55 protein-coding genes and 1 pseudogene (1 of these 56 only partly in view) are annotated in these 57,034 nt (G+C 60.3%); 39 read left to right on the forward strand and 17 right to left on the reverse strand.

Annotated elements, in window-relative coordinates:
- From guaB to ASD15_RS22390, 3 genes are all read left to right on the forward strand, one after another.
- Window positions 1-464: the 3' end of an IMP dehydrogenase gene (gene guaB / locus ASD15_RS22380; protein ID WP_057157200.1), read on the forward strand. It extends 1,000 nt beyond the left edge of the window; the window shows 464 of its 1,464 coding nt (coding positions 1,001-1,464); its start codon lies beyond the left edge, outside the window; its stop codon occupies window positions 462-464.
- Window positions 465-530: 66 nt separating this feature from the next.
- Complete coding sequence (guaA, locus tag ASD15_RS22385) at window positions 531-2,141, forward strand: glutamine-hydrolyzing GMP synthase (RefSeq protein WP_057157201.1); 1,611 nt, start codon at window positions 531-533, stop codon at window positions 2,139-2,141.
- Between the two features lie 394 nt (window positions 2,142-2,535).
- Window positions 2,536-3,729 carry a tyrosine-type recombinase/integrase gene (locus ASD15_RS22390; RefSeq protein WP_057157202.1) on the forward strand — a complete coding sequence of 398 codons (1,194 nt, stop codon included), beginning with the start codon at window positions 2,536-2,538 and terminating at the stop codon, window positions 3,727-3,729.
- Here ASD15_RS22390 and ASD15_RS22395 read toward each other — a convergent pair.
- Together ASD15_RS22395 and ASD15_RS22400 are read right to left on the reverse strand one after the other, a co-directional pair.
- Complete coding sequence (locus ASD15_RS22395; RefSeq protein ID WP_229418300.1) at window positions 3,716-3,970, reverse strand: AlpA family phage regulatory protein; 255 nt, start codon at window positions 3,968-3,970, stop codon at window positions 3,716-3,718. The genes ASD15_RS22390 and ASD15_RS22395 overlap by 14 nt on opposite strands.
- A gap of 333 nt (window positions 3,971-4,303) precedes the next feature.
- Window positions 4,304-5,209, reverse strand: a pseudogene (locus ASD15_RS22400) (ISL3 family transposase); the annotation flags it as partial.
- Window positions 5,210-5,536: 327 nt separating this feature from the next.
- On the opposite strand from ASD15_RS22400, the gene ASD15_RS31905 reads away from it, so the two are divergent.
- A complete protein-coding gene (locus tag ASD15_RS31905) occupies window positions 5,537-6,874 on the forward strand; it encodes an AAA family ATPase (RefSeq protein WP_162249936.1) in 1,338 nt (445 codons plus the stop codon).
- A gap of 157 nt (window positions 6,875-7,031) precedes the next feature.
- A complete protein-coding gene (locus ASD15_RS33890) occupies window positions 7,032-7,499 on the forward strand; it encodes an HNH endonuclease (protein WP_373888199.1) in 468 nt (155 codons plus the stop codon).
- Window positions 7,500-7,671: 172 nt separating this feature from the next.
- Here the strand turns inward: ASD15_RS33890 and ASD15_RS22410 are convergent, their stop codons facing one another.
- On the reverse strand, window positions 7,672-8,385 hold the full coding sequence (locus ASD15_RS22410; RefSeq protein ID WP_057157205.1) for a hypothetical protein: 714 nt from the start codon (window positions 8,383-8,385) through the stop codon (window positions 7,672-7,674).
- Between the two features lie 405 nt (window positions 8,386-8,790).
- On the opposite strand from ASD15_RS22410, the gene ASD15_RS22415 reads away from it, so the two are divergent.
- From ASD15_RS22415 to ASD15_RS22425, 3 genes are all read left to right on the forward strand, one after another.
- Window positions 8,791-9,306, forward strand: a complete 516-nt coding sequence (locus ASD15_RS22415) for a hypothetical protein (RefSeq protein WP_057157206.1) — start codon at window positions 8,791-8,793, stop codon at window positions 9,304-9,306.
- A gap of 14 nt (window positions 9,307-9,320) precedes the next feature.
- Window positions 9,321-10,334: a toprim domain-containing protein gene (locus ASD15_RS22420; RefSeq protein WP_057157207.1), complete on the forward strand. Its 1,014-nt coding sequence runs from the start codon at window positions 9,321-9,323 to the stop codon at window positions 10,332-10,334.
- 153 nt (window positions 10,335-10,487) lie between these two features.
- Window positions 10,488-11,555, forward strand: a complete 1,068-nt coding sequence (locus tag ASD15_RS22425; RefSeq protein WP_057157208.1) for a DUF932 domain-containing protein — start codon at window positions 10,488-10,490, stop codon at window positions 11,553-11,555.
- A 103-nt stretch (window positions 11,556-11,658) separates the two neighbouring features.
- Here the strand turns inward: ASD15_RS22425 and ASD15_RS22430 are convergent, their stop codons facing one another.
- Complete coding sequence (locus ASD15_RS22430; RefSeq protein ID WP_057157209.1) at window positions 11,659-12,357, reverse strand: S24 family peptidase; 699 nt, start codon at window positions 12,355-12,357, stop codon at window positions 11,659-11,661.
- 317 nt (window positions 12,358-12,674) lie between these two features.
- Between ASD15_RS22430 and ASD15_RS22435 the strand changes: the two genes are divergently transcribed.
- The 5 genes from ASD15_RS22435 to ASD15_RS22455 all read left to right on the forward strand — a co-directional run bounded on the left by ASD15_RS22435 (window position 12,675) and on the right by ASD15_RS22455 (window position 18,075).
- Window positions 12,675-13,004, forward strand: coding sequence for a flagellar transcriptional regulator FlhD (locus tag ASD15_RS22435; RefSeq protein WP_057157210.1), 330 nt, complete (start codon window positions 12,675-12,677; stop codon window positions 13,002-13,004).
- 10 nt (window positions 13,005-13,014) lie between these two features.
- Window positions 13,015-13,626 (forward strand): FlhC family transcriptional regulator, encoded by a 612-nt coding sequence (locus ASD15_RS22440; protein ID WP_057157211.1) that lies wholly within the window; start codon window positions 13,015-13,017, stop codon window positions 13,624-13,626.
- Window positions 13,627-13,700: 74 nt separating this feature from the next.
- Complete coding sequence (mobH, locus tag ASD15_RS22445) at window positions 13,701-15,518, forward strand: MobH family relaxase (protein WP_082552052.1); 1,818 nt, start codon at window positions 13,701-13,703, stop codon at window positions 15,516-15,518.
- Between the two features lie 26 nt (window positions 15,519-15,544).
- A complete protein-coding gene (gene traD, locus ASD15_RS22450) occupies window positions 15,545-17,452 on the forward strand; it encodes a conjugative transfer system coupling protein TraD (protein ID WP_057157213.1) in 1,908 nt (635 codons plus the stop codon).
- Window positions 17,449-18,075: a DUF4400 domain-containing protein gene (locus ASD15_RS22455; RefSeq protein WP_057157214.1), complete on the forward strand. Its 627-nt coding sequence runs from the start codon at window positions 17,449-17,451 to the stop codon at window positions 18,073-18,075. The genes traD and ASD15_RS22455 overlap by 4 nt, the downstream gene beginning before the upstream one ends.
- Window positions 18,076-18,510: 435 nt before the next feature.
- Here ASD15_RS22455 and ASD15_RS32530 read toward each other — a convergent pair whose 3' ends face one another.
- From ASD15_RS32530 to imuA, 13 genes are all read right to left on the reverse strand, one after another.
- The gene (locus ASD15_RS32530; RefSeq protein ID WP_157201075.1) at window positions 18,511-19,278 is read right to left on the reverse strand and encodes a hypothetical protein; all 768 of its coding nucleotides are present in this window, start codon (window positions 19,276-19,278) and stop codon (window positions 18,511-18,513) included.
- 66 nt (window positions 19,279-19,344) lie between these two features.
- Window positions 19,345-19,641: a hypothetical protein gene (locus ASD15_RS32535; protein ID WP_157201076.1), complete on the reverse strand. Its 297-nt coding sequence runs from the start codon at window positions 19,639-19,641 to the stop codon at window positions 19,345-19,347.
- A gap of 100 nt (window positions 19,642-19,741) precedes the next feature.
- On the reverse strand, window positions 19,742-20,308 hold the full coding sequence (locus ASD15_RS32540; RefSeq protein ID WP_157201077.1) for a hypothetical protein: 567 nt from the start codon (window positions 20,306-20,308) through the stop codon (window positions 19,742-19,744).
- Window positions 20,309-20,384: 76 nt separating this feature from the next.
- Complete coding sequence (locus ASD15_RS31915) at window positions 20,385-20,939, reverse strand: hypothetical protein (RefSeq protein ID WP_082552053.1); 555 nt, start codon at window positions 20,937-20,939, stop codon at window positions 20,385-20,387.
- 64 nt (window positions 20,940-21,003) lie between these two features.
- Window positions 21,004-21,642, reverse strand: a complete 639-nt coding sequence (locus tag ASD15_RS32545; protein ID WP_157201078.1) for a hypothetical protein — start codon at window positions 21,640-21,642, stop codon at window positions 21,004-21,006.
- A 51-nt stretch (window positions 21,643-21,693) separates the two neighbouring features.
- Complete coding sequence (locus tag ASD15_RS32550) at window positions 21,694-21,996, reverse strand: hypothetical protein (protein WP_157201079.1); 303 nt, start codon at window positions 21,994-21,996, stop codon at window positions 21,694-21,696.
- 43 nt (window positions 21,997-22,039) lie between these two features.
- Entirely contained in the window at window positions 22,040-22,312 is a 273-nt protein-coding gene (locus tag ASD15_RS22465) for a hypothetical protein (protein ID WP_157201080.1), read from the reverse strand.
- A 204-nt stretch (window positions 22,313-22,516) separates the two neighbouring features.
- Window positions 22,517-23,269 carry an HNH endonuclease gene (locus tag ASD15_RS31920; protein WP_082552054.1) on the reverse strand — a complete coding sequence of 251 codons (753 nt, stop codon included), beginning with the start codon at window positions 23,267-23,269 and terminating at the stop codon, window positions 22,517-22,519.
- 350 nt (window positions 23,270-23,619) lie between these two features.
- Window positions 23,620-24,216, reverse strand: coding sequence for a hypothetical protein (locus ASD15_RS32555; protein ID WP_200954053.1), 597 nt, complete (start codon window positions 24,214-24,216; stop codon window positions 23,620-23,622).
- 629 nt (window positions 24,217-24,845) lie between these two features.
- A complete protein-coding gene (locus ASD15_RS22475) occupies window positions 24,846-25,652 on the reverse strand; it encodes an SOS response-associated peptidase family protein (protein WP_162249937.1) in 807 nt (268 codons plus the stop codon).
- Between the two features lie 183 nt (window positions 25,653-25,835).
- Entirely contained in the window at window positions 25,836-29,006 is a 3,171-nt protein-coding gene (locus ASD15_RS22480; RefSeq protein WP_057157219.1) for an error-prone DNA polymerase, read from the reverse strand.
- Window positions 29,007-29,009: 3 nt separating this feature from the next.
- Window positions 29,010-30,482, reverse strand: a complete 1,473-nt coding sequence (locus ASD15_RS22485) for a DNA polymerase Y family protein (protein WP_057157220.1) — start codon at window positions 30,480-30,482, stop codon at window positions 29,010-29,012.
- Window positions 30,415-31,161: a translesion DNA synthesis-associated protein ImuA gene (imuA, locus tag ASD15_RS31930; protein WP_082552056.1), complete on the reverse strand. Its 747-nt coding sequence runs from the start codon at window positions 31,159-31,161 to the stop codon at window positions 30,415-30,417. Before imuA ends, ASD15_RS22485 begins: the two co-directional genes overlap by 68 nt.
- A 528-nt stretch (window positions 31,162-31,689) precedes the next feature.
- Between imuA and ASD15_RS32560 the strand changes: the two genes are divergently transcribed.
- From ASD15_RS32560 to ASD15_RS22605, 26 genes are all read left to right on the forward strand, one after another.
- Complete coding sequence (locus ASD15_RS32560; RefSeq protein WP_157201081.1) at window positions 31,690-32,133, forward strand: hypothetical protein; 444 nt, start codon at window positions 31,690-31,692, stop codon at window positions 32,131-32,133.
- A gap of 122 nt (window positions 32,134-32,255) precedes the next feature.
- Window positions 32,256-33,605, forward strand: coding sequence for an FRG domain-containing protein (locus tag ASD15_RS22490; RefSeq protein ID WP_057157221.1), 1,350 nt, complete (start codon window positions 32,256-32,258; stop codon window positions 33,603-33,605).
- Between the two features lie 339 nt (window positions 33,606-33,944).
- Window positions 33,945-34,619: a DUF4145 domain-containing protein gene (locus ASD15_RS22495; RefSeq protein WP_082552057.1), complete on the forward strand. Its 675-nt coding sequence runs from the start codon at window positions 33,945-33,947 to the stop codon at window positions 34,617-34,619.
- A gap of 176 nt (window positions 34,620-34,795) precedes the next feature.
- The gene (locus ASD15_RS31935) at window positions 34,796-36,388 is read left to right on the forward strand and encodes a DUF262 domain-containing protein (protein WP_082552058.1); all 1,593 of its coding nucleotides are present in this window, start codon (window positions 34,796-34,798) and stop codon (window positions 36,386-36,388) included.
- Between the two features lie 331 nt (window positions 36,389-36,719).
- Entirely contained in the window at window positions 36,720-37,223 is a 504-nt protein-coding gene (locus tag ASD15_RS22500; RefSeq protein ID WP_057157222.1) for a hypothetical protein, read from the forward strand.
- Between the two features lie 132 nt (window positions 37,224-37,355).
- Entirely contained in the window at window positions 37,356-37,868 is a 513-nt protein-coding gene (locus ASD15_RS22505; RefSeq protein ID WP_082552059.1) for a lytic transglycosylase domain-containing protein, read from the forward strand.
- Window positions 37,865-38,512, forward strand: coding sequence for an OmpA family protein (locus ASD15_RS22510; protein WP_057157224.1), 648 nt, complete (start codon window positions 37,865-37,867; stop codon window positions 38,510-38,512). The genes ASD15_RS22505 and ASD15_RS22510 overlap by 4 nt, the downstream gene beginning before the upstream one ends.
- 200 nt (window positions 38,513-38,712) lie before the next feature.
- On the forward strand, window positions 38,713-39,072 hold the full coding sequence (locus tag ASD15_RS22515; protein WP_057157225.1) for a hypothetical protein: 360 nt from the start codon (window positions 38,713-38,715) through the stop codon (window positions 39,070-39,072).
- An 18-nt stretch (window positions 39,073-39,090) separates the two neighbouring features.
- Window positions 39,091-39,390 carry a type IV conjugative transfer system protein TraL gene (gene traL, locus ASD15_RS22520; protein WP_057157226.1) on the forward strand — a complete coding sequence of 100 codons (300 nt, stop codon included), beginning with the start codon at window positions 39,091-39,093 and terminating at the stop codon, window positions 39,388-39,390.
- Between the two features lie 9 nt (window positions 39,391-39,399).
- Complete coding sequence (gene traE / locus ASD15_RS22525) at window positions 39,400-39,963, forward strand: type IV conjugative transfer system protein TraE (RefSeq protein WP_057157227.1); 564 nt, start codon at window positions 39,400-39,402, stop codon at window positions 39,961-39,963.
- The gene (locus tag ASD15_RS22530) at window positions 39,953-40,768 is read left to right on the forward strand and encodes a type-F conjugative transfer system secretin TraK (protein ID WP_057157228.1); all 816 of its coding nucleotides are present in this window, start codon (window positions 39,953-39,955) and stop codon (window positions 40,766-40,768) included. Before traE ends, ASD15_RS22530 begins: the two co-directional genes overlap by 11 nt.
- Entirely contained in the window at window positions 40,765-42,150 is a 1,386-nt protein-coding gene (locus tag ASD15_RS32565) for a TrbI/VirB10 family protein (protein WP_057157229.1), read from the forward strand. Before ASD15_RS22530 ends, ASD15_RS32565 begins: the two co-directional genes overlap by 4 nt.
- A complete protein-coding gene (locus tag ASD15_RS22540; RefSeq protein WP_057157230.1) occupies window positions 42,134-42,943 on the forward strand; it encodes a DsbC family protein in 810 nt (269 codons plus the stop codon). The genes ASD15_RS32565 and ASD15_RS22540 overlap by 17 nt, the downstream gene beginning before the upstream one ends.
- Window positions 42,924-43,502 (forward strand): TraV family lipoprotein, encoded by a 579-nt coding sequence (locus ASD15_RS22545; protein WP_057157231.1) that lies wholly within the window; start codon window positions 42,924-42,926, stop codon window positions 43,500-43,502. Before ASD15_RS22540 ends, ASD15_RS22545 begins: the two co-directional genes overlap by 20 nt.
- Window positions 43,503-43,517: 15 nt before the next feature.
- Complete coding sequence (traC, locus tag ASD15_RS22550; RefSeq protein WP_057157232.1) at window positions 43,518-46,079, forward strand: type IV secretion system protein TraC; 2,562 nt, start codon at window positions 43,518-43,520, stop codon at window positions 46,077-46,079.
- Complete coding sequence (locus tag ASD15_RS22555; RefSeq protein WP_157201082.1) at window positions 46,076-46,429, forward strand: hypothetical protein; 354 nt, start codon at window positions 46,076-46,078, stop codon at window positions 46,427-46,429. Before traC ends, ASD15_RS22555 begins: the two co-directional genes overlap by 4 nt.
- The gene (gene traF / locus ASD15_RS22560; protein ID WP_057157234.1) at window positions 46,426-46,959 is read left to right on the forward strand and encodes a conjugative transfer signal peptidase TraF; all 534 of its coding nucleotides are present in this window, start codon (window positions 46,426-46,428) and stop codon (window positions 46,957-46,959) included. Before ASD15_RS22555 ends, traF (ASD15_RS22560) begins: the two co-directional genes overlap by 4 nt.
- Before the next feature lie 10 nt (window positions 46,960-46,969).
- Complete coding sequence (gene traW / locus ASD15_RS22565) at window positions 46,970-47,650, forward strand: type-F conjugative transfer system protein TraW (RefSeq protein ID WP_229418301.1); 681 nt, start codon at window positions 46,970-46,972, stop codon at window positions 47,648-47,650.
- Complete coding sequence (locus ASD15_RS22570) at window positions 47,647-48,711, forward strand: TraU family protein (protein ID WP_082552060.1); 1,065 nt, start codon at window positions 47,647-47,649, stop codon at window positions 48,709-48,711. The genes traW and ASD15_RS22570 overlap by 4 nt, the downstream gene beginning before the upstream one ends.
- Window positions 48,698-49,342 (forward strand): type-F conjugative transfer system pilin assembly protein TrbC, encoded by a 645-nt coding sequence (gene trbC, locus ASD15_RS22575; RefSeq protein WP_057157235.1) that lies wholly within the window; start codon window positions 48,698-48,700, stop codon window positions 49,340-49,342. The genes ASD15_RS22570 and trbC overlap by 14 nt, the downstream gene beginning before the upstream one ends.
- Before the next feature lie 2 nt (window positions 49,343-49,344).
- The gene (traN, locus tag ASD15_RS22580; RefSeq protein WP_082552088.1) at window positions 49,345-50,655 is read left to right on the forward strand and encodes a conjugal transfer protein TraN; all 1,311 of its coding nucleotides are present in this window, start codon (window positions 49,345-49,347) and stop codon (window positions 50,653-50,655) included.
- Window positions 50,655-51,050: a hypothetical protein gene (locus ASD15_RS22585; RefSeq protein WP_157201083.1), complete on the forward strand. Its 396-nt coding sequence runs from the start codon at window positions 50,655-50,657 to the stop codon at window positions 51,048-51,050. The genes traN and ASD15_RS22585 overlap by 1 nt, the downstream gene beginning before the upstream one ends.
- The gene (gene traF, locus ASD15_RS22590) at window positions 51,047-51,883 is read left to right on the forward strand and encodes a conjugal transfer protein TraF (RefSeq protein WP_082552061.1); all 837 of its coding nucleotides are present in this window, start codon (window positions 51,047-51,049) and stop codon (window positions 51,881-51,883) included. Before ASD15_RS22585 ends, traF (ASD15_RS22590) begins: the two co-directional genes overlap by 4 nt.
- A gap of 9 nt (window positions 51,884-51,892) precedes the next feature.
- Window positions 51,893-53,311, forward strand: a complete 1,419-nt coding sequence (locus ASD15_RS22595) for a conjugal transfer protein TraH (RefSeq protein ID WP_057157238.1) — start codon at window positions 51,893-51,895, stop codon at window positions 53,309-53,311.
- A 19-nt stretch (window positions 53,312-53,330) separates the two neighbouring features.
- A complete protein-coding gene (locus ASD15_RS22600; protein ID WP_057157239.1) occupies window positions 53,331-56,141 on the forward strand; it encodes a conjugal transfer protein TraG N-terminal domain-containing protein in 2,811 nt (936 codons plus the stop codon).
- Window positions 56,142-56,455: 314 nt separating this feature from the next.
- Window positions 56,456-57,028, forward strand: coding sequence for a hypothetical protein (locus tag ASD15_RS22605; RefSeq protein ID WP_057157240.1), 573 nt, complete (start codon window positions 56,456-56,458; stop codon window positions 57,026-57,028).
- Window positions 57,029-57,034 lie beyond the last annotated feature (6 nt).

Consider the following 57,034-nt stretch of genomic DNA (forward strand, 5'->3'; position numbering starts at 1 on the left):
TCGCCGACGGCGGTATCCGCTTCTCGGGCGACATCTCCAAGGCGCTGGCAGCGGGCGCATCGACCGTGATGATGGGCTCGATGTTCGCCGGCACCGAAGAAGCGCCGGGCGAAGTGATCCTGTACCAGGGCCGTTCGTACAAGTCCTACCGCGGCATGGGGTCGCTGGGCGCGATGTCGGACGGCTCGGCCGACCGCTACTTCCAGGACGCCACCATGAAGGCCGACAAGTTCGTGCCTGAAGGTATCGAAGGCCGCGTCGCCTACAAGGGCAGCGTGCTGGCGATCATCTTCCAGCTGGTGGGCGGCGTGCGCCAGTCCATGGGCTACTGCGGCTGCGCCACCATCGACGAGCTGCGCGAGAAAGCGGAATTCGTCGAGATCACGTCGGCCGGCATGCGCGAATCGCACGTGCACGACGTCCAGATCACCAAGGAAGCGCCGAACTACCGTTCCGGCGACTAATCCTCTCAAACGCCGGCGGCCTACCGCCGGCGTTTTCTTATTTCCTCTTAGCTTCAGCGCTCATCCATGCATTCTAAAATCCTCATTCTCGATTTCGGTTCCCAGGTTACCCAGCTGATCGCCCGCCGCGTGCGCGACTCCGGCGTGTTCTCCGAAGTCTACCCGTACGACATCGGCGACGACTTCGTGCGCAACTACGGCGCCTCCGGCGTGATCCTGTCGGGCAGCCACAACTCCACGCTGGAAGGCGACTCGCCGCGCGCGCCGCAAGCCGTGTTCGAGCTGGGTGTGCCGGTGCTGGGCATCTGCTACGGCATGCAGACCATGGCAGCCCAGCTGGGCGGCAAGGTCGAGAACGGCCTGGTGCGCGAGTTCGGCTACGCCGAAGTGCGCGCCCGCAACCACACCAAGCTGCTGGACGGCATCAACGACTTCGTCACGCCGGAAGGCCACGGCATGCTGAAAGTGTGGATGAGCCACGGCGACAAGGTGCTGGACATGCCGCCAGGCTTCAAGCTGATGGGCGACACGCCAAGCTGCCCGATCGCCGCCATGGCCGACGAAGAGCGCAATTTCTACGGCGTGCAGTTCCACCCGGAAGTGACGCACACCGAGCAGGGCAAGGCCATGCTGGGCCGCTTCGTGCACGAGATCTGCGGCTGCAAGTCCGACTGGAACATGCCGGACTACATCTCCGAAGCCGTGGAAAAGATCCGCGCACAAGTAGGCAGCGATGAAGTGATCCTGGGCCTGTCGGGCGGCGTGGACTCGTCCGTGGCCGCCGCGCTGATCCACCGCGCCATCGGCGACCAACTGACCTGCGTGTTCGTCGACCACGGCCTGCTGCGCCTGAACGAAGGCGAAATGGTGATGAATATGTTCGCCAAGAACCTGGGCGTGAAGGTGATCCGCGTGGACGCCACCGACCAGTTCATGGGCCACCTGGCCGGCGTGACCGATCCCGAGCAGAAGCGCAAGATCATCGGCCGCGAATTCGTGGAAGTGTTCCAGGTGGAGTCGGGCAAGCTGGTCAACGCCAAGTGGCTGGCGCAGGGCACCATCTATCCGGACGTGATCGAATCGGCCGGCAAGGGCAAGAAGGGCCAGACCATCAAGTCGCACCACAACGTGGGCGGCCTGCCGGACACCATGAAGCTCAAGCTGCTGGAGCCGCTGCGCGAACTGTTCAAGGACGAAGTGCGCAAGCTCGGCGTGGCGCTGGGCCTGCCGCATGACATGGTCTACCGCCACCCGTTCCCTGGCCCGGGCCTGGGCGTGCGCATCCTGGGCGAAGTGAAGAAGGAATACGCCGACCTGCTGCGCCAGGCCGACGCCATCTTCATCGAAGAGCTGCGCAACACCCCGTACGAGTTCGTGGCCGGCCAGGCTGTGAACACGGAAGAGCTGCCGAAGAACTGGTACGAGGCGACGTCGCAAGCGTTCGCGGTGTTCCTGCCGGTGAAATCGGTGGGCGTGATGGGCGACGGACGTACCTACGAATACGTAGTGGCGCTGCGCGCCGTGCAGACGCAAGACTTCATGACCGCGCACTGGGCGCACCTGCCGCACTCGCTGCTGGGCAAGGTGTCCAACCGCATCATCAATGAAGTGCGCGGCCTGAACCGCGTGGTGTACGACATCAGCGGCAAGCCCCCAGCGACCATCGAGTGGGAATAATTCCCCGTCTGGCTGCAACACGCAGCGTACGGCAATAAGTTGAGACTAAGCCCCTGATTTCAGGGGCTTTTTTGTTTTTTTGGTGGCGAAATCTGGCAACGATCGGCAAGCGCAAGCGCGCGGGATTGCTGGTACCGCTGATGGTATTGGGCGGACAGCGCGCGCGCCGCGTCCCGATACCATCAGCACCGATTTTTGCGGTTGATGGTATCGAAATCGCCTAAGTGGTTGATGTAAAAGGAAAAAATGGCCGATACCATCACGTTTTTCGTTGATGGTATCGGAGGACGATTTTGGCGCCAATTTGCGCTGCAAGCGCGCGTTTTACGGTGTTCTAACTCGTTGATTTATAGAGGGAAATGGCTAACATGATGGTATCGTGCAGGAGGCGCACATGCTGACAGACACCAAACTGCGAAATTTGAAGCCCGGCCCCCGTGCGTACAAAGTAGTGGACCGGGATGGCCTGTACGCCATGGTGCTCGCGTCCGGCGTGGTCTCGTTCCGGTTCAACTACCGCATCAACGGGCGCCAGGAGACGCTGGTGTTCGGACGCTATGGGGCCGGCGGACTGAGCCTGGCGGAGGCGCGCGAGAAGTTCGACGCGGCCAGGAAGCTGGTCGCGGCCGGCATGTCGCCCACGCAGCACAAACGGCGCCAGAAGCAGCGCCTGGAAGGGGAGGAGACGTTCGGGCAGTGGGCCGAGCGCTGGCTCGCCAACTACCGCATGGCCGAATCGACGCGCGACATGCGCCGTTCGGTGTACGAGCGCGACCTGCAGCGGCCCTTTGGCCGCCTGCTGTTGCGCGAGATTACGCACGAAGAGCTGCGCGCGGTGTGCGACGCGATCGTGGCGCGCGGTGCGCCCGCCACCGCTGTGCACGCGCGCGAGATCGTGATGCTGGTGTTTCGCCATGCCGGCCAGCGTGGACACGACCTGCCCAATCCCGCCGACAAGGTGCCGCCATGCTCCATCGCCACCTTCCAGCCGCGCGACAGGGCCTTGAGCAGCGCGGAAATCCCCTGGTTGTACGAATTCCTGGAGAAGGTGCAGAGCGCGCCGACCTTGCGCCTGGCGGTCAAGCTGCTGCTCTTGACGCTGGTGCGCAAATCCGAGCTGACGGATGCGACCTGGGACGAGGTCAATTTCTCCAACGGCATCTGGACGATTCCGGCCGAGCGCATGAAACGCCGCAATCCCCACAACGTCTATTTGTCACGCCAAGCTGTCGACATCTTCATCGCGCTGCGCACCTGCGCCGGCACTTCCCGCTATGTGCTGCCATCGCGCTATGACGCGGACCTGCCCATCTCGAACGCGACGCTGAACCAGGTGACGACGTCGGTGGCGCGTGTCGCGCGCGCGGCCGGCCGGCCGCTGGCCGACTTCTCGCCCCATGACCTGCGCCGCACGGCATCGACCCAGCTGCACGAGGCGGGCTACAACACCGACTGGATCGAGAAGTGTCTGGCCCACGAGCAGCGGGGCGTTCGAGCGGTGTACAACAAGGCCGAGTATGCGGAACAGCGGCGCGCGATGCTGCAAGACTGGGCCGACATGATCGATGAATGGGTCAGGGCCGCTTGAGCCCGGGCGCGGGTTGCGCGACGGCGGCGGCCTGCTGCTGCGCGATCCAGGCGTCCACTTCGCCGAGGTCCCACGCCACGGAGCGGGCCGTGATCGAGAAGCGCTTGGGGAACTTGCCGCAGCGTTCCAGTTCCAGGATCGTGCGTTCGCCAAGGGGGACCTTCTGCAGCAGCTGCTTGCGTTTGATGAGGACCCGGCCGGGTGCCATCATTTCCGTGGTCGTGAGCATGCGGGCATTCATACTTCTCTCCTTCGATCGTTGAATTGGAAAGGTTGCGCCGACTGAGTGTTCAGTCCTTGGCGGTTCGATGCATGGGGATATGTTCGCTCGCAAATCGCCTAAGGCAACAGGGCAATCCCGAACGATCGAATTGAGGGTGAGTACGCGGCGCCTTGGCTCGAAGGCATGTCCTGGGAGATCATTTCCCGAACCGGCGTATCGATTCTTGAAATGCTCGCCTACTTCAACAGGGCCAGCTACTGCAATTGCAATCTAGTTCGATCCGCTGTGCGTGTCAAACATCGTGCACCGGAATTGCACTCGAACTGCGCTCCGACGGAATCAGGGGAATGCCAGCCAGTGCATTGAGGAGATTTGATGGTAGGTCCAGCCCACGGGATTTTTACGCATGCCCCACACGGCCTTGACCGCTTTGGCGTCCTCGCCCAGCGCCGCCCGCACGGCTTTAGGCTGAGTGCGCACTTCTTCGCGCCGCACCTCGTCCATGGCGGCGTTGGCCAGCGCGATGACATGAAAGCGGTCATAACTGATCTGGGCTTGCGGCAGACTTTCAGCCACGCCTTTGGCATAGGCCGCGCTTATGTCTATGCAGCCATGCTTGATGTTGTCGGCGACGCCGCCATGCGCCACCAGTTCTTGCTTGAACGCGGCCACCGTTTCGTGGCCCCGGCCCGGCGTCATGAACAGCATCCACCTCGCTTCCAAGTCGTGCACCACAGTGACATAGTTATGTCCCTTCTTGAGGCTGGTTTCATCAATGCCGACCACCCGCACATCCGTCATCTCGTCGCGCTGGCGGGCGATGCCCACATAGTGCTCGATGCGCCGCCACAGCCGTTTCGACCGCACCTGCAACTGGTTCGCCGCTTGAGCCACCGGCAAGGTTTGGCACAACGACAGAGCCAGCGCTTCGAACAACAAAGTAAAAGCGCTGCCAGGGCGTGCCCATGGCACCTCGGCTTGCGTGGTCTTGCCGCAGGCGCTGCAATCAACACGCGGCACTTCGGCGTGCAACCATGCCTCAAACTGGAAAAAGTCCAAGTGCCGCCAGCTGCGCTTGATGCGGTCATGGACACCTTGCCCATCCACGCCACAGGCCGGACATGGCAATTTATTGGCATCGCACTTCACCTCGAAATCAATCCACCGCTTGACCGTATTCAGGTCAACATTGGACACGACCCCCGGCGCTTGCAGACCCAGCGCGGTGGTGAACAGGGCTTCGACGGCGATACTCATCAGGGACTCTTGGAATCAGAAAATGGCGTTACCGGCATGATACCCGAGGTCAATTTCCACACGAAACGACATAGAGCCATCACGAAGCTGTCAGCGGCGGATTATGCCTCGCAATGCCAGGTAGAGCACTCCGACCTCCAGCTGAAGAGACAGGTGGCTTGTGCTTTCGATTGCAAATTATTGGGGAAATGGGCGGAATCAACATAGAGGAGGCAGGACGCCCTCGCTAGTAAATGACACTGACTAACCACCGACCTTGCCTAAAATGAAATCCAGCTGTACTCTTGGTAACTTGCCTTGGGGCACATACTGAAGAGGATGCCGGCGATGCCACAACTTTTTAAAAATCTCCATCTGTCGAATTGGCGCCAGTATCGAGAAGTCAACATAGATTTCCATGAGCGGCTCACAGTTATCACTGGTGGAAATGGAGCCGGTAAGACCACAGTCTTAAACCTACTGAGCCGCCACTTTGGCTGGCAGGGCACAGTGGTCAGCACGCCGAGACGTAGCGGTGGCAGCCTCAAATTTTCGACGGACAATTGGGACGACTCTGATCTGAAGAACTATTCAGAGTGGTTGGCGGCCAAAGAGGTAGCTGAGCTAGGACTCTCTACTTCGGCGGGAAAAATAGTACCGGAACTTGCACATCAAGTAAATCCAAATTTGCGCATTGGCGAGCTGACCTATGGAAGCGGCTCGGTAGCTGAGTTGCAGGTTCCTCAGAATGTTGGTGCTCAATTTCAGGTTTCCATTAATAACCAACAAAATTTGCGCGGCATGCATGTGCCGTCGCACCGCCCAATTTTCTCGCATCAATCCGTTGAGAATATTCCTACCATTCCACGACGTAGAGATCAAGCATATCAAACCTATCTGGATATAGTGCGAGCACGCTATTACGGTGGTCACCACAATCGCACTCCTAACTATTACATGAAGGAAACACTAATTGCGTGGGCGGCATTTGGATACGGGAATTCTGTAATTGATCGCGACTCAGAAAGTCTGGAGATGTTTGAGGGTTTTCAGAAAGTCTTGGCTACCGTCTTGCCTCCATCACTGGGGTTTAAACGCATAGCTATCCGATTGCCAGAGGTCGTATTGATAACCCGCTCCGGCGATTTTTCGCTCGACGCTGTTTCGGGTGGGATCTCGTCGTTGATCGACTTAGTATGGCAGGTATTTATGTATGCTGGGGCTGATGAAAATTTCGCGGTGACGATAGATGAGCCAGAAAATCATTTACATCCTGAACTACAGCGTACGGTACTGGGGACGCTCTTAACTGCTTTTCCTCATATTCAGTTTATCTGCGCAACGCATAATCCATTTATCGTTACTTCGGTTCCTGATTCATCTGTTTATGCGCTAAGGTATGGGCAAGACCATAAGGTCATATCCGAGCTTCTTGATTCTGCTGATAGGACCGGATCTTCGAATGAAGTATTGCGAGATATTTTAGGGATGCCTTCATCCTCACCGACTTGGGTCGAAGAAAAGCTGCGTCAAATCCAGTCCGAATTGGCTATAAGAGAGGTTACCCCAGCATTGATTGAAGAATTGCAGGAACGCTTGGCGAAGTATGGTTTGCAGCGATACGTGCCGACGGCTTTAGCTCAAATTGTAAAGGATCAATTGTCAAATGCTCAAGTTGAACCGTAAACCACTCGCCCAAGACATCGAAGCGTATTTACAAGCTCGAAAGGCTGATCTGCTGGCTTGCTTGGACGCTGGCGTGAAGCTCAGTGGTGCCGTTGCTGGGGCTTATCGATATGCTGCGCTAAAGGCGCACTTAGTGGTAGAGGCGCATGGGAAGTGCATGTACTGCGAGTCAAAAATAACCCATCTGTATTTCGGTGACGTGGAGCACATTCGGCCAAAATCTGTATTCCCCAGAGCGCGCCTGGACGTCGAGAATTTGGGGCTGGCCTGTGCTATTTGTAACAATAATAAGGGTGACTATTGGGATGCTCTGTATCCAGTGTTGGACCCATACTCGGATTCGACGCAAGATGAAATATTTGCTTTGGGACACTTCGTTATGCATCGACCTGGTAGAGGTAGAGCAAAAATCACAATTGCACATTTGGACCTGAATAGGGCGGCATTGTTGGAACGTAGAAAGGAACGTTTGGAGCTGATTCAGCCACTCGCGGATCAATATGCAGACGCCCCGGCGGGTCCTTTGAAAGACCTGCTTAGGTCGGAGCTACGACGGCAAACTTCGGCAGACACCGAGTACTCACTGATATCTCGGGCTTTTCTTAGTGCCGCGGGGATCGACTAATCAAAGTCAAGCATAAAGGGTTCACATAATAACGCGACTTTCCGCTATTTCGTGCGCGAATGCTATGACTGTGAGAGTGGGACAGCATGGATCATGTGGCCGAGCACCGACACAAGGATTTTCATTCGTTGCTCCAGTAGATTGAGGAAATTGCATTGGCACATTTTCCTCGTCAGATAGATCTGCCGGTTTGTTTGTCGTTGAGCGGCGCGAACTCATCATCTCCTTCTGGTCGCTGACCGTTTTTCAGGTGCCGCGCGTTTTTGTCTCTCTCGGGGTTGTCGGGCATGGCGTTCGCCCTGCGTTCTAACGATGCCCGGACAATGCGGACCGCTTTCGTTGTCCCGCGCACCGTCTTTTTGAACCTCGATTTCTCGACGATCAACTGGCTTGGCGTCATGGCCTCGTCGATGCACAAGGTCTCCAGCATGGGCATTAGTTGGTCCACCTTCTCGATCAGCTCCAGCAGTCTGCGGTCCAGCATCGAGAACACCTTCGCTTCGAATTGCAGTGGTTCGACATCATAGGTGGCGAGGGCGCTGATGCCGTGCGACGTGCACTTCGCTTCCGCATCGACGAGCGCCTGGTTCAAGCGCGCGAGCCGGGTGTCGAGCATGGTCCGAAGTTCCTGTTCAATGCGACCCACTTCGGCGTCGGCCACCTTCATGCGGGCGAACACGGTGATGTAGTGGAAGTTGATCTGGGTAATCTCGAAGCAGCGTAGGTACAGCCGCTTGCCTTCGGGGCTGTGCAGGGTGACGCTCACCTTCCTGCTGGCCGATTCAATGCGGTCCGTCTTTGCCGCTGTTTGGCGCGCCAGCAGTTTGCGATTGGTGGCGCTGTGCTCCGCGCTGACGAGAACAGGAGTGTCGGCATGCGAGTTCATGGTGTCACCGTTCGAAGTAGGGACGTTGGCAGAGGATAGCCGGGTATCGCGATGGCTCATAGTGGAAATGTCGCCGAAAACCGTACTGTTTTCGCCTTACCCTGACCAACATCCACCAGCGCGCGTATCGATGTAAATCCGGTGTACAAAATTTGACGGATGCTGCCAGGCCGCCTAGATTTCCTTGAACGGCGCCCTTCGCGTTCTCCCTGCAAAACCGCATTGTGCGGACGCTGGCGCCGACCTCAGATTCTTCCGATGGTAGCTGGCAGCCCATCGAACGCGGCTTGCCGCGGCAGCATAGCCAGCATGTCAATCAAGGGTATCCAACCCCTGTCACCCCCATGGGACAAGCTCCCGTGCGGGCGATTGTCCCGTTCATTCATTTTTGTTACGGAGGCAATCATGGAAGAAGTCTTCCTGAGCAATCAATCCGATTCAAACGTGGCCCCAGTTGTGCCCGACGAGCTGCTCGACGAAGGGCCTGTCGAGGAGTTCACCGAGGAAGAGGTTGTGTGTCTGCACTGGTGGCTGCTGCGCAAGGTGCGCCTGCTCGGTGTGGCCAGCACGCCCTTGGCGGAAAAATTCGAGATCGTACGCTGGGTGTTTACCGATCCGTCGCGCGACCGGCAGCCGTTCTCGTTCGTGAACTGCCTGCGCGTGGTCGCGTGCAGCCCATTGTCCGAGTTGCCCTATGTCGGTGCCCACGACGCGGGGGAAGTGCGTGCCTGGATCGGTGCCCAGTTGCGGCGTTGGTTCGAGGCGTCATTGGCAACCTATCCGGAATGGGTGCGGCACGCCGTGATGTCGAACCCGGAGTGGGTCGCCGATCGCCTGGCGGTCAATCCGCAGTGGATCAACGAGCAGATGCGCCGCCACGATGAACGGGGTGACCTGTTCTCGCAGGACCAAGCCGCGTGAAGCAAGGAGGCGCTATGACAACGGATCAAGACGATTTCGAGCGTCGTTTTCAGGCGGCTCGCACCAGTGCCTACGGGCGGTGGACACCACTGCTGCTAGCGCTGGGCGTGGACGAGAAGGTGCTGAACCGGCGCAACCAGCCATGCCCGATCGCGGCATGCGGTGGCACGGATCGGTTCCAGTACACCGATAAGTTTGGCGATGGCAACTACATATGCCGCGCCTGCGGCGCCGGCGGCGGCTTCAAGCTGCTGATGGGGTACTTCGGATGGGGCGCGGGCACCGCGTTGCGCCATGTCGAGCGCAGCCTCGGGTTGTTGCCGGCCTCGCCGCAGGTGCCGGGACCGGTCAAGGATGCGCGCAGGCTGGTGCATCGAATACTGGCCGAAACCGGACCGATCGCCGCGGGCGACGAGGTGGACCGCTACCTGCGTTTCCGTGGCCTGGGTATGGACGGCTACCCGGAGACGCTGCGCATCCATCCGGCGCTGGGCTACTACGAATTGGAGCAGGGCACCGGCAAGGCGCGTCTCGTGCGCCACTTTCCGGCCCTGGTGGCCGTGGTGCAGGACCAGGGCGGACAGGTGGTGTCGCTGCTGCGCACGTATCTGCAGGATGGCCGCAAGGCGCTGGGGACGCAGTCCAGGAAGCTCCTGTGCGGCGGCGTCAACGGTGCGGCCATCAGATTGGGCGAGCCTGATGGCGAGCTGGCGGTGTGCGAGGGCGTCGAGACTGGCTTGGCGATTCTGAAGCGTACCGGCCAACCGGTGTGGGCCGGGATTTGCGCCAGCAACCTAGAACGCGTCTGGGTACCCGACCAGGTGACCCGGCTGCGCATCTACGGCGACAACGATGCCGACGCCATGTTCGACGGCCAAGCCGCCGCATATGGTCTGGCGCGGCGCTACATGAAGTGCTGCCGCCACGGGGAGGGCCGTCAGGCAGAAGTGTTCATCCCCCGTATCGCCGGCGCCGACTGGGCCAACGTGTCCGAGCGCTGCGCCGCGCAGGAGGGATTGGCGGCGTAGCACGCGCCAGGAGGTTGATGTAGGCAGGCCGCGAGGCCAAGGAGGTGGCGCATCCGCGCCGATGCGGCAGCGATGCCGCGTATTGCAACCCTGCGGGGGACCGTCCCCGGCAGGGGAGGTCCGTCCGCTTTTTTTGATGACTGGAGACATATCATGAAAACAGGACGTTCCCTGATGGACCTGGCGGCAGAACTTGAACGCCAGGCGGCGGCCAAGCGCGATCTGATCGTGCCGGCCAAGAAGATGCGCGGTGAAACCACCGCTGCCGGGCAGTTTCGTCTGGTGATCGACGAGGCCGGCGGCGAAGCGCGCTATCCGCTGTGCGACTTTGTTTGCGGGCAGTTGGCCAAGAAGCTCGACATTCCGCTGACCTACTTCAAGCGCATGCGGGAATATTATCCGGAGCTGCTGGACCAGAATGTCAACGGCTGGCTGCGCATCAATAGCCCCGATAGCTATTTGGTGCGCACGCTGGACGGCTATGCCCGCGCATTTTTGTCCACGCGCTACCGCCGGCTGGACAACTTCGATTTGGCGAAAAGTATCGTCCCGGTTCTGCAGCAGCTACCCGGGGCGCGCTTCGAGTCGGTCGAACTGACCGCCAGGAAGTTGTACATCAAGGTGGTGAGCTCGAAGATCCAGTGCGAGGTGGCGCCGGGCGACGTGGTGCAGGCCGGGGTCATCGTCAGCAATTCGGAAATCGGTTGCGGCACGCTGCGGGTCGAACCGCTGCTGTTCCGCCTGGTGTGCAGCAACGGCCTGATCATGGCCGACCGTGCCATGCGCAAGAACCACGCCGGACGCAACCTGGTATCCGACGATGACGAGGTGCTGGTGTACCAGGACGACACCCTGGAGGCCGACGACAAGGCCATTTTCCTCAAGGTGCGCGACCTGGTGCAGACGGCGGTCTCCGACGTGACGTTCGAGCTGATCTCGGAGAAGATGCGCAAAACCATGGGCATCAAACTGGTCGGCAACCCGGTCAAGGCGGTCGAGTTGCTCGCCAACCGCTATGCCTTGAACGAGGCCGAGTGCGCCGGCGTGCTGCGGCACCTGTTCGGCGAGCGCGAGTTGACCGGGTACAGCCTGGTCAACGCGGTCACCGGTTTCTCGCAGGAGGTCGACGATTACGATCGCGCGACCGAGTTCGAGGAGTTGGGCGGCAAATTGTTGGCGCTGTCGGCCGCTGAATGGCGGCCGATCGCCGAAGCGGCATAGCTTGTGATGCAGTAGGGAAGGGGCCGGGCTGCCGGACGCGCTTGTCGGCGCGCCCGGCGCGGCCCCGGATCTGCTGCAATCGAAACGAGTTGCTGGACGAGGCCTAGAGTGCGGTGACGCTTACCACTAGCAGCACGCGACCCAGTACCGTCAGCTTGGCGGCGGCGCCGTCGGCGTCCCTGAGCAGACTGTCGGCGTAGCGGGCGTTCTCGCAGCGCAGTAGCAGGCCTTCGCCAATGCGCCGTTCGACATGTCGGACCAGGGTCTGGCCGTCGTAGGCGAGCAGGTAGATGCCGTTGCAGGTGACGCGTCTCTGGGTATCATCGTAGAAGAATGGGGTGCCCTCGGGGATGAGGGGCGCCATCTCTGCTCCCCGCATGATGCCGGCCTTGCGGGCGGCGCTGGCGCCGATAGGCGCCAGCAGCGCGCCGACCCAGTCGGCCGGTGGCGGGCCGTCCGGATACAGTTCGGCCAGGAGTGCCCGATGCAAGCGGTCGTACGGGCAGTCCAGTCGGTGCTGCAGCAGGCCGAGCAGCCAGTGCGCATCGACGTTGAGCTGCAGGGCCAGGACCGCCAGTGAAGCCAGGTCCGGCAGGCCCGGCTGGTCGGCGTCGATCCAGCGCGCCACGGTTTGCATGGCCCGGCCGGTCAGGACGCTGAGGTAGCTAGCGTACTGGTGGGCGGGAATGTCGCGTGCAGCCAACTCAGCAATAAGCCGGTTGCGCAGCCCCGGCACCAGGCGTAGGTCAAGGTTTCTGGCTTGGTCGCGGGTGAGCGGCGCGCGGCGCTGGTCTGGCTCCATGAGGCGCTTTGGTCCTATTTGCAGGATGGATCGCGGGCAATTTGTAGCAGTTGCTAGCTTTCGCAGGCGGTGCGTTTCAAGTTGCTATATGGCTGTAGGATCTACCGATCCAGTTGGTGCCGTCAAGCGGCCTTCGTTTTTGCAGTGCACAGCGGGAGCAGTTGCTATTGACCGGTAAAACGGTGCGGTGTAGCCTGCTTTCGCAGGTGGCGGCCTATGCTGCATCGCATGGCGAGCGCCCAGCATACGCCGTTGTTTTTTCAAAAAACCAGTGATGTGACCATGCCCGCACGCGCGGGCTTCACGGAGTAGCCATCATGGACAACGCCATACACCTGACGGACGTGCAGCAGTTGAACCTGAACTTCTTGTTGACGATCCAGGCGGGCCTCAAGCACGACCGAATTGCCGCCAGCTACAAGTTCCACCTCGACCCGGATTGCGCGGCGCTCCTGGGCGCCATGAATGCCAGCGACCTTGTCGCGCTGGCGGCGAATATGCCGCACGAAAGCCTGTTCCAGCCCATTGGCAATCTGACTTCCTTGCTGGCCGCGCCGCACGGCTTGGCCGTGACGCTGTGCACGGTCGGGGCGGGGCGTCCAAGTTGCTCCGCTCCGAGCGCGGTGGTTGCCGCGGCGAACGCGTGAGGCCGCCAACATGGCCGCCCCCGAAGCTGACCAATTCATCCGCGCGCTGCATCTGGCCCGGGAATGCATCGCGCTCGGCGCGCGCCTGGGTACTGCATCCCAGGTGACCGGCCTGCGCTCCTCAATGCTGCGCACCTATTTTTTCCGCCACGGCGGCTCCATTAACGGCCGTCGGCCGGAATCGAGCGAGTGGGTCCACTGGGGCAATCTCTGCCTGCGCGCGGAAGCGTCGGAGTTCGCCAGCATCTTCTCGACCCTGCATGAACAGTACCGCTGCCTGCCGGCCGACGCGCTGGTCATTGCCTACCGGATGTACGCCGAGCGCTGCCCGCGCAAGCCCACGGTCTCGTTCGACCGGGCTTTCGCGCTGGTGTGCGACTTGCTCGGCATCTGGCTGCGTAAGGAGGCGCGCCTGGCGATGCATCGCTGTCCGCAGTGCCGAGCGCGCTACGTGGCTGAGATCGGCGCGCCGCCGCCGCGCGAGTCAGGCTGTGTGTTCTGCCATCTGCTGCAGCGTTACCCCCTCGACGCGCGCGTGCAGGCGCACTATGTGGCCAGGCGGGCGGACTTGCCTCCCATCCTGGCCCGGCCGGACGGCGCCGGCCCGGAAAAAGCGGCGTAATCTCCTGTTTTTCCGCATGGACGTGCGCCAAGGCCGGGCCGACACTGGAAGCCTGCCAACTACGGAGCCTTGCCATGTCGATCGCGAGCTGGTGTGCACGGCTGTGGCGCGGCGCCGCTCGCGAAGGGGCAGCGGGCGCGGACCCGAAGCCCGCAGGCATTGTGGCCCCGTCACCTGGCGCGGGCCTACGCGCCCGCAGCGTGGAGGACTTGCTGGCCGAGCACAAGGACGTGATCGCCCGCATCAAACTGTGCTACGGGTGCGACAACGCCACCTTCCACGCCGACTTGCTCCAGCCAGTGCAAAACTATGCAGCCTACGTCAACGCGCTGCCGGCCACGCGGGCGAGTTACTACTGCGGTTCCGGCGGCCTGCTGCGCCTCGGCCTGGAGACGGCCTTCTACGCGCTGCAGGCGACCGATTCGCAGATCTTCGCGGGGCGCCAAACCATTTCCAGCCGGCGCGTGCTCGAGCCGCGCTGGCGGCGCGCCGTCTTCCTGGCCGGTCTGTGCGGCGAACTATACCGCTGCCTCGGCCAGGTGACGGTGCGCGATGCGCAAGGCGGCGCCTGGCAGCCCTACCTGGCGCCGTTGACCGCCTGGCTGCGGCAGCGCCGGTGCGCCACCTTCACCGTGCAATGGTCGGCCGGGCCGGAGCGCCGGGCGCTGGGGCTGTTTGCACTGCCGATGATCGTGCCCGCCGGCATGCTGGACGACCTGGCGCAGGACAACGAGGTGATTGTGCCCAATCTGTTGGCCTCGGTGTCGGGCATGGCCACCTACCATGAACACAACCTGATGGACCGGCTGGTGCGCCATGCCGCGGCGCTCGTCATTGCGCGCGAGCGCCGCGTGTCCGGAGACGACGCGCTTGGTGACGACGTCCCGGTTCATCTGGCGCGGCACCTGGTCGAGGCGATGCGCGAACTGGTGCAATCGGATCACAACTGGCTGCCGAACGCGCCGCGCTCGCGTCTTTGGTACGGCCAGGACGGCCTTTACCTGGTATGGCCGAACGGTGCGGCGGACATCATCCGCCTGCTGGCCGACGAGCGCCTTCCCGGCGCCCCGGACAATGCCCCGGCGGCACTGGCGATCCTGGTGGCAGGTGGGGTTGTGGCGGATGTCGGCCCGGCCGAGCGCATTGTTCTGGTTTACCCGCCGGGTGCGCAAGCGCCACTGGAGGCGGTACGGATCGCTCCGCCCAGCCTGTTGCTGGCCGACGTGGTGCCCCCACCAAGGCCCCTGGAACAGAGATTGGCGGTGCCGGTGGATGCTGAACGGACGCGGCGAACACAACCGGCAGGAGACCCGGTGGATAGCCAGTCTGCCGAGACAGAGTGCACGTCACCGGTGCCCGATGCTGTACCGGTGCCGGCGCCCGCGCGCAAGCGGTCCCCCAAGCCGCAGGTGGACGGGGAGAGCGGGCAGGCGCAACTGCCGTTGCAGGATGTCGCGCCTTCCGACGAGGTGGTGCAAGGGAAATGCCGCGATGCGCCTCCCCTGAGCGTAGGCGTGCCGAGGCCTGGCGAGCGCGCGGCGCATGGGAACGATCAGGCGACGCCATGCGCTGGCCATCCCGCTTTGCGTGCCCCGCTTCGTTTAAATCGCACGGTGGCAGGTGCGCTGTCCGCCATCGTGGGCACGTTGCATGGGGACCGTCCGCAATGCCATGTTGTCGGCGGCGCGCTGTTCGTTCCGCTGGCTGCGCTCGCCACGCATGGCGTCGATGCGCGCCAGGCGTGGCGCTCTCTGGACGATGCGGGCATGCTGCTGCTGGACGACAGCGGCGAGGGCGTGCAGTCGGAGCAGATCGCGGGAAGCCGCATCCCGGGGGTACGCATTGCCGGCGGATTCGTGACCGGCTTGGCGGCGCCGGTGAACGCCAGTTGAGGACTGGCAATGGGAAGGGGACCGCGATGCTGATGCGCGACTATGAGATGCCGTGGCGCAGCCCGATGGAGCTGCTGGCGAGCGCCGTGTGGTGCGCCGCCGGTTTGGGCATCGTGGTGTTCACCCCGGACGTGGTGCCACGGATGCTGGGCCTGGCGCTGCTGGCGGTGATGCTGCCGATGGCGGTGCTTCGGGCGCGCCAGGGCCTGCGCATCATCGCCGTGCGCGCGGCGCTGTCCGGGCGGGCGATGGAAATGATCACCACCAAGCGCTTGGCGAAGCTGGCCCCCGACGTGGAACTGGTGGTGTTCGGCTTCGGCTTCGAGTGGCAACCGGTGCATTCGCAACGGCTCTATGAACTGGCCAAGGTCGATTACCGCGACCTGCGCATTCCGCCGCCGCTGCTGCGGTTGCTGGGCTACGTCGACAATCCGCAGCCGGACGACGAGATCGGGCTGCCTTACATCCACGGCGTGGAGCGGCGGGAGACGTTGCTGGCGCGGCCGCTGCACAATTTCGAGGGCGGCACCCTGGTGGTGGGTACCACCCAGTCGGGCAAGGGCGTGTGCCTGGGCTGGCTCATCACGCAGGCAATCCGCCGCGGCGACGTGGTCATCATCCTCGACCCGAAGAACTCCAAGCGCTTGAAGCGCCTGGTCGAGCGGGCCTGCGCCGACTACCGCGAACCGGATGCCTTCCTGTGGTTCCACCCGGCGTTCCCGGAAACCGGCGCGCGCCTGGACTTTACCTTCAATTGGCAAAAACCGACCGAGATTGCCTCGCGCATCCAGTCCATCCTGCCGCCGGACACGGCGGGCGCCTTCTCGGCGTTCGGCTGGGACGCGGTCAATGTGGTGACGCAGGGCATGGTACGGCTGGAAAAGCGGCCCAACCTGATGAAACTGACCAGGTACATCGAAGCGGGGATCGAGCCGATTCTGGAGGCAACGCTCAAGCGCTGCTTCGAGGAGTTGCTGGGACTCGGCTGGCGCACCAATCCCGACCTGGTGCGGCTGCTGGAAAAGACGCGCAAGGGGGCCATCAAGTCGCCGTCGCCGGTGGCCAGTTCCGAACTGGTGGCGTTCGTGGAGTACTACGAGCGCCACGTGCACGAGTCGCGCCATGACAAGGTGATCGACTCGCAGGTGCGGGTGTTCCGCCACAACCGCGAGCATTACCAGAAAATCACGGCCAACCTGTTGCCGATCCTGTCGATGCTCACTTCCGGCGAACTGGGGCGCACGCTGTCGCCCGAGCCGTTCGACGCGGCCGACGAACGTCCCATCATGAACCTGGAGAAGATCGAGCGCGGCGGACACGTGCTGCTGATGTGCCTGGATTCGCTGCCCGACCCGGCGGTCGCCTCGGCCATCGGCGCCATGTGTCTGGCCGACTTGGCCGCGCGTTCGGGGATCCGCTACAACCTGGGCGGCTACCGGCGCATTTCCCTGTTCGTCGACGAGGTGTCGAACGTGATCAATCAGCCGTTGATCGAGATCATGAATAAGGGCGCCGAGGGCGGCATCTATACCACGGTGGCCATGCAGACCATCGCCGACCTGGCCAAGCGGCTGGGCAGCCAGGAGGCGGCCCGCATGGCGTTGGGCAACCTGAACAACCTGATCGCTTTTCGCACCAAGGACCAGCCCACCCAGGAGTTCATCAATGAGACCTTCGGCCAGACCGCGATCCACAACATGAAGGTCGGGCGCAACACGGCGCGTGACGGACACATCGGCGACTTCACCATGGTGGAGTCGACCCAGATCGCGGAAGAATTGAACGAGCTGGTGCCGACTTCGCTGCTCGGAAAACTGCCGAACCTGCAGTTCTTCGCGTCGGTGTCGGGCGGGCGGCTGTGCAAGGGCCGCTTCACCTTGCTCGATCCCGGTGGGCCGCCAGAGGCCGCGAACAGCGCGCAGGTGGCGCCATGATCCGGGTCGTCTCCATCGCCTCGCTGCTGGTGCTGTTGGTGCTGATGCTGTATCTGCCGTCGTCGACACCGGCATCGGCATTTTTCGATCGGGTTCGGGCCGAACATGGCTTGCACGGGACGGCATGGGGCCAAGGGCACGCGCAGGCGGCGCTGGCGCGCGCCTTGGCGGCGGTGGAGCGGCCCGTGGCTGCGCCCCTGATGCAGGCGACCTCGGCCAGGCAGGGCAGGGCGGCAACCGCCGCCGGCCGTCAGCTGGACACGGTGGGCCAGCGCATCCTGGGCAGTGGCTACCTGCGCTCCCTCAACGCACTCTTGCTGCTGGCGGTGTTTCGCTTGGCAGCACTGGCGCAGTTGGCGCCGGGCCTACTGATGCTGGCCGGCGCCTGCCTGGCCGACGGCCTGGTGCGGCGCTGGGTCAAAAGCCGGGAGTTTTCCAGGCACCATCCTGAAATCTGGATCGCCAGCGTTTGCCTAGGGTGGCTTGCGGTATGCGGCGCGGTGATCTGCTCGGTGCTGCCGATCGCGGTGCCGGTGGCGTTGTTGCCCCTGCTGGCAAGCGTGCTCTGCGTCTGCATCGGCATCGCTATCGCCAACTATCCGGCGGGTGCCGGGCGGGGCTAAGCGTCGGCCCGAGTGCTACAGGTACCCGCACAACCTGGCCGCAGACTGCAGCATAAGCTGGCCACCGTGATTGGTATAACCGGCCGCACGCGGAATACTTGGTGATTGGCTGCACGCGCAGGGCTGGCCAGCTACAGCGGCGCGTGCAAGTGGCTATGACGGCGAAAATGGCGGTTCGATCTGAGCAATGCCTTCACCGTGCCACCTTCAGATTTTTTTCCGCGAATAATTTGGCCAATGCGGCCGACCAGTCGCCTCGTGAAGCCGGACTCAAAACATGCTCGATGTAACGAGCTGAATCGGGACGCCAGCCAAGTGCATGTTCTCGTCTGCGTGGTGACGTGGATTCGATCTGACCGGTTGCTCCGGCCGACGGCTTCCGCCCCATCTCGGACCTTCGCATAATTATCGAACTCAATCCATCACAGTTTGAGTTTATTCGAGATGATTGACCAATTTTTCAGCGGCAAGGAGGGCATTAAAGTCCTCTGCGGTCCATTTTCCGACCTGGCCGTAGTTCGTCAATGTTTGGCTCATGGCCTTGGCGACCTTTGCAATAACAGCATGATTTGGAGCTAACAAACGAATGGTGCGTTCAACTAAATATTCCCGGTACTGGCCGTAGTGAGTAAATCGAACATCAGATTCTTCGTGATGCATATTAAGCAGAACTTGAAAGAGCTCATCACATTTCTGTTGATCGGAAGTAGCGACTAAGAATGCCTCCTCAAAATTTTCTCTAACATAACGAGTTGACTCCGCCTCCGCCATTGAGCCAGCCATCAAGACCATGATTCGTTTTTCAAGATATTCTCTCAGCCCCTTTTGATCTAATGATGGGGTGTCCAAATCTATAGCAGTAGTCGCAATATGGTTACCGTCCGCTGCCACTAAATTCAGCGTGATGGTTCCAGTTGAAAACCCGAGTAGTCTTGCAGCTATCGCATGACCAACCTCATGCTGTGCTATCTGATCAACGTACCAACGCAATTCCTCCAGAGGTTCCGGCTCCATCGGGGCTGAACTCCATTTCAATAACTCTTGGCGATCTGTTGCATCCAATCTATACATGTGCTCAATAAGTGCTCGTGCATAAACCACAGGCTTGTCGCCAACTCCGAAAATGGTTTGTACTGCCTTCTTAAACTGTCTCGCAGCAATTAGCTCAAAAAACTTGCTGACATCAAACGAGGGAATTTGCATATTTTGAGATTATCCATATTTAGCTAAAGGCAGCGTCAGATTATGGCTGTGAATGGCTCCCTGCAGTCACTGTAGAGAACGTGTTTCGCCAATGCGTTTCACATCCATATCTTGCACAACCTTCTGACCACTCGGACGAGTGACAATTACTCGGATAGTCCTTAGATTACGGTCATTTGCAAGCGCCACTAATGCGGAAATTTTTTCCTGCATTTCGGATTCCATTTCGTCAGCCCAAGGTTTCTGGCATTGGTTGGCCAATCTCTTTGCAAGAATACTAGACAACACATCGGCAAAAACCTCCTCTAATTCGACAGGCTCCACTTCCATCGAATCTTCTGGGTTCTGAAATAGGTCATCCATTATTTTTCCCATCAATTCTATACTAAGGTTGAAGGTTTTCTGAACGCCGGATGCTGATCGGTTAGGGACTGTCAACGACAACGCTCCTGATATTAGAAACCTAGTCTGCCGCATTCGGCTCGGGCAAAGCAGCACTCCGTTCTGTCATGGCATACTGTGCCGCGTAACCAAGGGCATCTTGGACTTCCGTAATAGCGCCGTGGGACATCATGGTCGGTACCTCAATTTCATATGCGTAGCGCCATTCGACGAAAGGAGCTCCGCCTATGTGCGTTAAGGCATCGAGAAACTGTGCCTTTCGTAAAGCGAGCCCTACAGCTATCGGAACGTTCGAGGGGTTACGAAACATGCCGACGATAAGATTCTGATGGTCAGGGTTTATACGATCCCATAGTTTTTGCAAATAGTGCCCTCGTCGGTCATCTTGGGGCGCAGTAGGGTTGTCTGCATTAGCGAGAGTTAGAAAAAACTTTAGAAATAATTCAATTGCAAAACTAGAGCAGACCATCGCTGGAAAAGCGAACTCTAATCGTTCAGTTTGAGCTGCATGGTTGTTAAGCAAACCACCTGAGTGAGCGTAGGCTGTAGCTATTGCGTAAATAGAGGAGAAATCATGCGTACTGCCGGGAATAACTACTAGAAGAGGAATTGCTGGCCCTGCACTCATATTATTTCCTTTTTTAGAAATGTATTTTTAATGCCTCGATTTTAAAGCACGTGCCAGCTATTGGCCGAAAACGTATTTATTCTATATGGCACTTACCATACGAAAGAAGATTTCCCCTTTCCTCATGGTAGTCAGAAAGTTGCAAATGAACGTCGCGAATCTTCCCTAAAAGTTTTTCCAAAGCTTCTGCCGAGAGTTGAACGTACTCCTGTTGTAAAATTTTGTCCGACATTTTTATGCGAGCAAAAGTATAGCCCTCTTCATCCGTATTTTGCCAGTCCGCATGGACAACAATATTTCGTAATCTGCCCACTTCGAGCAATGACTCGACCAACCCACGATATGCCGGGGGTTCAGTAGCACAAGAGTGAAACGCATCAGAAAGCCGCTTGAGAAGGTCAACTTTGGCCGAATAGTGCATTCCCTGTAGGATTAGCAATCCCGACTCATCACTACGGTCAGATATTATTTCACAAATTACCGAGTCAACACTTTTTTCTAAAGTGTTGAAATACATCACGACTAGCCCTACGAGCGGCAATGATTCATCAAGGTAACGCTCAGCGGCTTCCTCGTCCTCGATATCATGACCGAGATGCTGAATGAAATCTTTAACTTTGCGCTTCAACATCCAATCAATCTCCAATTTCCCAAGGGTTGCCTCCGACCGCTAATGGCCGAAACCACCAAATTAGTCAATGAGTGTCAATTCGCTCCTCGTCTGGCAAGAGAAATTCTGATTCAGGAACAAGGCTAGTCCATTGCTGATAAAATGTGGACATATCCTGCACAGCTTCGATTGCTGCGTCTGGAATAGGTGTTGCGTCCGCATCTTTATCCGCTTCTGAGATCTCGACAACTACCTCTTTCGCTTTTGGATGGACTAGGTCGTTTCGGCGCTCGGCAATCTTAGTCACGGTCCTAGTTATTGCTAGGCTCTGGTTAGTGTCGATTCCGTGGCATATTTTCAACAGTGCTTGTACTTTCTTGGGCTGACTGAGTCTCTCAATAAACGAGTCAAATGGAGTATGCCCCAACCGAACCACTCCATAGAAGTTGAGGAAAGATTCCACAGCCATCGCAGTGAAAATTCGGACCGAATCAGACAGCAGATCTCTGCGACGTACTTTTCTCCACAGTTGAGCATGACCAACATCACCGCTGCGGAGCGATACACCGCCCGAGGGCCACTCGGCCTTTATTTCAGCCGTCAATCTAATAAGCTCGTCAAGCAACATGCGGGAGTATTCCGGATACCGGGAACTCTCTGTAAGCCATGTGCGAGTCACACCAAGCGGCCTTACAGCAAAATGTTGATTCTGCCACTTTTTCATACCTGACCTTTCGACTGGCACTATAACGGCTGCTGTTGGCCGCATACTGCCCTAGAGAAATAATAACTTCATCTTGGCACTAGAGAAATACTGCACCTTTGCTCGAACTAATTCCACGGCCAGTTTTTGGCGCAAGGCTAGTCCTTCCGCATCTAACTTATCAACTTCGGTCACGTCTGTGTATGCCCCAAAGTGCGCAAGTTCATATCGCTGCTGCCAGGCTGAAATTTCATCGCCAAGACACTCGGAAATGCCGAGCTCAGATGCCGTCAGATACCCACCCTCAACCGCATCCCTAATACCAGTTCCAGAGAGATTTCCATCAACCATCAAATAGTGTGCTCCGTTGTTCATGTCGATGACCCATTCGTGAACGCCCGGTTGCTGCCTTTTGGTTTCACTTGGCGTGTTTTCTACAATCTACAAGTGCCTCCAAGAGCTGGCCATCGAAGTACTCGGTATCGTCTCGTTCCTTGTTCTTCAACCTGAATTCTGCCTCTTCGCACATTTTAATTTCAGCGATTTTTTGATTAATATATGTCGCGACCATCAAATCAGACAAGTCGCATAGCGAAATTTCCCAACTATCGCGGTAGCGCTGCATGAGTCCAGTAGTTGCATCGCCTTGCCAAGGCCCTATAATAGTGGACACAGATAATCCCATTGCCATAATTATTTCACTTTCGCGAATGGCCGTTCTTGGCCGAACTCAGCCGACGGCGTTCAGGATAGCAGCTTGCCAGACTGCAAAACTCACAAATTCTCACTCTAGGCTGAAGACGCCCCCGAAGCAGACCTCCTTGTCATGGACTCATTTGACAGTCAATTAACGGATGATGTCTTGCCCACTAAACCTCATAGTTGTTGAGTGATTTCAAAAGTCATTTTTTTGGAACACAGAGCACAAATGCTCCTTGAGATAAAGTGCTTGAGCAGATGTCGGCTTTTTGCGGAGGGCATTGGGAACATCCTTAAGTAATTCTTTGTCCCGCAATTCCTTCGAGACAAGCATGTGCCCTTTCTCGTCAAATCCAATCAAGCCAGTATCGAACAATGCGTCTAGCGTTGCTACGAGTGGGATTCCATTATTGGGGTCCAAACGTTCATTGTCGTTAGACTTGCACCATGGCTTCGCATGTGACGCCCGGAGCACTGGCAATATGGAACATCCAGTAACTGCACATCGATCGTCCCACAGCGATAAAAGCTCCTTACGATACTTGCCTTGGCCAAGTCGTGCCAAAACCATAGTGGCTTGCACAGTCGGGTTATCGCGGTACTCGTCTTCAATATCTTCGATGTCGGCCGGAATCGATACAGCTTCCCCCATCTCTTGATAGTCTGTTACAACTAGTCCCTTCGGGACTATCCGGAATCCAAGGTTCTTCAACATTTCGTGCCACTTTCCGTCTTTCGCCCCTGCAAAACTTGACGGAGGCATATCTCCTAGTTTTGCCAGTTCGCGAGAAATCGAGACGATTGCTTTAGGAGGGTATGATTCTCCATTAATGATCACATCATATCTAGTGCTATCTCGAAAGCCTTTGTAGCCAGGATTTAGGCTCCAAAATTTGGCGGCCTCTTCGACGTGGTGCGCTCGAACCTGCCGTGCTTGTTTTATGGGCATTTAAAGTCCTTTTTTGTTAGCAAAGTTGATGACAGGCTGCTCCTGGCCGAACTCGGCCGTTGGCACTCAGAAGGATAACGAAGCTTCGCAGCGATTGATGCGATCAGTGCGCAACCAACCTTTGCATTCATCCTATTCGAGAGGATTTCTTGGGCCAAAAGCTTCGCGTCCTCGAAGGTCTCGTAAGTTCTCATATCAACATCCAAATTCGCCGTGCCAATTTCGAAGGTCTGCATCTGGCCGAACGCGGCCAACTGGGTTCAGGATTGCAGCTTGCTCACCTGCAAAATTCATGAATTCTCACGCTAGGCCGAGAGCGCCCCGAATCTGACGATCAGGCGACGCGAAAACTAGTTCACATACCGGGTGCGCCCCCGCTCGGTAGGAGGAGTAGTAGTCAGTCTATGGCTAACATCTGGTGCCTTTGACGCCTTGTTTGATTCAATTCGCTCTTTGAAAAGGTAAAGTTCAACGCAGCAGTTTGACAACGAGGACAAAAGTCGCTCTTTCCCGCCGCTTGGGGCCACTTTGCCGTCAAAGGTGTAGCCCGACAGTTGGCCAATCATAGCGGCAATGTCATTTCTCTGAAGTGATACTCCTTCCCAATCGTGGGCAAAGTTGTTCCGAATCTTTCGCAGAATTTCCAGATCTTTGAATTGGTCTTCTGTCGAAAGGCCGAATGCAAAAGCTGCTTTGATCCGACTACTTAAAGTTCCAAGGGGTGCGTTAAATCCATTTACAAGGTCTCGAGTGGCTTTGCAGTCTCTAAAATAGGCAATAAGTAGGCCACCGAGCGTGTCTTCAATAAACGCGGCCAGCGCCAACACGATTGCACGTTCATCTTGCTCGCCGACGCGTTTCATGAACCGATTTAGGCTGTCGAGCTCTTCCTTTTCTCTCTCAACTATCGCGACGTGTTCGCCATCCGCAGGTACTATCGAATTCATCTGTAATCCTTCAATTATTCGGACGATTTCTTCCGCTTTTGGTATGCCTTTTCCACACCCCATGAAGGTATGTCTACTATTGAATATACTTAAGCCGATAGGTGCGCAACAGCGCCGCCGACTCCAATAGCCCATGTTGTTTCAAAAAACGAGCTGAAGAAAACACGAGTACGTGCAGTTAATGTTTTAGCCATAGATACCTCCTTAATGTTGTCTTGATCCGATGAAATCAAATTGATACTGATATAACGCAACAAAACCAGCAGAAGGGCTACAGAGCCAACAAGCGCCACGGGGATTGCCAGTCCCCCACCTATCACTCCAATCGGCTTAAATATACTCCCAACATACGAGTGCTAACCGAACGCGTGTCCGGTCGAGACTTACAACTTGATCAATCAGCGAACGTCCGCAGCTGGCCGTACGCGGCCCAATAGTGCAGCATAATATCTTGCTTCGACGAAAAATGCGCAAATTCTCACACATCAGTTCGACAGCTGCAGCGGCGGCGGTGCGGCCGGTGCCCCTGCACACCGATAACGGCGAGGAGCGCTAGCCGACGTCTTCCTTATTGCGATTTAGGCTGCGGCTTGCGTAGGGGCGCGGGGATTGGACTGACAATTCGATCTTCAAAATCCAAACAATGAACCTTGCTGCGGCTCGGCCTCGGTGATTCTTTGCGCCTGAGCGGCTTCCTGTTCTATTTCGGCCGCCTCGAATATTGTTGTCGTCTTCGCTTTAGGGGCGGCGTACGCGTGCAATTCTTCAGGGCGGTACAGCTCAATCAGGGCGCGTGCAAATTCCGGGTTTTTCGAGCTGAGCCAATCGTCGTAGTGTTCAGGACGCAGGATGGCCACGCCGCGCTTTTCCTCGTTCGGGCGATGGAACCGGTTGAGCAGAGGGTGGTCATCGGCATTCAAGGTGAAATGGGTAAAGCTGTTTGTAATGGTCCCGTCTTCCTCTTCCCACGTGCGCCACATGCCGGGCAGCCCGAAAGGCTCCTTGCTGGCCAGTTCGAGCGCCCAGCGCTCATGGACGCCAGTCTCCCAGTTCGGTTCGAAGACGGTGAGCGCCGGCACTATGCAAAGCTGCTGTGCGAACCAGAAGCGCTTGTAGTTGACCTTGCTCCCGACTTCCTCGGCGCGCGCGTTCATGGTGTCCATGGCGATGCGCTTGGGCTTGGGCGGCGCTTTGCCCGTGGCCAGGGCTTGCTGAACCTTTGCGTCCTCCTCCTTGGTGAGCTTCTTGAAGGGACGATGGCGCTGCGGGACGAAGCCATAACTTCCCACCATACCTTTTCGCTGCCGGTGCTCGTCGTGCACGATGAACAGCCCTTGGTAGTCGCGATACATCTCTTCCCGCCAGTCCTCATTCATTTCCATGGGCGTGCGAAACCATTCGAACGCCAGTTGACGACTAACGGTGACGTAGTTCACACACATGATTCCTCCGGAGTAGCTGGGCGATCGTTGTGATGCTTGGATATGAAAATTACCACAATTGAGAAGCACCCGGGCGGTGGCAATGTGCGACAGCGCCGCTGGCCTGTATGGGTTGGCGAACGCCCTTGTATCCATCGGGGAAAAGAAAAGTTCTCATTTTGTTCTTGCACGGCGGTATCAGTGAAAATCCCGGCTACGGGTGTCCAGCTCGCCGAGCAGGTGGCTCAGATCAACGAGGCGTTTGGCGACCAGGTGACGGACGTTGCTTTCCGACTGCCACACCCCGTACACCCCAAGCAACTGTGCGCCCATGACCTCACGGCGGAATTGCTCAACCAGACTCGGCCAGCAGATGACGTTCACCGTGCCGGCCTCATCCTCGAGCGTGATGAAGACCACGCCGGCCGCCGTGCTTGGCCGTTGACGCACCGTGACGATCCCACAGCCCCGGGCCAGCTGGCCATTCGAAAATCCAGCCAACACGTCGCTCGGGATAAAGCGCAACTTCGACAAGCGCTCACGCAGGAAACTTAAGGGATGGCGGCCAAGCGTCAAGCCGACATACCGGTAGTCAGCCGCCACATTTTCCGCCTCGGTCGGCGCCTCCAGTTCGATCGCTTCTTCACTGATTGCCGCAGGACGCAGAAGACCCTTGTCCGGCACGCTGGCGGCCGCCTGCCACATTGCCTGGCGGCGGTTGCCTGACAGGGATGCCAACGCATTGGCACTGGCCAACGCCCCCATGTGGCCGGCATGCAGGTTGGCGCGGGCCGCCAGGTCGGCCGTGCTGCTGAAGGCTTCGACAGCCCGGGCCTCCTCGATGCGCCACGCCGCATCCTGCTCCAGGCCCTTGACGTTGTTCAGGCCAAGGCGTACTGCCGGTTGTGGCCCTGTAGTGGGCGCCTCCAGCGTCGCCTCCCAGCAGCTGACGCTCACGTCGACCGAGCGGACCTCCACGCCATGCCGGCGCGCATCCTGAACCAGGGACGAGCGCGAATAAAACCCCATCGGCTGGCTGTTCAGGAGCGCCGCCAGGAAAGCCGCGGGCTGGTGGCACTTGAGCCAGCTGGAGGCGTAGGCCAGCAGCGCAAAGCTGCTCGAGTGCGATTCAGGAAAACCGTATTCCGCGAAGCCGCGGATTTGGCCGACGATGGAGTTCGCAAACTCAGCGGTGTAGCCGCGCGCAGTCATGCCGTTTAACAGGTCGGCTTCGAATTGCTCCAGATTGCCTTTCTTTTTCCACGCGGCCATCGCCCGGCGCAGCGCATCGGCTTTACCCGCCGAGAAGCCGGCGGCCACCATGGCGATGCTCATCACCTGTTCCTGGAAGATGGGAATGCCCAACGTCCTTTCCAACACACCTTCGATTTCCGGACTCGGGTACGTCACCGGGTCCAGGCCTTGGCGACGTCGCAGGTAGGGGTGGATCATCCCGCCCTGAATCGGGCCGGGGCGGATGATGGCCACCTCGATGACCAGGTCGTAGAACGTCCTCGGCTGCAAGCGCGGCAACATCGACATCTGGGCGCGGCTCTCGATCTGGAACACCCCCATCGTGTCGGCCTGGCAGATCATGTCGTAGGTGGCCGGGTCCTCGGCCGGGATGTCGCCCATTTCGAAACGCGCACCGCGCTGTTCGGACACCAGCTCCAGCGCGCGCCGGATGCACGACAGCATGCCCAACGCCAGCAGGTCGATCTTGAGCAGGCCCACCGCATCAAGGTCGTCCTTGTCCCATTGCACCACGCTGCGGTCTGCCATCGCCGCTGCCTCGATCGGCACCAAGCGGGACAGCTTGGTGTGTGAAATCACGAAGCCGCCCGGGTGCTGGCTCAAATGCCGGGGCACGCTCATGAGCGCGTCGGCCAGGTCGTTCCACTTTTCGGCGATTGACGATTCGGGGTCGAAACCGCAGTCCAGCAGGCGTTGCTGAAGGTCCGCGCGGCCACCCCAGGAGCTCGAGGCTTTTGCGACTTTGTCGACCACGCTCAAGTCGACGCCGAGGGCTTTGCCGACGTCGCGCAGCACGGATTTCGGCCGGTACGAAATGACGACGGCAGTCAACGCCGCGCGCATCCTGCCATATTTTCGATAAACATACTGCAGGACCTCTTCTCGGCGCTGATGTTCGAAATCGATGTCAATGTCCGGCGGTTCGTTCCTTTCTTTCGACATGAAGCGCTCGAACAGGAGCGTCCCGCGTGACGGGTCGACCTCGGTCACGCCCAGGCAGTAGCACACGGCGGAATTGGCGGCCGAACCACGGCCTTGACACAGAATCTGCTGAGACCTGGCGAAGCGAACGATGTCGAAGACGGTCAGAAAATACGGCTCGAACTGCAGTTCCCCGATGATGTCCAGCTCGTGCTCCAGCTGCGCCTGGACATTGTCTGGAATCCCGCCGGGGTAGCGCCAGTCGGCGCCGATGTAGGCTTCCTTGCGCAGATAGGACGCGGGCGTTTCACCTTCCGGCACAAGTTCGTGCGGATACTCATAGCGCAGCTCATCAAGGGAGAAATCGCAGAGCTGGGCCAGGCGCACGGTCTCGTCCAGGGCCTCGCGCGGATAGAGGTTGCCTAGCCGCACGCGCGAACGCAGGTGCTGCTCGGCGTTTGGTGGCAGCTTATAGCCGCATTGCGCCACGGGCACCCCGTGCCGGATGGCCGTCATGGTGTCGTGGATAGGCTTGTAGGAGCGCACGTGCATGGCCACATCCCCCGTGGCGACGATGGGCATGCTGAACTCGCCCGACAAGGCCTGCACCAGCTGGCGGTGCGTCGCATCCTTATTCCTGTGGTGCAGGGTGAGCGCGATACGCACCCGGCCTGGTGCGCATTGAACCAGCCACGCTGCCTGCCGCGCCACTTCCTCATAGGCGCCGCAGTATTTGGGGGCCAGGATGAACTGGCAGTCGGGCAGGCTGCGCAGATGCACCAGGTCGCCGACCGGTGTGGCGATATCACGGGGCCGAACCAGATAGTGCCCCTTCTCGGCACGCATCCGTCCGACCGTGATGAGTTCGCTGAGGTTGCCGTAGCCGTTGCGGTTCGTCGCGATGATGATGATGCGAAACGGGGCACTGCCGTCTTCCGGCGTCACGTCAAGCTGACTGCCGATGAGAAGCGGCAGGCCCAGCTCTTTCGCGGTAACATGGGCGCGTACGACGCCGGCGAGCGAACACTCGTCGGTAATGGCCAGCGCCAGGTACCCAAGTTGATGCGCGCGCTCAACCAGCTGCTCGGGAGCGGACGCGCCTCGCAGAAAGGAAAAATGGGTATAGCATTGCAGCTCCACGTAATCTGGCAGCCCGGCCGTGGCGGCTGTTGGTCTGGACGGAATGGTGTGCATAGGTCACGCAAACAGCCCGTGCAAGTACCACCGGGGGTCTTCAGCGACGCGTTCCAAATAGATCCAGTAGCACGCGGCATTGGCCGCTTGCGCAATGTAGTAGTCGCGCGCTGCGGTCTGGTCGTTCCACCAGCCTGCCTCCAGGCGTTCGGGGCCGTCGATGATTTTGAGCGGGCTGACATAGAACGGGCGCTCGTCACGCATCAGCAGCCTGATCGGCTTGGGCAAGAGCCAGAAGGGCCGGCCCTCCAGAATCTCTTCTATCTGTGTTTTCGGGCGCTTTGCCGTCGCCGGCATCCATGCGTTGCACACCTCGGGCCGGTAGTCCTCCAGGTCGGCGGGGACAAGCACATTCTCAGCGCCCAGCCTGGCGGTCAACAGCTCAAGCAAGCGCGCGTAGTCCTGCGGTGACCCGCCGGGTTCGGGGAACAGGCTGGCGTTCGGTGGCAGCATCGATTCAATCTTCACCGCGTCGAGCCGCAGTGCGATCACGGGCCGTTCCAATGTCGTTTTTGCCAGGCGCTCCTTGAGCAGGCGGAGCAGATGGGCCTCGTGCCAGACCGGCTCGGCAAGTGCCACTTCCAGTACCGTGGGCGCGATCGCGGAATGGCCACGCTCATGCTCCAGGGCGAGCGTAAACATCCGCACTGCCCGTTGAAGCGACGTGAGCCAGCCGACCAGTTGCAGGATGAGTCCGGTGGCGCCGTGCAGCAGCGCTTCGGCGCTCTCGACACGGTCGAAGGTCTCGATGCGGGCGGAGAAATGCAGCGGCGGCTTGATCCATTCGTGCATCTCGGGCGCTTCGCCGTAGGCGCGGTCCAGCGCTGCCAGGAGCTCCTTGCTGGTGCGACGCAGAAGACCCGCACGCGGAAGCCTTCGCAGGGCGCCGATCCGCTTGGCACCGATGTCATTGAGCCAATCATGGAAAGGGGCCGCTGCCGGCACCAGAGCGCACGGCAGCAAGTCCAGCCGTTGCTGCATGGTCGCCAGGGACAGCACGCGGCGGCGGAACACGACAGTTTTCATCCGGGCGCTACGGGCGAGCAGCCACGCGCCTTCAGCCGTTGGGGCCGCGCCGAGTTGCACGGTAAAGCCCAGCGCTTCGATGCTTGCCGTCACGCGTGCGCATAAAGCATGCGGCCCGCGGAACAGCGCGAGGCTCGCACTGACCTCCAGCAGCACCGAACAATCCGCCTGCAACGTGACTTCCGGCGTGTACTGCATCATCGCAGTCGCGATGGCATTGAGTGCGAGGTCCTCCTTGACAAGGTTGCGTTCAAGAATAGCCGTATCGGGCGACACAGCCATTACCCCTCCGCTACGCATACCAAGCATCACGCCCGCCCGGCCGGCTTCCATCGACATGCAGATCACGATTCCCTTGTCGGTGACTGCATACAGCCCCGGCTCAGACCAGCATGGGCGCAGCGACTCGAGCGGGAGAAGTGGCAGGTGTGCGCTGAGCAGGAGTTTCATGTTCTTTGTCCCACAGCTGGCGACCAGCGGGCATATCAATCAGGGGTACGAAAATAGGGACTTCACAATGCGGGCCTCTTCGCTTGATGATCTCCACCGAGACGCCGCCCAGCGCGGGCCGTAGTGCAAGACGCAGCGGAGAAGGGGACGCGTCGGCGGCGGCAGTCAGTGGTCGAACCAGCCACAACCAAGTATCCGTGGACTGCGCGGCCAGGTTCAGACGCCGCAGTGCTTCGGGTCGCACGTTCGACTGCCAAAGCACTACGCCACCGCAACTTCCGTTCTTCAGGATTTGCTCCGCTGACCAGAGCGCATCTGCCGAGCTCTGGGGGCGAAGCCAGAGCACATTCTGTTCATTCATCCGCCACGACCGGCATGCCATCGCATGGGGGAGATACGGCGGCTGTATCAGCGCGACCCTATGTTGTCGAGACAGCGACGCCAGTGCGGGCTTCAACAACTGCATCTCGCCGATACCGTGTTGTTGAACCAGCAATTCGACCAGTGCCGACCTCGGCCACCCGTCGTTGGGCAGCTGGCTATCCAGAACAGGATGGCCGGTTGTTGCCGTCGTGGCACGTGATACGGCAAGTTCGCTTGCACGCCACACGCTAGAACGTACAGCTAAGTCCAGAGCAGCTTGAGCAACAGGTGTAACGGTAAGTGGTGGGACAAGCATGATTGCTCCGATACTGTGATTATGTACAGTGTTTTGTGAAGTATAGTCGGCCAACGAGCAACCTAGCAAGAGGATTTTCATTGCATAAAAGTAACTTCCCTGAGTGCAATTTTTGCTCGAGACAAACACTCGCAGGCAAACGCCTTGTGGAGTGCCCAGCAGAATCTGCTCAGATTACGCGGCTGATGCAACTACGGCCGTAGGTGGCTTGCTGGACGTGCCGCGGTGCTCTGCGCGGTATTGCCGATCACGGTGCTGGTGCTGGTGTTGCAGCTGCCCCTTCTGGCTGGCGTCCCCAGCGTGTGCATTGCAGTTGCGGTAGCCAACTATCTGGCGGGCGCCGGAGGTGGAAATATGTCAGCTTGCATGCGGCATGGCTGACATACGAGTACGGATCAGGGAACTTTCGGTGATTCTCTGCCGTTGTGAGAATCTGTGTATTTTTCATTTGAGCAAGATGATATCCTGTCGTTGGCAGGCCGTTGTCGGCCACAAACGGACCTTTCCATATATGTGAGCATTAAACCAATGAGACCTGCATTCGATACATCTCCTTATTTATGGATTGACGATGGCTCTCTCCGGGATGTCTACATCCAGCAGATGGGGCCAAAGCAGTGGGAACGGTTTGATTCATTAGTTCGCAAGTATGAGCTTGCATATAGCTTTGATGGTAGCCCTGCCTCTTTCCCTGGAAGCCAAGCTCTTTTCGCCAACCGAGACGGCAGTCATCTGCTGTCGGTGATGCTTGGCCAAGTAAGCGTCAATTGCCATTTCTTCGTTGATTGGCAGCTGGAACTCGATATATCACCCCGAGAAATTTCCGGGCCTACTGAACATGACGCTGTTCTCGACTTCGTGGAGCAGCTGTCAATTGATTTAGAACTGCCTGCGGACATTACGCCGGAAAATAGCGAAACCAAGCCGTTCATGACGTATTCGCCTACCTCGCATTCTTGGACGCTACACTAGCGCTTAAGGATGGCCGACGCTTACCGGCCAAGAGCGGCCCTTCATAAAACATTAAAGATTCACCTGGGAATCATTCATTTGCGCCAGAATTTTTTGAGATTTTTAACAGAGAAAAGCCAGCTATGTTTAATTTTCTTGTGACGTCCCAACCTGGTGGCTGGGACAAGAGTTTTTACGAATGGGAAAAGGGGCGAATCCTCGAGTACACGGAAAAGACTATCTCAGATAAGCTCGAAAAGCTTTCTGACAAAGAGCTGAATTCCATGGTTGCTTTACCGTGCGTTTTTGCATATGAAGCTTGGAACCGACTTGGCATGAGGGTTGGCCGCATCACAAAATTCGTGCGCAGACAGAGCACGGTGTTGATTGAATTCGAGTTTGAGCAAAGCATTCCCGAAATTTCTTACGATTCCATTGAGCCATACTTTCAATACTTTGACATTCGAAAATGGGAAATGAATCGGACGCATTGGGCTGTAAAGGAAGGGGACCTTCTGGACATGCTCCGAACACGAAACCTCTTGCCTCAAAACGTCAACTCTCCATCGCTACCTGCTGGGGACGGGAGCTTGCCGCCTGAAGAAAACGAAATTGTCCCTATTTGCTCGTTGCAGGACTACATTGACAAGGTTCTGTCTGGCTCAGTTTCGATGGACGAGGATGTTTTTTACCGAGGACATTCTAGTAGAACAGGATACAAGCTGGAACCGTCACTATTCAGGAAAGATAAAGATGGGAATCTGCTTTATCTGACGAAAGAGCATTTGCTTTACCGCGAGCTTCTAGTTTCAAATGCGAGCGATTTTGCGAGCGATTCTTCAACTCTGGACCGGCTTGTTCGAATGCAACATTACTCACTTCCTACTCGGCTTCTAGATATTACTTCGAATCCTCTCATTGCTCTATACTTCGCCTGCAATGCCAAGGACAAACATGACATTGTTGGAGAAGTAATCAGGTTTGTGGTACGGCGTGACGCAGTGAAATATTTTGATTCGGACACCGCTAGCTGCTTGGCTAATCTTGCTCGGTTGGCTGATACAGAAGAGATTAGTTATCCGGATACTCCAGATGACATAGTTGATGTTGATTGGGGACTCGATTTCTTCAACAGCCAAGCAGGCATAAAGCGTCTCCATCACTTTATCTGCGAGGAAAAACCTTATTTTGAAAAGCGAATTCGACCCGAAGACTTACGCAGCGTACTTTGCGTTAAAGGGAAGAGAACTAACGACCGGATTTCTTCTCAGTCAGGGGCTTTCTTACTATTCGGCGATAATGCGAAGCTGAATGAAGAGGGTGATGACACCTTTAAGATTTTTCGTTATGCAGTGAATGACAAAAAGCGACTGGTTAGAGAGCTGGATGCGATGAATATTAACGACAGCACGGTGTTCCCTTACATCGAAAATTCTGCCAAATACGTAGCAGAGAAATTCAAATTCATTGCGCCGCAGAACGAATCGAATTAGCAGGTCGGTAGCGGTCAGAGGCATTGAGGCGGCACCGGCCTTGTGTGAGAATTCGTGAATTTTGCAATTGAGCAAACTGCTATCCTGAAAACCGTCGGGCGAGTTCGGCCAGGAGCGGCCGTTCGTACATTTCGGCTTACCCATCCATATGGAGAACAGCAATAGAATGATCTATTCGAAAGTTGTGAGGCTCTCATTTATTGAAGTCAAAGTGGTGCATAGGGATGATTCGCCTAACGTCCATCTGTACGTTCGTTTGAAATAGAGGAATCTTGACCGCCTTCGGCCAGGAGCGGTCGTTCTGGTTGTTAATGTTAACCACTCTGATTAGGAACATCGATGACTGTAAAAAAGTATGCGACTCGCTTTCAACAGTTGAAAGAACAATTTGACGCTGTTCTTACTACCAAAGGTTCTGCTTATAGCTCCTTCACACAATCCAATCATGACACTCTGGATAGGGGGTTGACTCATGAGTGGAGAGTCAAAGCTCGAAGCTTGATTTCTATGGCTTGTGGAGAAGACTCACTTCATTTGAAGGAGTTTATTGAGAGTGAAAAGCCTCAATCAATGGAGGGGGCCGTCAGTTTGATGGAAAGGTTGGGAGCCGTGTTTAATGCCGTCAGAGATGACTACGAAGGCGGATATCTCACTTCTTTCAAATCATTGGTTCAGGCTGATGTGTTCGATAATGAGCTGGAACAGGCAAGTGGGTTGCTGAGCAGCGGCTATCATGTTGCTGCTGCTGTGATTGCTAGAACAGTTTTAGAGACTGCAGTTGCAGACCTTTGTGAGCGGCAAGACCCGAAGATACCTCGTCAGAAATTGGCAAAGATGAATGATGACCTAGCGAAGGCCGGTGTCTATAGCTCGTTAAAGCAAAAGAAGATTTTGGCCCTGTCCGCCGTTGGCAATAGCGCGGCTCATGGCAAACACGATGAATTTTCTGCGGCAGATGTGAAAAGCATGATATCGGATATCCGCGATCTTATTGATGGTTGGCTGTCGGAGTAGCCTGGAGAGGCTCAAGTCTATTAGCTCAGACTGATACAAACTGTTAAATTCATTAACGCCGTCATGACCCGCTACCGGCCAGTAGCGGTCGCCCACATGAGCCAAATCGACGAAATTTGACGGAGATCTAAAAAATCGTCGTGAAACAATTTTTTGTAAATATATGAGGGTTCGATATGGCAACTAAACAGCTCGTCAATTTGGACGCATTAATACCACGAGATGACGTTGAGGGAAAAAAACCAAAGGTCAGTAAGAGCGTGATTCAGGTTACGGAGCTTGCCAAGGGGAAGCATTTTTATGGCTTGCTGCGTAAACCATTATTTCAACGTGAAACCAATGATTGGGACGTTGACAATGTCGTTTCCCTGATCCGTAGTTTTCGAAATGGGCATCTTATTCCTGCTGTCATTTTATGGTCCGCCGATGGATCGACTTTTGTGATCGACGGCGCACACCGTTTGAGTGTTTTTGTTGCTTGGGTGAATGATGATTATGGTGATGGTGAAATCTCTCAGATCTTCTTTAATCATACGATCCCAAAAGCTCAAGCCGCCGCAGCTAAAAAATGCCGAGATTTAATTAAGAGGTTGGGGTTGGAGTACGCAGAGCTTCAGAAGTTGACCTTCATAGCATCTCGTACACCAGAGCAATTAAACTGGAGTTCCAATATCGCTGAGCCGATTGAAACGCAATGGGTCGTGGGTGATGCCGAAGTTGCGTTACAGTCTTTTTTGGATATTAATCAACGTTCGGTAGGAATTGATCTTACCGAAAAATACATGATTGTTGAGCGTAAGGCACCGACGATTGTCGCCGCCCGTGCGCTGGTGAGTGCCGGTCGCGGACATGCCTACTGGGGGAGTTTCACTCCCGATAATATCGCTGAGATCGAGAAAATTGCAACGAACATTTACGATGCCATATTTGAGCCAGAAGATGCGCAACCACATATTGACCCAGAACTTCAGCCTGCAGGTATGGCTCAGACTGCAAATGGACTACGTCTAGCGGTCGAATTGGTAAACGTCATCACCGGGACAAAATCGGGTGCTGAGGGAATGGTGGGCGACACCAATGGTGGAGGCACCCTACGTGTCCTTCGCAAAGTCTGGAGTGTCATCAAGCACGTCGCAGGGAACGAATCGTCATCACTCAGCCTTCACCCGGCAGTCTATTTCTGGGGAACCACTGGCAATCATCGTCCTAGCATGTTCCTCGGCGTTGTCTCTTTCATTCAGGAGATTATTCAGAATAAGGAGTTGAATAAATTTACCCTTCATCGAGCTCAGCTGGAAGAGATTTTGATCGGAAAGAATGCTCCCGGACAGCAAATATTAAGTCGCTACGGCGGGTGGAAACGAAGCATAGAACCGATACGGGAATTGCTCCGATCAATTTTTGACGGCTTGGCAAACGGTGAGACGGAAGAGGCAATCGTCAAGAAAATCTCTGTATTAGCACAAGGGGCTTCCAACGACGATAGTGTAAAGGATAAATGGAAAGAAACCCGTAGTGCCATGCGAATCAAGAGCAGTCTGAAAAATGCTGAACGCTGTGCAATTTGCCAAGCCCGCCTGGTACTTATCCACGCAAGCAATGATCACATCAATCGTCGTACAGACGGTGGGCATTCTGGAGAGGTAAACGCACAACTAACTCACCATTATTGTAATCACGGATTCAAGGAGCATTATGCTCAACTTGGCAACCCAGTTCCGATTATCGCATCGCCCGCTATTCACGTTGCAAGCAAAATAAAGCAATGAATGTCGGAGTGTCCCTCAAGAAATTTGCTCTTAGGTCTTGTTTCATGGATGAGTAGATCTCGTACATCCGCAGTGTCGTTCGGGAAAAATCGAAGTACTGCGAATGTCCGAAAAGGGGCGGTTTCGTCCATTCCGGCGCTGTACTTCGCGTCAAGCTGGACCAGCAGCTTCGTACCCGAAGGCAACAACGCTCGGTCCCTGGCATGAAGCGATAGCCCCGATTCGAAAATAGGCGCCAAATTCCCACCATTTCGGGGCGAAGATTTAGCACGGAACCGATACGATCATCGCATCAAGTCCCAATGCAAGTATCCATCGGGAGGTGCACACCATGACTACCGCCTACGATTCAATCGGCCACATATCGCGGCTGGCGCCACGTGACCCGGCTGCCATGCCAGCGGACACGCACAGTGGCGACACGGTGGGCACGCGTGTCTGGCTGGACGAATTCGCCTGGCTGGAGACGCTGTTTAACGACACCGCCAACCGTTCGCCCAAGCTGCGCTATCCGGATCTGATCAGTGCCTGCGTGTCGCTGGTGTTCAACGCACCGATGCCCGAGCGGCGTATCTTCGCCTTCCTGCACACACGGCTGGTGCTGCGTGACCAGGATACTGCCCGCAGGCAGGAAGACATGTGGCGCGGCCAGTACCAGTTGCTGCTGGCGCTGCAAAAATCCGAGCAGAACCGCCATCCTCATCCGCAGTTCAAGCTGGATCATTTCACCACCGCGTGCGTGGCCTTGGCGATGGAGGAAGAAGGTGCGAAAGAAAAGCTGTTCGAGCAGGCGCGCCGCAACATCGCACGGCGCGCCGCGCCATATTCCACCTGACGCTCTCCCGCGCCCAAACGACGCGCACCTTGCTGTTCACCGCGCCTGGCTAACGCCGGCAAACCCGAAGCCACCTGGTTCCTCGCAAGAGCGCGAGGTCGAATCCATGTCGGGCTATGCCGCGAGGTGAACATGCGCATTCTCATTCATTCCATATTGCCGCTGTTTGTCATGCCGGGACTGGCAAACGCCTGCTGGGAACAAGCAGCTCGGCAACACAGCGTGCCTGCCGTCTTGCTGCAGGCGGTCGCCGACGCCGAATCCGGCATGAACCCGGCCGCCGTCAACAACAGTCATTTTCAACGCACCGGCACGGTCGACATCGGCTACATGCAGGTCAATTCGGACGCGCGCATGTTGCGCAACCTGGGCGTCACGCAGCGCGCGCTATTCGATCCGTGCACCAACATAGACGCCGGTGCCCGCATTCTCGCCGAGAAGATGGGGCGCTATGGGCGCACATGGGAAGCTGTCGGCGCCTACAACGCCTCGTGCGTCACCATGACCGCGGAGCAGTGCCTGCGCGTGCGTATGCGCTACGCATGGCGCGTGTACCGGTCGCTGATGCGGCGTGCAACGCCAGTGAGCGGGGAAACCGCCCGGCTGGCTAGCTCCGCCATCGTTTCCTCTGTGAGCGTGCGATGATGCGCCGCATTATGCTGGTGTCGGCGCTCATCGCCGCCGCAACAAGCGGGCCAATGCTGCTTGCCGGCTGCGCAGGCGCGGTGACGCATCCCGCCACCATGCCCGCGCGCGTAGAGCATTCGGTGACGCGCTTTCGCATCGCACAGTTCAATCAGGGCGGTGCCGGCTATTTCGCGCTCTGCCTTGAACCGGCATGCCCATTGGTGACGCCCAAGACGCCATCCGAGGCAACAGATCCTACAGCCCACATTGACATCGAGGCGAGAGCATCTTTCACGGGGACGCCCGCAGCCGTGCCCGACACGCTGGTGATCCAGTTCCCGAGTGGTTCCGCGGCGCTTGGTCCCGGCGAGGCGAGGGCGTTGTCCCAGCTATCCGGGGTGACGCGCGGGGCCGGACGGATCGCCATCGCCGGGCGGACAGACAGCACCGGCAGCGATGCGGTCAATCACCGCCTTGCATGGACCCGGGCGCGCGTCGTAGCCGACCACCTGCGCGACCAGCTAGGTGTGGCGCCCGGGCGCCTGTCATGGGAAGGGCGCGGCGCGTGCTGCTACGTGGGGGATAACCGCACCAGCATCGGACGCCAAGCCAACCGGCGCGCCGAAGTCACCTGGCATCCCGCTCTGGAGGCCCGGCCATGACCACAGCACATGTACTCAGCACAAAGCGGCCGAACGCGCTTCGCAGGCGCTGGACGCGGCCTCGCGGCAGACGCTTCGCGCGCGGACGCCAACGCCGCAGGGCCATGGTACGAGGTCCGCCTGGGCCAAGCCGGCTGCCAAGGGACGCGCATGGCGCCGCATCAAAGAGCGCGTCGAATGTGAATTTCAAGGAGGACTGAATGAGTACGTTGAACTCGTGGGCACCGATGCCCACATCCTGGCGCCTGCCGCGCAAAGGCATGAGTGCCGCCGCGCTGGTGGCGCTGATGCTACTGGGCCTGCTGGTCGCAGCGCCGGGCCAGGCGATCGACCTGGTTGCATTCTCCGGCCTGACCGGGCCACTGGTGTCCGCGCTGGCGCAGATGGCCGATCTGGCACCCGGCATCAAGGCGATGGTTGGTTTCATCGGCTTCGTGGTGGCACTGATCTCGCTGGCGGCGCTACGCAACTTCGGACCGGTGCTGTTCTATATCGGCCTGGCCATTTTCGCCGCCGTTGGCCTCGTCATTGCGGGCGCCATCATGGGCGCGGTCATCTAACAGAGCAGGGAGGACGGGATGCTTGCCGACACCTACATTCCACGCCGCTTGGACGATCAATGGAAGATCGGATTGTGGGACGTCGATGTGGCGGCGCCCGTCCTGTTCATGCTGTTCGTCGGCTACCTGGCCAACACGCTGTGGGGCTTTGCCGTGGCCTGCGCCATCGGCCTGTATTTCGCCCGCATGATGGCGCGCGCCAAGGCCGACAAGCATGCAGCCTATGCCTTGCACTGGCTGTATTGGTATTTGCCCACCAATCCCGTGAGTTCGATGCGCGCCACGCCGCCGTCGCACATCCGGCGCATGGTGGGCTAGGGAGGGAATATGGACAACACCCGGTACCAGGACGACCTGCGGGACCTGCGCGCGCGTATCCGTGCCCATCGGCTTGCCCTGGGCGTGTTGAGCCTGTGCCTGCTAATCACGCTCCTGATCACGTATTCGCTGGTGGGCGCGCAGCGCGTGGTGGTGACGCCGCCGCATGTGACCAAATCCTTCTGGGTATCGGGGGAACGGGTCGGCAGCGCTTACCTGGAGCAGATGGGCGGCTATGTCGCATGGCTGATGCTGGACCTGACACCCGCGTCGGCCGGCTGGAAGAAAGATGCCCTCTTGGCGTTTGTGGCGCCGGAAGACTATGAGGCGCTCAAGCTGCAAATGGAGCTGGAAGCCGAACGCCTGCGCAAGATGAACGGTAGCACCTACTTCCAGCTACAGCAACTCGAGCCCGACGAGGAGACGCAGACGGTGCTCATGACAGGGCGGCTGCGCACGCTCATCAACGGGCAGGAAACGTCGCTGCTGCAAAAACGCTTCCGCGCCAGCTTCCAGTTTCGCGGCGGGCGCACCCATCTGAAAACATTCAAGGGGGTCGGCAATGAACAATAAGCATTTGGTCATGCTGCTCGCACTGGCATGCTGGGCGGGCGGCGCCGGTGCCGCGCAGCCGCGCGAAGTGCGTGACGGTGAAACCATGGAGGCGGCGATCGCCGCCGATGCGCCGACCCGCATCCGGCTGGAAGGGCAGCGCATCGTCAACGTGGTGGGCAACATCCACTCCACCAGCAATTGCGACAGCGCGCCGCCGGCCGGCATCGCGTCACCGGTCACGGCGCCATTGGCGGCGCCCGCCGTCAACTCGCGCGGCGACGTCATCCTTAACTGCGACCTGGACAAGGGCGAAATCTATGTGCGCCCGGCTGCAACAAGCCATGTCGGCCAGGTCCGCCCGATCAGCCTGTTCGTGTCGTCGGCGCGCGCGACCTACACCCTGCTGCTGCGTCCCGCCCAGATGCCGGCCGACAGCCTCGTTTTGCGCGACCGGCGCAGCGAAGCGAGCGAACCGGCTGCAAAGGCTGCGCGGCCGCAGGCCACCAGCCATGTGCGCGGGTTGAAATCCATGTTGGTATCAATGGCGCAGGGGCGGCCAGCGGACGGCGTGCGCGCCCAGCAGCTGGATGTGGTGCAAGCGCTGTGGCGCGAGGCCGAGTTCCGGCTGATTCGGCGTCAGGAGGGACGGGCGCTGCAAGGCGAGACCTACCGCCTGCACAACACGAGCGCGGCGCCCATGGTGCTGGCCGAGCAGGAGTTCGATCAAGACGGCGTGCTGGCGGTCGCCATCGAGCAGCACAACCTCCAGCCGGGCGCCACGACCCTGGTGCACGTGATCCGGCAACAGGAGGGCACGCCATGAAGCTGCGTGAAAAATGGCGCACCGCCACGGGTCGCCTGAGTACCCGGCAGCGGCAGTATCTGATGGCGGCCGGTATCGTGGCCGGCGGCATCGGCACGCTCTGGTTGGTGTTGACGCTCGCCGGCAGCGACAAGAGCAAGGCGGCGCCGCGCGCGGACCGCGCCAAGGAAAAAGTCGTGGTCAAGCCCGAGCAGGAGGGCGTCACGCCGCTGCGCGTCGACCCGCTCGACCAGTGGGTGGGCACGGCCGGCAAGACCTTGGCGCAATACAAAGTGGACAAGGAGGCGCAGGACCGGTTCAACCTCGACCGCAAGGCGGGTGAGCAATCGCTGATGCAGCGCCTGGCCGACCTGGAACGCCGCCAGCAGGAACAAGGCCTGGGCGGTTCGACGGGCGCGGCGGCAGCGGCGCCGCAGGTGCCGGCGCCCGTCGCGGCATCCCCTGGTCCGGCGCCAGCTGCCATACCGGCCGCATCCCAGCGGCCTGCCACGCCTCCGCCGGACATGCCGGGGTTCCCGCCGGGTTCACCGGTGGCGCCCGTCGTGGCCACCGGTATGGGGCCAAGCGCCCAGACGGCGCTGGTCGAACCGCCGCCGGTACTGGTGCGGGTCACTCTGGCAGTGCCGGCCGCCACAGCAGGGAGGGCGGCAAACGGCGAGGCCGATACCCAGGATGCGCAAGGTGAGCGGGAGGCGGAGGAGGAGAAGGAGGGCGAGGGCGGCATGCTGGAGAGTTATTTGCCGGTCGGCTTCATCCGCGGCGAGACCTTGAGCGGCATTGCCGCCCCGACCGGCGGCCAGGCGCAGGCCAACCCGCTGCCGGTATTGATCCGGCTGCTGGACAACGCCGTGTTGCCGAACCACTATCGCGGCGAAGTGAAGGAGTGCTTCGTCATCGCCTCCGGCTACGGCAGCATCAGCGCCTCGCGCGCCTATTTGCGCACGGTGAACCTGTCCTGTGTGCGCCGCGACGGCCGCGCCCTGGAGGTGAAGATCGATGGCAACGTCCACGGCGAGGACGGCATGCTGGGATTGCGCGGGCGCCTGGTGACCATGCAGGGCCAGATGCTGGCCAACGCGCTGCGCGCCGGCATCGTCAGCGGCATCGGCCAGGGCTTCGCCCAAGGCGGCGCGACTTACTCGGCAACGCCGTTCGGCACGCTCACCACCGGACCCGAGGGCATGGATGAACGCATGCGGCGCGGCGTCGCGGGCGGTGTCGGCCGCGCGCTGGACAACTTGGCAAATTACTACATCAAGCTGGCCGAGGAGACCTTCCCGGTCATCGAAGTGTTCGCCAAGCGGCAGGTGGACATTGTGCTGACCAAGGGCATTCGGCTGCCACGGCTGGGCAAGGAGGCGCGCGATGACAATACCGATTAAGTGGCTGCCGATCGTGCTGGCGGCGGCGCTGCAACCGGCCATGGCGGGCCGGGCGGAGGACGCGCTGCTGGCAAGCCTGCGCAAGGCCCATCCCGCGACCCGTTTCGACCGCGTGGCGCCGACCCCGGTTCCGGGCCTGTACGAGGTATGGATGGGCGATAACGTCGCCTATGTCAGCGGCGGGCATGTGCGCTACCTGGTGTTCGGCCACCTGTTCGACACCCGCCGGATGCGGGATGTGACGGCGTCCCGCAGGGCCGGCGGGATGGCCAGGCAGGCGAGCCCTGAGACCGTTGCAGGCGCATCGGATGGTGCAGTTGACATGCCGGCGATCGCGCTTGAAGACGCCATCACGCTGGTGCGCGGTACCGGTGCGCGGCGGCTGTTGGTGTTTACCGATCCGGCCTGCGCCTACTGCCGGCAGCTCGACGCCACATTGCGGCGCCTGCGCGACGTCACCGTCCTGCACTACCTCTTGCCTTTCCAGGGACGGCAACTGCCCGAGGCGATCTGGTGCGCCCAGGACCGCGACGCGGCGTACGCACGCGCCATGGCCGATGGCGCCATGCCAGCGGACCCCGCGTCCCCATGCGCCACCCCCTTGGAGCGCAATCTCGCGCTCGCGGCCCGACTGGGTGTGCAGGCCACGCCCACACTGGTGTTCGCCGACGGCAGGCGCGTCGCCGGGGCACTGGACAGCGACGACATCGAAGCCGGATTGGCGCGCGCCGCCGGCGGGACTGACAAGGCCGACAGCCTTGCAAGGAGCGCACATGGAACACATCGGCAGTAACAAGAACGTGGCACGCAAGCTGCGCGCGCTGGGCCTGCTGGGGCCACTGGCACTGGCCGGTTGCGGCAACCTGTCGGGCCTGGACGGCTCGCCCAAGTTGAGCTGCAAGGCGCCGGAAGGCGTGCACTGCGCCTCGGTGTCCGCCAACTACCATAACCGTTCTCCCGCAAGCCCCGATAGCGCACCGCGCCCTGAGGGCGCATCGGTCGCGCCGCTCGCGGCGCAGGCGTTGCAGAGCGCCGCGCCGCAGGGGCTGGACCCGGTCGCCATGCGCTCGCCGGTGCGGGTGCTGCGGCTGTGGATCAAGGCCTGGGAGGACAGCGACCGCGACCTGGTCGACCAGTCCTATGTCTATGTGCGGATCGACAATGGCCAGTGGCAGGTGGCGCATGCCCAGCGCGCCGCGCGCGAAGCCTACGCGCCGCTGCGCCCGCCGCCATCGCGGCCGCCCGGCCAGGCGGAAGCGACCGCCACACCGACGGCGGCCAGTGACGGCGCCGAGGTGGCGCGCGCCGCCGCAACCGCGCCACCGGCCGCCGGGCCGGCACGCCAACAGTGAGCCAGGGAGGACATCATGCTTGAGACAGCAAGCGGGCCAGCCCAGGGCGGCCCGCGCCACATCCTCGACTGGCTCGGCCTGCGCGCCGGCAACGATTCGCCCCCGGAGCAGTTCGCCTCCTGGCTGCCCTACGGCGCCTATATCCCCGACGTGCAGCTGTTCGTCAACCGCAACGGCTGCGTGGGCTTCGTGCTGGAAGTGCTGCCGCAGTGCGGCGCGGACGAACGCATGGTCGAGGTGCTGGTGAGCCTGTACGTCAACTGCCCGGTTGGCACCGGCATCCAGTTCCACCTGTTCGGCGCGCCCCACGTGCGCAACATCCTGCGCGAGTACGCCAACCTGCGGGTGGAGGATGCCGACCAGTACGAGCAGGGCAGCCGCTACGGCCGTCCCGCGCGCAACAGCAACCTGTACCGCGCGCTGGCGCGCCAGCGCGTGCAGCACCTGCTGGCCGGCACCATGCGCTCGCTCAGTGCGGCCCATCATTTCACCATGCGCGACTTCCGGCTGCTGGTCTCGGTGACCTTACCGGGCCACGGCGCGGACGAGCGGCGCCTGGGCACGCTGTGCGCGCTGCGCGATTCGATGTCGGTGACACTGGCCTCGGCCTCGTTGCCGAACCGGCAATGCGACGCGGACGGTTTGATTAACTGGTGCGCGCAGTTCACCAACCCGGACCGCATGGCGCGCACCGACCTGCCGCAGTTGCATTACGACGAGGGCCGCGAGATCCGCGACCAGATCGTCGACTTCGACACCATCCAGGATGCCGGGCCGGAAGGGCTGCGCCTGTCCAAGCTGGCCGGCGGCGCGTCGCTGGAAGCGCGTTTCCTGTCGATCAAGTCGTTCCCGCAGCGCTTCGCGCTGTGGCGCATGGGCAGTCTGATCGGCGACCTGATGCAGCCGCCGCTGCAGTACAGTGCGCCGTTCCTGCTGACCATGGGCGTGCACATCCTGGACCACGCGGAGACGCGCAGCGCCATTGCGTCAAACCATTTCCGCGCCAACCAGAACGCCGGCAGCAAGCTGGCCGACATCATGCCCGACGTCGAGCAAAAGCGCGAGGACTGGAAGGCGGCCGCCAACGCCGCGGACGCGGGCGGGCGCCTGGTGTCGATGTACCACCAGCTGGCCATCTTTACTTCGCCGGAGGACGCGCCGCAGGCGTGCGAGACCGCACGGGCGATCTGGCGCGCCAGCGGTTTTGAACTGAACGCCGATGTCTTCAAGCAGCGCCAGGCCCTGTTGGCCAGCCTGCCGATGACGCTCTCGCCGGCCTTTCACGGCGACCTGCGCAAGATGCGCCGTGTCACGCGCAAGACCACGGCCAACGCGATCCACCTGGCGCCCCTGATCGCTGAATGGCGCGGCACCAGCACGCCGACGCTGGTGCTGGCCGGGCGGCGCGGCCAAGTGACCACGCTCGACCTGTTCGACAACGACCTGGGCAACTTCAACGCCGCCGTGGTGGGCGCGCCCGGATCGGGCAAATCGGTCTTCCTCAACGAACTGGCGTGGTCCTACCGCTCGGTGGGCGCCAAGGTCTGGATGATGGACCTGGGCCGTTCGTTCGAAAAACTGTGCCGCAAGGCCGACGGCGCCTACATCGAGTTCACCGCGCACAGCGACATCAACCTCAATCCCTTCTCTGCCATCAACGACATCTGCGACGACATGGACATGCTGGTGCCGGCGATCGCCAAGATGTGCTCAATGCAAAGCCGGCTGGAGGAGGTGCAGTACAAGGCGATCTCGGCGGTGCTGCTGCGCCAGTGGCAAAAATATGGGCGCGACATGACGATGACGGCCATGCGCGACGCGTTCAAGAGCGGCGCGATCCCCGATCTGGGCATTCGCGACGATCAGCGCATCCGGGATCTGGCCATCATGCTCAATCCCTATTCGAAGGATGGCCAGTACGCCCGCTTCTTCGAGGGCAGGAACAACGTCGATTTTACCAACGACTTCGTCGTGATCGAGAACGAGGAATTGAAGCGCCGCCCGGACCTGCACGCGGTGGTCAACATCCTGCTGATGTACCAGATCACCGGGGAGATGTACCTGACGCGCAACCGCAAGAAGCTGCTCGTCATGGATGAACTCAAGCAGCAGCTGGGCGAGATCGGCAGCGACGATCCGCTGAAAGCGGCCGTGGTCGAGGAGGCGGCGCGCCGGGCGCGCAAGTACGGCGGCGCGCTGGTGACCGCCACCCAGGGTGCGGACGACTACTACGGCTCGGCGCAGATGGAAGCGGCGTTCAATTGCTCGGACTGGGTGTTCCTGCTGCGCCAGAAGCCCGAGTCGATTGAACTGCTGGACCGGAAGGGGCGCTTGCTGATGGACGCGGCCAAGAAACGGCTGCTGAACTCCCTGCGCACCGAGGCCGGCGCGTACGCGGAAATGTATGTCTCGTCGCCGGTCGGCGAGGGCGTGGCTCGCCTGGTGCTCGACCCCGCCACCCATCTGCTGTTTTCCAACAAGCTGGAGGACAACAAGCCGATCGACGCCTTGCGCGCGCAGGGCTACAGCATCGACGAGGCGATCACGCGCATCCTGGCCGAACGGGGGCACGTATGAAACCGGTATTGGCAAGCTTCCTGGCCGCCGTGCTGCTCAACGCTGCCGCGCTGGCCGGCTACCACCACTGGCTGGTCAAGCCCATCCCGGTGGTCGGCGTGGTCGACGCCTGGCAGGTGTACCGGGAGGAGCAGACGCGCTACTTACGGGCCATTTCGTCCAGCACCGACGCGCCGGCGCGCGACAAGGCGCAGGCCGCCGCCAACCAGTTTGTTGCCGCCTATCCGGCGCGCCTGGCCGAACTGCAGCGCGACTGCGCCTGCCTGGTGGTGGACCGTTCTGCCGTCGCGGCGTTGCCGGCCGGCGTGGCTGACCTGACGCCGCTCCTGCGCCAGCGGGTGCGGCCATGAAGGCGTGCCTGACGCGGCACCTGCGCCGGATGCGCGCCGACTGGCCGTGCTACGCGCTGTTGGCGGCGGTGTGGCTGCTGGCCTGCGTGCGGGTGCTGGTCGATCCCGTCCCGCGCCTGCCCATCCTGTTCAACGTCACGCCCAGCCTGCCTTACCTGGTGGCCGTGGTGGACTACCGCGCGCGCGGCGTGGCTAGGGGCGACTACGTGATCTTCTCGTTCCGGGGCGAGGCCGTGCGCCACGTGCCGGGCCTGCGCGGGCAGCCTTTCTTCAAGCGCGTCGCCGGCGTGGCCGGGGACCGCATCGAGGTGCGCGGGCGCGCGGTACTGATCAACGGCGTCGACGCCGGGCTGGCCAAGCGCTACGCCGTGGTGTCGCGCCTGGCGCTCGAACCCATCGCCGCGACGGTGATCCCGGCCGGCTACCTGTACATGCAGGGCGTGGATGCCGACAGCTTTGATTCGCGCTACCGCCTGTGCGGGCTGGTGGCCGAGCGCGATGTGCTGGCCGTGGTGCGGCCGCTGTTTTGAGGAGTGCGCGATGAGCATGCGACAGATGCGATGGCAGCTGCCGGCGGGACTGGCAGCTTGGGCGGCTGTGGCGGCAGTGGCGACCCCGGTCGCGCAGGCCGGTTCGCTGGGTGTGATCGGCCCGGTCTACCGCATCGCGGAGGAAGACCTGCTGGCCATGATCGAGCGCCGCCTGCGGGAGAAGGAAGCGAGCGGCGAGCTGGCGCAACTGCGCGGCCAAGCCGTCGAACGTGCCCGGCAGGGCGTGCTGCGCCCCGCGCCGCTGGGTTTGCCGGTGGCGCGCACGGCCCGCACCTACCACCACGATCCGAGCTATGTGCTGGAGCGCAACGTCGTCGACGCGTCGGGCAAGCTGCTGTTCCCGGCCGGCACCCGCGCCAATCCGCTCGACATTGTGCCGCTGACGCGCCGCCTGCTGTTTTTCGACGCCCGCGACGCGCGCCAGGTGGCGCTGGCGGCCGGCCTGGTCGGCCAGTATGCCGGCGCGGTGAAACCGGTGCTGACCGGGGGCTCCTACTTGGAGCTGATGCGGCGCTGGCGCGTGCCGGTCTACTACGACCAGCGCGGCCTGCTGGTGCGGCGCCTGGCCATCGGCCATGTGCCGGCGCTGGTGTCGCAGGAGGGCAACCGGCTGCGCATCGACGAACTGGTACCGCCCGAGACAGCGACAGCCAAGGAGGCGACGCCATGAATCTGCTCGCGCACTGCCTGGCCGGTTTCGCCCGTCGAACCGGTGGTGGGCGCCGCCCGTGGTCCGCCCGCGTGGCGGCCACCATCGCGCTGGCGGCGGCCTGCCACAGCCCGCCATCGCTGGCGGCCGGCATCTGCAACGGACGTTTCCCCAACCCGATCACGGACATCTGCTGGAGCTGCCTGATGCCGATCACCCTTGGCGGCGGCACGCTGGCCGACCTGGGCGGGCAGGGCGACATCCCGAACCCGGCCAATCCCCTGTGCTCCTGCGGCGTGAACCCGACCATCGGGCTGTCGATCGGGTTCTGGGAGCCGGTGCGCCACGTGGAGGTGGTGCGGCGCCCGTTTTGCCTGGTTTCCCTCGGCGGCGTCGACCTGAACCCCGGCATCGCGGCGCCCGACGCCGGCCGCACGGTGGACGCCAGCGGTGAGCAGAACAGTTTTTACCAGGCCCACTTCTATGCCAATCCGGTGCTGTACTGGCTGCAGGTGGTGGCGGACTTTCCGTGCCTGGAGCAGGGCGGATTCGACCTGGCCTATCTGACCGAGGTCGATCCGCTGTGGAACGACGACGAGCTGACCCTGATCCTCAACCCGGAGGCGGTGCTGTTCGCCAACCCGGTGGCGCAGGCCGCCTGCGCGGCCGATTGCGTCGCCGCCACCGCCGGCTTCGGCCGTCCCGAGCTGTTCTGGTGCGCCGGTTGCCAAGGGGCGCTATATCCGCTCGACGGCCACGTGCCATACCACCTGGGTGGCGTGCGCACCGCCGAGCTGTTGGCGCAGCGGCTGACAGCCAAGCTGCACCGCGAACTGGTGGCCTGGGGCCGCCATGGCGAGCGGGGCCTGTGCGGACCGTACTTCCTACCGGTGATGGACAAGCGCGCCTACAAGAGCCAACTGACCTACCCGATCGCCGCCACCGCCAAGGAGGCCGGGCGCTGCTGCCAGCCGTTCGGGCGCAGCACGGCGCTGTGGGGCGCCGCCAAGGAGTATCCCGTGCGCGGCGAGGATTTCGCGTTCATGCTGTTTAGAAAGGGGAACTGCTGTGTCGGATTCTGACTGCATCGTTTTCAATAGCGCGTGGCCCGCGCTGGGACTGCTTGCCGCGCTGTGTCTGGCCATGTCGGCCGGCCCGGTCGCCTCGGCCGAACCTGCCCCGACTGCCGCCACCCATCGCTTTGACCGGCTACCCCAGCCGCAGGCGGGTGCCGGGATCGATCTGGCGCAGGTGGCGCGCGGCTACGAGGCCGCAGGCGTGGGCACGGTGCCCGCGAACACGGGACCGCGCCTGCTGGTGTTCATCAGCCTGTCCATGCCGGAAGGGACGCTGCGCCGCTTGGCGGCCGATGCCCCGCGCGCCGGCGCCGTGCTGGTGCTGCGCGGCCTGCACGACGGATCCATGACGAAGACTGCCGCGCGCATCCGTCAGCTGACCGGCGGCACTCAAGCGGTCGTTCAGATCGATCCGAAGGCGTTCGCCCGCTTCGGGATCTCGCAGGTACCGGCCGTCGTGCTGGCGCGCGAGACTGCCGCAGCAAGCGGCTGCCAGGAGAACGGCTGCGCCGCGCCCGATGGCTACGTGGCAGTGGCGGGCGACGTGACGCTGGGCTATGCGCTGGACCACGTGGCGCGCAGCGCCCCGGCGTTCGCGGCAGAGGCGCGCCGGCTGCGTGCCAGGCTGGAGCCATGAACATGCGCCGCCTGACTGCCTGGCTGACCTTGTGCGCCCTCTTGACGGGGCAGGCGCGCCTGGCGCTCGCCCAGCAGGACGACCTGGCCGCCGCGCGCGCCGCCAATCTTGCGGCGCGCGGCGCGCTCAACGCCGCGTCGGCCGCCGCCGTGGTGCCGGGCTACACCAATACGGCGCCGCAGTCGGCGCTGTACGGCCAGGCCAACCTGGCGGGCCAAGCGCGTGCCCAGCTGGCGCAGTGCGCGCTGCATCCCGACCCGGCGGCGTGCGAGGCGGGCCGGCATGCGGTCGCGTCCGCCGCCACGCCGCGTCCAGCCTTGCCGCCCAGCGACGCTCAGGTAACCGGCGCGGCGGCCGTGGCGAGAAACCCGCTCGCCTCCGAAACGGCGCTGGCGGGCCTGTACGCGGGTTGCCCCGGACCGGGGCCGTGCCCGGCCAACACCTTCTGCCTGGGCGCGCAGTGCTTCGACACCGCCCAGGTACAAGATTCCGACTTCGCGCTGGCCATGAGCTACCTGGAGGCCGCGCGCGAGGCCGGCGTGTATCTCGATCCGGCCAGGCTGCGCGTGTTCGCCGGGGAGGACAACCGCTGCCGCGACCGGCTGCTGGCCAACTGCTGCCGCAGCAACCGCGCCGGGGCCGGGTACAGCAACGGCTCGCTGTTCGGCGTGGGCTCGCATCTGGTATTCGACGTGCTGATGAACGCGAACAACCGCAGCTTCATCACGGCCGGCATCAAGTCGATGCTGACCAGCTATGGTTTCAGCGGCACCTTCACCAGCTACGGCGTGACGGTGGCCGTGAACGGGGTGGCACTGCCGGCCGGCTCCGTGACCATTGCCGCCGGCGAGAGCATCGCGGTGGCGTTCACCCCCTGGTCGCTGGCCATTACCGTGGTGTTCGCTGTGGTGACCGCCATGATGTCCTGCAACGCCGAGGAGGGGCAACTGGCGATGAAGGAGGGCGCGCGCCTGTGCCGCAGCGTGGGCACCTGGTGCTCGCAATGCATCCGGGTCCTGGGGCGCTGCGTGCGCTGCATCGAGCGCACCACGTCCAAGTGCTGCTTCAACTCGGTGCTGGCGCGTCTCGTCAACGAACAGGGGCGGGCGCAGCTGGGCATGGGTTGGGGCGCGCCGCAGAACCCTGCCTGCGGCGGCATTTCCGTCGCGCAGCTGCAGGCACTGGATTTTTCCCGTTTTGATCTATCTGAATTCTATGCCTCGATCGCGCCGGCGCAGCCGAACGTCGAAGCGCTCAAGGGTGCGGCCGCCGCTAAGGCTCCGCAATGCTACGCGCGGGGTGGAAAATGCTGATGCCTCGCGATCTGGCTTGCGGCCTGGCCGCATTTGCGCTGCTGCCGGTCTGGGCGGAGGAAGGTCTGCCGCAAAGAGCCCCGGTGACGCAGTTCGCGCCGCTGCTGCGCGCCGCGCTCGACGCCCCAGGCGGGACGGCGCACGGCGTGCTCGCCGGTCTGGTGGCCGCCGCCTTCAAGCGCCAGTTCGGCACTGGCGGGGAGATCGACATCGACGTCTCGACCATCGTGCGCTACGCCCAGCCGGGTTGCGCCCGTCTGCGTGTCGACGTGTCGCAGGAAGGCGTGAAGCTGTCGGCTCAGGCGGCGCCGCAGCGGCAGCAGGTGCGCTTTGAACTGAATTACTGCAGCGACGGCCTGCCGCCACGCAGCCTGGCGACGGGGGCGGCGCGATGACACGGCCGACCCTTATAGGCGTGTGCCTGGCGCTGGCCGCCTCTTGCTGCGCCGCGCAGGTGCCCGATAGTGGCGAGCTGCCCGATGGCGAACGCGCCGGCCTGCCCGATCCGCGCACTGGCTGGCACTTCCATCTCGATCCGCCCGCGCCGCCCCGCAAGGTCGTGCCGCGCTTGCCGAGCGCCGGCGACGGAGAACAGGCCGCGCTGGCCAGGTTCCGGCAACTGCAAAAGGAAGTCGAGGAGCGCCGCGCGCTGGCGGTGATCCAGCCCACCGAGCCGAACGTGCGCCGTTACATGGAGTTGGAAGCGAAGGTGGTGCACAACGCCTCGCGGTTTGCCGACGTCGCCCAGCGCATCGCCTGGTCCCATCCCGAGCTCGATCCCGCGACGCAGGGCCGGCCGGTGAACGCCACCGCGCTCGAAGTGTTCGAGCAGGCGCGCATCCGCGAGCGCAATGCCGTGCTGGCGCAGGTGGCCAGGGAGCACGTGCTGATGTTCTTCTTCCGGGGCGATTGCGGCTACTGCCATGCGATGGCTCCGGTGCTGCGGGCTTTTTGCGACCGGCATGGCATGCGCCTGGTGCCGATCAGCGTGGACGGTGGCGCGCTGGCGGGATTCCCGCAGGCGCGCAGCGACAACGGCGCGGTGCGGGCGCTCAAGGTGCAGCAGGTGCCGGCGCTGTTCCTGGCCCAGCCGTTCTCGGGGCGCATCGAGCCGGTGGGCTTTGGTGTGCTGTCCGAAGCGCAGCTGGGCGAACGGATCGTCGCGCTGTTCGAGGGCCGGGATGGAAAGGGGACGCCGCCACCCGTGTATTGGGGCGATCAACGATAGGAGAAAGGCATGAGGAAATTTGCGAAATGGATTTGCACCGCGGCCGTGGCCGGTGCGCTGTGCGGCGGCGCCAGTGCCGGGGATCTGAACGCGGCCATCAACACCATGTTCAACGACCTGGGGGCGATCGGCAACTACACGGCGCCGGGCGCCTTCAAGGGGCAGGTCTTCAATACCTACAGTGGCGGCAGCCTGATGCTGCGCAACCAGAACCGGACGTATCAGCTGATGGCGATGGATTTCCCGGCGGTGAAGGCCGGCTGCGGCGGCATCGACATCTATGGCGGCTCGTTTTCGCACATCTCGGCGGCCGAGTTCAAGAACATGCTGAGAAATATCACCGCCGCGCTGCCGGGCGTCGCGTTCCAGCTCGCCGTCGATTCGGTTTCGCCGCTCCTGGGCGGGGTGACGAAGTGGACCAAGAACCTGGAAAGCATGCTGACGCAGGCGAACATCAGCACCTGCAACACCGCGAAATCGCTGGTCAGTTCGGCGATGGAGGCCACCGGCGTGAGCGGAGACCGGCTCTGTGAGGACCTGGCGGTGACGCTCGGGCTGGAATCCGATTATGCGGCGGCGAAAGTGCGCTGTCAGACGGCCAAGCCGTCAGTGCTCGCCACCGCGCGCGCGTCGTCCGATTCCCAGGTCCGGAACAAGGCGCCGTTTGTTGGGAATTTGACGTGGAAGGCTTTGAAGCTTGCCGGCACCAACCTGGGCGATCAGGAGAGAGAATTGATCATGAGTCTGGTGGGTACAGTGATCTTCTTCGAGGATGGTCGCGTACATGCACCGGTACCACCCACCATTACTTCGATCAATCGATTGCTGTATGGAAGCGCACTTGCCCCCGGGGGCAACGTCTTTCAAGAGATACTGCGCTGCAATAACTACACGGAGTGCGATGCAGTGACGGTACAGACCGATTACTCGCATACGCCATTCACGGTCAAGGTAGAGCATCTTATGCGCTCCATCGCAAACAAGATCCTTACCCGTAGCCCGATCGAAAACAACTCGCCCGAAATTGGCTTTGTAAACCAGACCACTGAGCCGGTCTATCGCATGCTGTCAGTTTCAACCTCCGTGCCCACTGCGGACATCACGGAGGACATGATCACTCGATTTCGAGAACTTATTGCTGCGGACTATGCGTATGTCTTCCTTGAAAAAAATCTGCGCCAAGGAATCTCGGCATTGGACAAGGATTACGTCCTAGATGCAGCGCAAGCATTGCGCGCGAAGGAACTGCGACAGCGCGCGCATGATTTGCTGGTACAAATATCCAGGGAAAAATCCCAGCTATATCAGCGAGTTGGATCGGTCAACGCGATCACGTCCAGCTTAGAGCAAATGGAACGCCAGATGCGAACCGCGATGCCCCAGCACGTGCTGGATATGCTCGGCCGTCGCGCGGCCTACATGCAATAGTGGTTCTTGGAGACATGCGATGTGGGAAGTGTACGCATACCAGAACAGTGACAGCCTATTCGGTGTCCTAAATGCAATCGCGGCGATTTGCGGCTCGGGATCGTATGCGAGCGCGCTAGGAGTCGTTGCATTTTGTGGCTTCTTTGCAGCGCTCGCAGCATATGCATTCGCACCTCAAAAGCTACAGGGCTGGTACTGGCTGGCATCGATTACGCTGGTCTTGTCGGTGCTGCTCGTTCCCAAAGTGACCGTCGGCATTGTGGACAAGACAGGTGGCAGTGCAGTCACGGTTGTCGATAACGTTCCCTTTGGGCTTGCCGTGTTCGGATCACTTTCGAGCAGGGTCGGAAATACATTGACCGAACTGTATGAGACGGCGATGCAGGTGCTGCCCGGTGCAGCTGGCCTCCCGAGCGAACTTGCTTACCAAAGGAATGGCTTGATGTTCGGGAATCGAATGATCCGCGAAACCAGTCGGATTGTATTTCAGAATCCAAGCTTCCGAACTGACCTGATCAACTTCATCAATAACTGCACCATATATGACCTAGCCTCAGGGAACTTGTCGCCTGAGGTATTCGCGACGTCGGGTGATATTTGGCCCTTGATGGCTACGCCGAATCCCGCCAGGTTCACGCCGATATCGGACGGGGTTGGCGGAATGACTGTTGCGCCATGCACCGACGCCTATACCAATTTGAACAACAGGCTGCCGGTCCAACTGGACCGCGTAAAAGCAGTGCTGTCGACTCGGATGAACCCGACTCTATCGGGACCTGCAGCCGCAGCAGTGATCGCAGGCCAGATTCAGCAGGCCTACATCAAAAATGGGATCGCGGACGCCGCCTCGACTGCGGCGGATATCATCCGCCAGAATGCCTTGATCAATGCGGTGAACGATGCGTCCCTCCTGGCGGGACAGAAGATCAACGACCCCGCATCGATGCTGCTTGCGGTTGGACGTGCGCAAGCGGTGGCACAGACGAATGCGGCATGGATCAATAATGGCAAGGTGGCGGAACAGGCGTTGCCGGTCATCCGCAATACGGTGGAAGCTTTAGCTTACGCGATCTTCACGATCGTGATCCTTCTACTTATGCTTACGAGCGGACGAGAGACCGCGGTGGCTCTGAAGAATTACGTTTCGCTGCTAATCTGGATCCAGTTGTGGCCGCCGTTGTATGCGATCCTTAATTACATGGCGATGGTGTACGCCGCCAAGGACTTGGCCGCTGCCGCGAGTGTTGGTGGTGGCGCCAGTTCGCTGTCGTTGCTGACAGCCCCGTCCATCTATTCAAACGCCGTCTCTGGAGAAGCCGTGGTCGGCTATATGACCATGAGCATTCCGCTGATTGCGTGGGTCGCGCTGAAGCGGATGGAAACGCTGGGAAGTGCACTGGTAGCTGGCGCGCATTCGCTTCAGTCCATGCTGACTTCGACGTCATCTGCCGCAGCAACTGGCAACGTGTCGATGGGGAATACCAGCATGGATCAGGTCAGCCTTGCACCGGCGCGTTCCTCGGCATTTTTCCGAAGCCAGCAGAACGACTTTACCGGCAACACTTATACATCGAACATGTTGAGTGGTTTGACCGCCGCCAAGGCGTTAGCGAACGAAGGCCCGGTGTCGCGGGTGGTGGATACAAAGATATCGCAGCAGCACGTGGAAGCATCATCAAAGTCCGTTGCCGCAGCGAGGACGGAATCCTTGTCGGCGTCGAAGGAGAAGGCTGCGGCCTTGAGTGATGCGTTGGTAAATGCTGCCGCGCAGTCGACATCCCATACTCGGACGGATGGCACTTCAACATCGAGCAGCGAGAGCATTGGGGAGAAGATCGGAGAACTGATGCAAATTGCCAGGTCTGTCGCGGCCACCACCGGCGCTAGTGAACAGCAGGTTGCATCGGTGGCTTTTGGTGGATCTTCCTATATCGGTGTCGGCTTGCCTGGAGCGTTAAGGCAGCTTTCACCTGTCGATGTACATGCGCAGATCCAAGGTAGGGGAGGGAAGGAATATTCGGCCGCGATACAGAAACAGGACCAACGCATCGATAATTCGCTGAGCAGTGAGGATAAGGCCAAATTTAAAGCATTTGCGGATACGGTTTCGAAGAACACTGGATCGATTTCGGCGGTACTGAGCGACCATCGAAGTGGTAAGGAGATTGCTGCTCGGTTGACGGAGACTGTTTCACATAGTGAACGCGCGGACGCAAACCTGCGCAGGCAGTTGGACTTCTCGGCAAGCCTTGTGTCAGCGCTTCAACGCGGTGAATCAATCAGCAAAGACTTGGCCAAGGACCCCAGCAACATCGCGCTATTTGAGCAGTTGCTTCGGTCTGAACACAATGGCAGTGCCGCTGAATTGGTCAAGATGGAAGCCTTCCTTGGAGGTATCACCCGCGTGCCGATGCCAGTGTCTAAAGCGAGTCGGCTCCCCTCATCGTTCGACGAGGTGCGCGACGACTACCTGAATGCAAAAAGGGAGAATGAGGGCTCGCAAAGTGTCGATAAGTCGATAGATTCGTATCAAAGTCGCGTCCGGGGGCGTTCAGATGCCGAAAGCGCTACGCACGCTGGAAAAACTCCAACGAAGATGAGTAGCCCGCTGCGACAGGAAATCGCTCAGAAGGAAAGCGAGCTGACGCAGCGGATGAGGCAACAGCAGAATCAGCTCGAGTCAGAACGAGTTACGAGGACCGATCGAAACCATGTCACCACTGATCGCTCGCTGCTGGAAAAGGCGAACGAACAGGTTAAGGACGATCCAGATATCGTAGCGAAAAAGCTGAAGGAAATGATGGACAAGATCGAGCGCAACTGGAAATAGCGAGCTATCGTCGGTTTGGGTATTCGCTTTCTATTCGCAGATCGCCACGGGAATCGAATCCTGCAAGGGAGTCATCGGCGTAATAGGGGCCGTCACCTTGAGCATAACGTGAAAGTAATGGGCGTAGTAGCCAGACCAGTATCGAAAGCGCGCCGTAAAGGGAGACTAGCACCGCTGCGACGACACAACCAGCTAGGATAGGACGCGTCGCGAGCCCAGTCTCAACCATTGCCCAGCCACACAGCAACCCTGCACTTGAAATTAGAAAAATGTGTTTTAGCATGAGCGTGGTACTCCTAAATCAGAGGTGAAAAATGACCATCCTGCTGCCGGCGCTGTTCGTGGCCATGCTGCTTCCCTGCACTGACGTCCTTGCGGTTTCCTTGGCGGGACGCCCCACGGATGATGGCGTTTGCGATCTAAGCCCCATGACTACCTACCGTCTGACCCGAAAGGTATTTGTGCCTGCGGGAACCAGCGGACTTCCTGACATTTACGCGCGTTTGGCGCTGCAGTACGTTACTGTTGAGTGCAAAAATGGACAGGTACTACTTCTGCATTCAGACTTGGGGAATTCAGAAGACGAGGACACGTTTCGCAAAGTGGTAGCCGAGTTGTGTAGCCCCGCCGAGATCGCTCGTGAATCCTCTGCCACGGTCGAATATCCATACGCATTTCAGGTTAAGTGCAAGCTGTCGAAAATTCAAGAGGCCAAGCAACGCCTAGCCGCAGCGGATCGCATTCAGACTGTTGATGAAATGATCCAGGAGCGGGCGCCGGTTCAACGCCGCGCTGAGACCGATGGGAACGCTCCAAAGTCCAAGGAGTGCAGCCAGAAGATCGGTCTTGGGCAGATTCTGCTCGGGTTCGGAGGAAATTGCAGATAGAGTGCG

It is taken from the genome of Massilia sp. Root351 (genome assembly GCF_001425045.1).
Taxonomy (GTDB): domain Bacteria; phylum Pseudomonadota; class Gammaproteobacteria; order Burkholderiales; family Burkholderiaceae_D; genus Rugamonas.

Bases quoted from the DNA above. Each gene is read 5' to 3' on its own strand.
- ASD15_RS22430 (WP_057157209.1), bottom strand. From the start codon at position 12,357: ATGGAGCCAGACCAGCGCCGCGCGCCGCTCACCCGCGACCAAGCCAGA.
- traN (WP_082552088.1), top strand. From the start codon at position 49,345: ATGCGCCGCCTGACTGCCTGGCTGACCTTGTGCGCCCTCTTGACGGGG.
- ASD15_RS22510 (WP_057157224.1), top strand. From the start codon at position 37,865: ATGATGCGCCGCATTATGCTGGTGTCGGCGCTCATCGCCGCCGCAACA.
- ASD15_RS33890 (WP_373888199.1), top strand. From the start codon at position 7,032: ATGTACTGCGAGTCAAAAATAACCCATCTGTATTTCGGTGACGTGGAG.
- ASD15_RS32545 (WP_157201078.1), bottom strand. From the start codon at position 21,642: ATGAAAAAGTGGCAGAATCAACATTTTGCTGTAAGGCCGCTTGGTGTG.
- ASD15_RS22390 (WP_057157202.1), top strand. From the start codon at position 2,536: ATGCTGACAGACACCAAACTGCGAAATTTGAAGCCCGGCCCCCGTGCG.
- ASD15_RS32565 (WP_057157229.1), top strand. From the start codon at position 40,765: ATGAAGCTGCGTGAAAAATGGCGCACCGCCACGGGTCGCCTGAGTACC.
- ASD15_RS22530 (WP_057157228.1), top strand. From the start codon at position 39,953: ATGAACAATAAGCATTTGGTCATGCTGCTCGCACTGGCATGCTGGGCG.
- ASD15_RS22515 (WP_057157225.1), top strand. From the start codon at position 38,713: ATGAGTACGTTGAACTCGTGGGCACCGATGCCCACATCCTGGCGCCTG.
- traD (WP_057157213.1), top strand. From the start codon at position 15,545: ATGCTGATGCGCGACTATGAGATGCCGTGGCGCAGCCCGATGGAGCTG.
- traF (WP_057157234.1), top strand. From the start codon at position 46,426: ATGAAGGCGTGCCTGACGCGGCACCTGCGCCGGATGCGCGCCGACTGG.
- ASD15_RS22570 (WP_082552060.1), top strand. From the start codon at position 47,647: ATGAATCTGCTCGCGCACTGCCTGGCCGGTTTCGCCCGTCGAACCGGT.
- traC (WP_057157232.1), top strand. From the start codon at position 43,518: ATGCTTGAGACAGCAAGCGGGCCAGCCCAGGGCGGCCCGCGCCACATC.
- ASD15_RS22435 (WP_057157210.1), top strand. From the start codon at position 12,675: ATGGACAACGCCATACACCTGACGGACGTGCAGCAGTTGAACCTGAAC.
- ASD15_RS22440 (WP_057157211.1), top strand. From the start codon at position 13,015: ATGGCCGCCCCCGAAGCTGACCAATTCATCCGCGCGCTGCATCTGGCC.
- ASD15_RS31915 (WP_082552053.1), bottom strand. From the start codon at position 20,939: ATGTTGAAGCGCAAAGTTAAAGATTTCATTCAGCATCTCGGTCATGAT.
- ASD15_RS22490 (WP_057157221.1), top strand. From the start codon at position 32,256: ATGTTTAATTTTCTTGTGACGTCCCAACCTGGTGGCTGGGACAAGAGT.
- ASD15_RS22480 (WP_057157219.1), bottom strand. From the start codon at position 29,006: ATGCACACCATTCCGTCCAGACCAACAGCCGCCACGGCCGGGCTGCCA.
- ASD15_RS31905 (WP_162249936.1), top strand. From the start codon at position 5,537: ATGCCACAACTTTTTAAAAATCTCCATCTGTCGAATTGGCGCCAGTAT.
- ASD15_RS22600 (WP_057157239.1), top strand. From the start codon at position 53,331: ATGTGGGAAGTGTACGCATACCAGAACAGTGACAGCCTATTCGGTGTC.
- ASD15_RS22605 (WP_057157240.1), top strand. From the start codon at position 56,456: ATGACCATCCTGCTGCCGGCGCTGTTCGTGGCCATGCTGCTTCCCTGC.
- ASD15_RS22585 (WP_157201083.1), top strand. From the start codon at position 50,655: ATGCCTCGCGATCTGGCTTGCGGCCTGGCCGCATTTGCGCTGCTGCCG.
- guaA (WP_057157201.1), top strand. From the start codon at position 531: ATGCATTCTAAAATCCTCATTCTCGATTTCGGTTCCCAGGTTACCCAG.
- ASD15_RS32550 (WP_157201079.1), bottom strand. From the start codon at position 21,996: ATGAACAACGGAGCACACTATTTGATGGTTGATGGAAATCTCTCTGGA.
- ASD15_RS22465 (WP_157201080.1), bottom strand. From the start codon at position 22,312: ATGGCAATGGGATTATCTGTGTCCACTATTATAGGGCCTTGGCAAGGC.
- ASD15_RS22415 (WP_057157206.1), top strand. From the start codon at position 8,791: ATGGAAGAAGTCTTCCTGAGCAATCAATCCGATTCAAACGTGGCCCCA.
- ASD15_RS32535 (WP_157201076.1), bottom strand. From the start codon at position 19,641: ATGGATGACCTATTTCAGAACCCAGAAGATTCGATGGAAGTGGAGCCT.
- ASD15_RS22425 (WP_057157208.1), top strand. From the start codon at position 10,488: ATGAAAACAGGACGTTCCCTGATGGACCTGGCGGCAGAACTTGAACGC.
- ASD15_RS22505 (WP_082552059.1), top strand. From the start codon at position 37,356: ATGCGCATTCTCATTCATTCCATATTGCCGCTGTTTGTCATGCCGGGA.
- ASD15_RS22420 (WP_057157207.1), top strand. From the start codon at position 9,321: ATGACAACGGATCAAGACGATTTCGAGCGTCGTTTTCAGGCGGCTCGC.
- ASD15_RS31920 (WP_082552054.1), bottom strand. From the start codon at position 23,269: ATGCCCATAAAACAAGCACGGCAGGTTCGAGCGCACCACGTCGAAGAG.
- ASD15_RS32530 (WP_157201075.1), bottom strand. From the start codon at position 19,278: ATGCAAATTCCCTCGTTTGATGTCAGCAAGTTTTTTGAGCTAATTGCT.
- ASD15_RS22545 (WP_057157231.1), top strand. From the start codon at position 42,924: ATGGAACACATCGGCAGTAACAAGAACGTGGCACGCAAGCTGCGCGCG.
- ASD15_RS32560 (WP_157201081.1), top strand. From the start codon at position 31,690: ATGAGACCTGCATTCGATACATCTCCTTATTTATGGATTGACGATGGC.
- ASD15_RS22455 (WP_057157214.1), top strand. From the start codon at position 17,449: ATGATCCGGGTCGTCTCCATCGCCTCGCTGCTGGTGCTGTTGGTGCTG.
- ASD15_RS22410 (WP_057157205.1), bottom strand. From the start codon at position 8,385: ATGAACTCGCATGCCGACACTCCTGTTCTCGTCAGCGCGGAGCACAGC.
- ASD15_RS22485 (WP_057157220.1), bottom strand. From the start codon at position 30,482: ATGAAACTCCTGCTCAGCGCACACCTGCCACTTCTCCCGCTCGAGTCG.
- ASD15_RS31935 (WP_082552058.1), top strand. From the start codon at position 34,796: ATGGCAACTAAACAGCTCGTCAATTTGGACGCATTAATACCACGAGAT.
- ASD15_RS32555 (WP_200954053.1), bottom strand. From the start codon at position 24,216: ATGAATTCGATAGTACCTGCGGATGGCGAACACGTCGCGATAGTTGAG.
- ASD15_RS22595 (WP_057157238.1), top strand. From the start codon at position 51,893: ATGAGGAAATTTGCGAAATGGATTTGCACCGCGGCCGTGGCCGGTGCG.
- traL (WP_057157226.1), top strand. From the start codon at position 39,091: ATGCTTGCCGACACCTACATTCCACGCCGCTTGGACGATCAATGGAAG.
- ASD15_RS22500 (WP_057157222.1), top strand. From the start codon at position 36,720: ATGACTACCGCCTACGATTCAATCGGCCACATATCGCGGCTGGCGCCA.
- ASD15_RS22540 (WP_057157230.1), top strand. From the start codon at position 42,134: ATGACAATACCGATTAAGTGGCTGCCGATCGTGCTGGCGGCGGCGCTG.
- imuA (WP_082552056.1), bottom strand. From the start codon at position 31,161: ATGCTTGTCCCACCACTTACCGTTACACCTGTTGCTCAAGCTGCTCTG.
- traE (WP_057157227.1), top strand. From the start codon at position 39,400: ATGGACAACACCCGGTACCAGGACGACCTGCGGGACCTGCGCGCGCGT.
- ASD15_RS22555 (WP_157201082.1), top strand. From the start codon at position 46,076: ATGAAACCGGTATTGGCAAGCTTCCTGGCCGCCGTGCTGCTCAACGCT.
- traF (WP_082552061.1), top strand. From the start codon at position 51,047: ATGACACGGCCGACCCTTATAGGCGTGTGCCTGGCGCTGGCCGCCTCT.
- ASD15_RS32540 (WP_157201077.1), bottom strand. From the start codon at position 20,308: ATGAGTGCAGGGCCAGCAATTCCTCTTCTAGTAGTTATTCCCGGCAGT.
- ASD15_RS22395 (WP_229418300.1), bottom strand. From the start codon at position 3,970: ATGAATGCCCGCATGCTCACGACCACGGAAATGATGGCACCCGGCCGG.
- traW (WP_229418301.1), top strand. From the start codon at position 46,970: ATGAGCATGCGACAGATGCGATGGCAGCTGCCGGCGGGACTGGCAGCT.
- ASD15_RS22495 (WP_082552057.1), top strand. From the start codon at position 33,945: ATGACTGTAAAAAAGTATGCGACTCGCTTTCAACAGTTGAAAGAACAA.
- mobH (WP_082552052.1), top strand. From the start codon at position 13,701: ATGTCGATCGCGAGCTGGTGTGCACGGCTGTGGCGCGGCGCCGCTCGC.